At 56.6% G+C, this 56,657-nt stretch carries 57 protein-coding genes (2 of these 57 cut by a window edge); 41 read left to right on the forward strand and 16 right to left on the reverse strand.

Features of this window, described 5'->3' with window-relative positions; translation table 11 throughout:
- The 5 genes in view from fliR to V8L73_RS00590 are tightly spaced (at most 8 nt apart) and all read right to left on the reverse strand, a layout consistent with a single transcriptional unit that may run on beyond the window.
- Window positions 1-365: the start of a flagellar biosynthetic protein FliR gene (gene fliR / locus V8L73_RS00570; RefSeq protein WP_027273725.1), read on the reverse strand. 418 nt of this gene lie to the left of the window's left edge; 365 of the gene's 783 nt are visible here — the first part of the coding sequence; it begins with the start codon at window positions 363-365; its stop codon lies off the left edge, out of view.
- Between the two features lies 1 nt (window position 366).
- Window positions 367-639 carry a flagellar biosynthetic protein FliQ gene (locus tag V8L73_RS00575; protein ID WP_027273724.1) on the reverse strand — a complete coding sequence of 91 codons (273 nt, stop codon included), beginning with the start codon at window positions 637-639 and terminating at the stop codon, window positions 367-369.
- A gap of 8 nt (window positions 640-647) precedes the next feature.
- On the reverse strand, window positions 648-1,406 hold the full coding sequence (gene fliP, locus V8L73_RS00580; protein ID WP_261831830.1) for a flagellar type III secretion system pore protein FliP: 759 nt from the start codon (window positions 1,404-1,406) through the stop codon (window positions 648-650).
- Complete coding sequence (locus V8L73_RS00585) at window positions 1,403-1,774, reverse strand: FliM/FliN family flagellar motor switch protein (protein ID WP_027273722.1); 372 nt, start codon at window positions 1,772-1,774, stop codon at window positions 1,403-1,405. Before V8L73_RS00585 ends, fliP begins: the two co-directional genes overlap by 4 nt.
- Entirely contained in the window at window positions 1,767-2,621 is an 855-nt protein-coding gene (locus V8L73_RS00590; protein WP_261831829.1) for a FliM/FliN family flagellar motor switch protein, read from the reverse strand. Before V8L73_RS00590 ends, V8L73_RS00585 begins: the two co-directional genes overlap by 8 nt.
- A gap of 628 nt (window positions 2,622-3,249) precedes the next feature.
- Here V8L73_RS00590 and V8L73_RS00595 point away from each other — a divergent pair.
- The 8 genes from V8L73_RS00595 to V8L73_RS00630 are packed head-to-tail and all read left to right on the forward strand — an operon-like array spanning window position 3,250 to window position 10,496.
- Window positions 3,250-4,260, forward strand: a complete 1,011-nt coding sequence (locus tag V8L73_RS00595) for a sigma-54 interaction domain-containing protein (protein WP_027273720.1) — start codon at window positions 3,250-3,252, stop codon at window positions 4,258-4,260.
- A gap of 54 nt (window positions 4,261-4,314) precedes the next feature.
- Window positions 4,315-4,668: a flagellar hook-basal body complex protein FliE gene (locus V8L73_RS00600; protein ID WP_347253882.1), complete on the forward strand. Its 354-nt coding sequence runs from the start codon at window positions 4,315-4,317 to the stop codon at window positions 4,666-4,668.
- 5 nt (window positions 4,669-4,673) lie between these two features.
- Window positions 4,674-6,353, forward strand: coding sequence for a flagellar basal-body MS-ring/collar protein FliF (fliF, locus tag V8L73_RS00605; protein WP_051155592.1), 1,680 nt, complete (start codon window positions 4,674-4,676; stop codon window positions 6,351-6,353).
- A complete protein-coding gene (locus V8L73_RS00610) occupies window positions 6,331-7,344 on the forward strand; it encodes a flagellar motor switch protein FliG (RefSeq protein WP_027273717.1) in 1,014 nt (337 codons plus the stop codon). Before fliF ends, V8L73_RS00610 begins: the two co-directional genes overlap by 23 nt.
- Before the next feature lie 6 nt (window positions 7,345-7,350).
- A complete protein-coding gene (fliH, locus tag V8L73_RS00615; protein ID WP_261831828.1) occupies window positions 7,351-8,055 on the forward strand; it encodes a flagellar assembly protein FliH in 705 nt (234 codons plus the stop codon).
- The gene (gene fliI / locus V8L73_RS00620) at window positions 8,048-9,388 is read left to right on the forward strand and encodes a flagellar protein export ATPase FliI (protein ID WP_261831827.1); all 1,341 of its coding nucleotides are present in this window, start codon (window positions 8,048-8,050) and stop codon (window positions 9,386-9,388) included. Before fliH ends, fliI begins: the two co-directional genes overlap by 8 nt.
- The gene (locus V8L73_RS00625) at window positions 9,385-9,828 is read left to right on the forward strand and encodes a flagellar FliJ family protein (protein ID WP_027273714.1); all 444 of its coding nucleotides are present in this window, start codon (window positions 9,385-9,387) and stop codon (window positions 9,826-9,828) included. Before fliI ends, V8L73_RS00625 begins: the two co-directional genes overlap by 4 nt.
- On the forward strand, window positions 9,825-10,496 hold the full coding sequence (locus V8L73_RS00630; RefSeq protein ID WP_347253883.1) for a glycosyltransferase family 25 protein: 672 nt from the start codon (window positions 9,825-9,827) through the stop codon (window positions 10,494-10,496). The genes V8L73_RS00625 and V8L73_RS00630 overlap by 4 nt, the downstream gene beginning before the upstream one ends.
- Window positions 10,497-10,574: 78 nt before the next feature.
- On the opposite strand, the gene V8L73_RS00635 is transcribed toward V8L73_RS00630, so the two are convergent.
- From V8L73_RS00635 to flgA, 5 genes are all read right to left on the reverse strand, one after another.
- The gene (locus V8L73_RS00635) at window positions 10,575-13,049 is read right to left on the reverse strand and encodes a glycosyltransferase (RefSeq protein WP_347253884.1); all 2,475 of its coding nucleotides are present in this window, start codon (window positions 13,047-13,049) and stop codon (window positions 10,575-10,577) included.
- 17 nt (window positions 13,050-13,066) lie between these two features.
- Window positions 13,067-14,014, reverse strand: coding sequence for a hypothetical protein (locus V8L73_RS00640; protein ID WP_027273711.1), 948 nt, complete (start codon window positions 14,012-14,014; stop codon window positions 13,067-13,069).
- A gap of 279 nt (window positions 14,015-14,293) precedes the next feature.
- On the reverse strand, window positions 14,294-14,722 hold the full coding sequence (flgN, locus tag V8L73_RS00645) for a flagellar protein FlgN (RefSeq protein ID WP_027273710.1): 429 nt from the start codon (window positions 14,720-14,722) through the stop codon (window positions 14,294-14,296).
- A 6-nt stretch (window positions 14,723-14,728) separates the two neighbouring features.
- Complete coding sequence (gene flgM, locus V8L73_RS00650) at window positions 14,729-15,019, reverse strand: flagellar biosynthesis anti-sigma factor FlgM (RefSeq protein ID WP_027273709.1); 291 nt, start codon at window positions 15,017-15,019, stop codon at window positions 14,729-14,731.
- A gap of 103 nt (window positions 15,020-15,122) precedes the next feature.
- Complete coding sequence (gene flgA / locus V8L73_RS00655) at window positions 15,123-15,911, reverse strand: flagellar basal body P-ring formation chaperone FlgA (RefSeq protein WP_347253885.1); 789 nt, start codon at window positions 15,909-15,911, stop codon at window positions 15,123-15,125.
- A gap of 91 nt (window positions 15,912-16,002) precedes the next feature.
- On the opposite strand from flgA, the gene flgB reads away from it, so the two are divergent.
- The 12 genes from flgB (at window position 16,003) to V8L73_RS00715 (ending at window position 26,044) form a co-directional block, all read left to right on the forward strand.
- Window positions 16,003-16,350: a flagellar basal body rod protein FlgB gene (gene flgB, locus V8L73_RS00660; RefSeq protein ID WP_027273707.1), complete on the forward strand. Its 348-nt coding sequence runs from the start codon at window positions 16,003-16,005 to the stop codon at window positions 16,348-16,350.
- 3 nt (window positions 16,351-16,353) lie between these two features.
- Complete coding sequence (gene flgC / locus V8L73_RS00665; protein ID WP_347253886.1) at window positions 16,354-16,785, forward strand: flagellar basal body rod protein FlgC; 432 nt, start codon at window positions 16,354-16,356, stop codon at window positions 16,783-16,785.
- Window positions 16,782-17,573: a flagellar hook capping FlgD N-terminal domain-containing protein gene (locus V8L73_RS00670; protein ID WP_261831823.1), complete on the forward strand. Its 792-nt coding sequence runs from the start codon at window positions 16,782-16,784 to the stop codon at window positions 17,571-17,573. Before flgC ends, V8L73_RS00670 begins: the two co-directional genes overlap by 4 nt.
- A gap of 39 nt (window positions 17,574-17,612) precedes the next feature.
- Window positions 17,613-18,812, forward strand: coding sequence for a flagellar hook protein FlgE (flgE, locus tag V8L73_RS00675; protein ID WP_347253887.1), 1,200 nt, complete (start codon window positions 17,613-17,615; stop codon window positions 18,810-18,812).
- 13 nt (window positions 18,813-18,825) lie between these two features.
- The gene (locus V8L73_RS00680; RefSeq protein WP_027273703.1) at window positions 18,826-19,563 is read left to right on the forward strand and encodes a flagellar basal body rod protein FlgF; all 738 of its coding nucleotides are present in this window, start codon (window positions 18,826-18,828) and stop codon (window positions 19,561-19,563) included.
- A gap of 25 nt (window positions 19,564-19,588) precedes the next feature.
- Window positions 19,589-20,374: a flagellar basal-body rod protein FlgG gene (flgG, locus tag V8L73_RS00685; protein ID WP_027273702.1), complete on the forward strand. Its 786-nt coding sequence runs from the start codon at window positions 19,589-19,591 to the stop codon at window positions 20,372-20,374.
- 59 nt (window positions 20,375-20,433) lie between these two features.
- A complete protein-coding gene (flgH, locus tag V8L73_RS00690) occupies window positions 20,434-21,099 on the forward strand; it encodes a flagellar basal body L-ring protein FlgH (protein ID WP_027273701.1) in 666 nt (221 codons plus the stop codon).
- 13 nt (window positions 21,100-21,112) lie between these two features.
- Window positions 21,113-22,237, forward strand: a complete 1,125-nt coding sequence (locus V8L73_RS00695; protein WP_051155590.1) for a flagellar basal body P-ring protein FlgI — start codon at window positions 21,113-21,115, stop codon at window positions 22,235-22,237.
- A complete protein-coding gene (locus tag V8L73_RS00700; RefSeq protein ID WP_027273699.1) occupies window positions 22,238-22,555 on the forward strand; it encodes a rod-binding protein in 318 nt (105 codons plus the stop codon).
- A gap of 89 nt (window positions 22,556-22,644) precedes the next feature.
- The gene (flgK, locus tag V8L73_RS00705) at window positions 22,645-24,018 is read left to right on the forward strand and encodes a flagellar hook-associated protein FlgK (RefSeq protein ID WP_347253888.1); all 1,374 of its coding nucleotides are present in this window, start codon (window positions 22,645-22,647) and stop codon (window positions 24,016-24,018) included.
- A 20-nt stretch (window positions 24,019-24,038) separates the two neighbouring features.
- Window positions 24,039-24,968 carry a flagellar hook-associated protein FlgL gene (flgL, locus tag V8L73_RS00710; protein WP_027273697.1) on the forward strand — a complete coding sequence of 310 codons (930 nt, stop codon included), beginning with the start codon at window positions 24,039-24,041 and terminating at the stop codon, window positions 24,966-24,968.
- A gap of 50 nt (window positions 24,969-25,018) precedes the next feature.
- Window positions 25,019-26,044 (forward strand): flagellar hook-associated protein, encoded by a 1,026-nt coding sequence (locus V8L73_RS00715; protein ID WP_347253889.1) that lies wholly within the window; start codon window positions 25,019-25,021, stop codon window positions 26,042-26,044.
- A gap of 658 nt (window positions 26,045-26,702) precedes the next feature.
- On the opposite strand, the gene V8L73_RS00720 is transcribed toward V8L73_RS00715, so the two are convergent.
- Both V8L73_RS00720 and V8L73_RS00725 read right to left on the reverse strand, forming a co-directional pair.
- On the reverse strand, window positions 26,703-27,170 hold the full coding sequence (locus V8L73_RS00720) for a hypothetical protein (RefSeq protein ID WP_261831818.1): 468 nt from the start codon (window positions 27,168-27,170) through the stop codon (window positions 26,703-26,705).
- Window positions 27,148-28,146 carry a transcriptional regulator gene (locus V8L73_RS00725; protein ID WP_347253890.1) on the reverse strand — a complete coding sequence of 333 codons (999 nt, stop codon included), beginning with the start codon at window positions 28,144-28,146 and terminating at the stop codon, window positions 27,148-27,150. Before V8L73_RS00725 ends, V8L73_RS00720 begins: the two co-directional genes overlap by 23 nt.
- Window positions 28,147-28,927: 781 nt before the next feature.
- Here V8L73_RS00725 and lafA point away from each other — a divergent pair.
- From lafA to V8L73_RS00775, 10 genes are all read left to right on the forward strand, one after another.
- Entirely contained in the window at window positions 28,928-29,830 is a 903-nt protein-coding gene (lafA, locus tag V8L73_RS00730) for a lateral flagellin LafA (RefSeq protein ID WP_027273693.1), read from the forward strand.
- A gap of 241 nt (window positions 29,831-30,071) precedes the next feature.
- Entirely contained in the window at window positions 30,072-31,379 is a 1,308-nt protein-coding gene (fliD, locus tag V8L73_RS00735) for a flagellar filament capping protein FliD (RefSeq protein WP_027273692.1), read from the forward strand.
- Between the two features lie 30 nt (window positions 31,380-31,409).
- Window positions 31,410-31,802, forward strand: a complete 393-nt coding sequence (gene fliS, locus V8L73_RS00740) for a flagellar export chaperone FliS (protein ID WP_027273691.1) — start codon at window positions 31,410-31,412, stop codon at window positions 31,800-31,802.
- A 3-nt stretch (window positions 31,803-31,805) separates the two neighbouring features.
- Window positions 31,806-32,123 carry a flagellar protein FliT gene (locus V8L73_RS00745; RefSeq protein WP_347253891.1) on the forward strand — a complete coding sequence of 106 codons (318 nt, stop codon included), beginning with the start codon at window positions 31,806-31,808 and terminating at the stop codon, window positions 32,121-32,123.
- Window positions 32,120-33,322, forward strand: a complete 1,203-nt coding sequence (locus V8L73_RS00750) for a flagellar hook-length control protein FliK (RefSeq protein ID WP_347253892.1) — start codon at window positions 32,120-32,122, stop codon at window positions 33,320-33,322. Before V8L73_RS00745 ends, V8L73_RS00750 begins: the two co-directional genes overlap by 4 nt.
- An 8-nt stretch (window positions 33,323-33,330) precedes the next feature.
- On the forward strand, window positions 33,331-33,804 hold the full coding sequence (locus tag V8L73_RS00755; protein ID WP_027273688.1) for a flagellar basal body-associated FliL family protein: 474 nt from the start codon (window positions 33,331-33,333) through the stop codon (window positions 33,802-33,804).
- Between the two features lie 28 nt (window positions 33,805-33,832).
- On the forward strand, window positions 33,833-34,537 hold the full coding sequence (locus tag V8L73_RS00760) for a FliA/WhiG family RNA polymerase sigma factor (protein ID WP_027273687.1): 705 nt from the start codon (window positions 33,833-33,835) through the stop codon (window positions 34,535-34,537).
- Window positions 34,538-34,598: 61 nt separating this feature from the next.
- The gene (gene motA / locus V8L73_RS00765; RefSeq protein WP_027273686.1) at window positions 34,599-35,462 is read left to right on the forward strand and encodes a flagellar motor stator protein MotA; all 864 of its coding nucleotides are present in this window, start codon (window positions 34,599-34,601) and stop codon (window positions 35,460-35,462) included.
- 2 nt (window positions 35,463-35,464) lie between these two features.
- A complete protein-coding gene (lafU, locus tag V8L73_RS00770; protein WP_347253893.1) occupies window positions 35,465-36,436 on the forward strand; it encodes a putative lateral flagellar export/assembly protein LafU in 972 nt (323 codons plus the stop codon).
- Between the two features lie 208 nt (window positions 36,437-36,644).
- Entirely contained in the window at window positions 36,645-40,388 is a 3,744-nt protein-coding gene (locus tag V8L73_RS00775; RefSeq protein ID WP_347253894.1) for an autotransporter outer membrane beta-barrel domain-containing protein, read from the forward strand.
- Between the two features lie 12 nt (window positions 40,389-40,400).
- Here V8L73_RS00775 and V8L73_RS00780 read toward each other — a convergent pair whose 3' ends face one another.
- Window positions 40,401-41,171 carry an IclR family transcriptional regulator gene (locus V8L73_RS00780; RefSeq protein ID WP_347253895.1) on the reverse strand — a complete coding sequence of 257 codons (771 nt, stop codon included), beginning with the start codon at window positions 41,169-41,171 and terminating at the stop codon, window positions 40,401-40,403.
- A 290-nt stretch (window positions 41,172-41,461) separates the two neighbouring features.
- Here V8L73_RS00780 and V8L73_RS00785 point away from each other — a divergent pair, with 290 nt between their 5' ends.
- The 7 genes from V8L73_RS00785 (at window position 41,462) to V8L73_RS00815 (ending at window position 48,816) form a co-directional block, all read left to right on the forward strand.
- Entirely contained in the window at window positions 41,462-42,487 is a 1,026-nt protein-coding gene (locus V8L73_RS00785) for a 2-dehydro-3-deoxygalactonokinase (protein WP_347253896.1), read from the forward strand.
- An 18-nt stretch (window positions 42,488-42,505) separates the two neighbouring features.
- Window positions 42,506-43,129: a 2-dehydro-3-deoxy-6-phosphogalactonate aldolase gene (locus V8L73_RS00790; protein ID WP_347253897.1), complete on the forward strand. Its 624-nt coding sequence runs from the start codon at window positions 42,506-42,508 to the stop codon at window positions 43,127-43,129.
- Window positions 43,130-43,166: 37 nt separating this feature from the next.
- The gene (locus V8L73_RS00795) at window positions 43,167-44,630 is read left to right on the forward strand and encodes an N-acyl-D-amino-acid deacylase family protein (protein WP_027273681.1); all 1,464 of its coding nucleotides are present in this window, start codon (window positions 43,167-43,169) and stop codon (window positions 44,628-44,630) included.
- A complete protein-coding gene (locus tag V8L73_RS00800) occupies window positions 44,623-45,012 on the forward strand; it encodes a RidA family protein (protein ID WP_027273680.1) in 390 nt (129 codons plus the stop codon). The genes V8L73_RS00795 and V8L73_RS00800 overlap by 8 nt, the downstream gene beginning before the upstream one ends.
- 201 nt (window positions 45,013-45,213) lie before the next feature.
- A complete protein-coding gene (locus V8L73_RS00805; RefSeq protein ID WP_027273679.1) occupies window positions 45,214-46,656 on the forward strand; it encodes a sodium:solute symporter family protein in 1,443 nt (480 codons plus the stop codon).
- 84 nt (window positions 46,657-46,740) lie between these two features.
- On the forward strand, window positions 46,741-47,994 hold the full coding sequence (locus tag V8L73_RS00810) for an amino acid deaminase (protein WP_347253898.1): 1,254 nt from the start codon (window positions 46,741-46,743) through the stop codon (window positions 47,992-47,994).
- A 117-nt stretch (window positions 47,995-48,111) separates the two neighbouring features.
- Window positions 48,112-48,816, forward strand: coding sequence for a FadR/GntR family transcriptional regulator (locus V8L73_RS00815; protein ID WP_347253899.1), 705 nt, complete (start codon window positions 48,112-48,114; stop codon window positions 48,814-48,816).
- Window positions 48,817-48,909: 93 nt separating this feature from the next.
- Here the strand turns inward: V8L73_RS00815 and V8L73_RS00820 are convergent, their stop codons facing one another.
- The 3 genes from V8L73_RS00820 to V8L73_RS00830 all read right to left on the reverse strand — a co-directional run bounded on the left by V8L73_RS00820 (window position 48,910) and on the right by V8L73_RS00830 (window position 52,203).
- Window positions 48,910-50,253, reverse strand: coding sequence for an MFS transporter (locus V8L73_RS00820; RefSeq protein ID WP_051155587.1), 1,344 nt, complete (start codon window positions 50,251-50,253; stop codon window positions 48,910-48,912).
- 76 nt (window positions 50,254-50,329) lie between these two features.
- The gene (locus V8L73_RS00825; RefSeq protein ID WP_422655604.1) at window positions 50,330-51,334 is read right to left on the reverse strand and encodes a transketolase family protein; all 1,005 of its coding nucleotides are present in this window, start codon (window positions 51,332-51,334) and stop codon (window positions 50,330-50,332) included.
- A gap of 32 nt (window positions 51,335-51,366) precedes the next feature.
- Window positions 51,367-52,203, reverse strand: a complete 837-nt coding sequence (locus V8L73_RS00830; RefSeq protein ID WP_027273674.1) for a transketolase — start codon at window positions 52,201-52,203, stop codon at window positions 51,367-51,369.
- A 452-nt stretch (window positions 52,204-52,655) separates the two neighbouring features.
- On the opposite strand from V8L73_RS00830, the gene V8L73_RS00835 reads away from it, so the two are divergent.
- The 4 genes from V8L73_RS00835 to V8L73_RS00850 all read left to right on the forward strand — a co-directional run.
- Complete coding sequence (locus tag V8L73_RS00835) at window positions 52,656-53,336, forward strand: TIGR02117 family protein (RefSeq protein ID WP_347254840.1); 681 nt, start codon at window positions 52,656-52,658, stop codon at window positions 53,334-53,336.
- A 55-nt stretch (window positions 53,337-53,391) separates the two neighbouring features.
- On the forward strand, window positions 53,392-54,396 hold the full coding sequence (msrP, locus tag V8L73_RS00840) for a protein-methionine-sulfoxide reductase catalytic subunit MsrP (RefSeq protein ID WP_347253901.1): 1,005 nt from the start codon (window positions 53,392-53,394) through the stop codon (window positions 54,394-54,396).
- A gap of 2 nt (window positions 54,397-54,398) precedes the next feature.
- On the forward strand, window positions 54,399-55,001 hold the full coding sequence (gene msrQ / locus V8L73_RS00845; RefSeq protein ID WP_347253902.1) for a protein-methionine-sulfoxide reductase heme-binding subunit MsrQ: 603 nt from the start codon (window positions 54,399-54,401) through the stop codon (window positions 54,999-55,001).
- 508 nt (window positions 55,002-55,509) lie between these two features.
- Window positions 55,510-56,657, forward strand: the 5' portion of a protein-coding gene (locus V8L73_RS00850) for an autotransporter outer membrane beta-barrel domain-containing protein (RefSeq protein WP_347253903.1). Its footprint extends 2,641 nt past the window's final position; 1,148 of the gene's 3,789 nt are visible here — the first part of the coding sequence; the start codon lies at window positions 55,510-55,512; its stop codon lies beyond the right edge, outside the window.

A 56,657-nucleotide genomic window follows, 5' to 3' on the forward strand; every position in this document is an offset into this window, starting at 1 on the left:
GACGCTCCGCTGGACGGATCGTTCATTACCGCCATGCTCATGCCCATGTTGAACGAGAGGATCTGCCCCGCCAGCTGCAGGGCAAGAAAGATAAACTGAAACATCAGGCCGAACATCATGCCCCAAAGGATTTGCTCTACCGTCAGCACCAGCGTGTGCAGGCTGAGCAGCCCGGTGGGAACCGGGTGCGGCACCAGCGGCGTAATGATGACGGCCAGCGCCAGCGCCAGCAGAACCCGTACGCGCGAAGTCAGGGCCGTGTTGTCCAGCACCGGGCTAAAGCGAATAAAGGTCATTATGCGCACAAAGGGGTACCAAAGCCCCAGCACCAGGTTGCTGAGCGTTGTGATATCCGTCTGGATCATGTCAATTCACCAGCGTTGCCGCTTGAGTAAACAGGTGCATGCAGAGATCGTGCAGCTGAATGAGCATCCACTTACCGCATACGGCCAGTACTACCAGCGTGACGATAAGGCGAGGCAGGAAGCTGAGCGTCTGCTCGTTGATTTGCGTGATTGCCTGAAAAACGCTGACGCAAAGCCCGACCAGCAGGCTTGGCACCACCATAACGGAAACCAGGATAATCACTATTTTAATACCGCTGCCGACGATGTCGGCGGCGACGTCAATGGTTAACATAGCGGCTCCTACCCTAGTCCCAGACCGCGAATGCTGGCCGTCAGCGTGCCGACGGTCAAACCCCAGCCGTCAATCAGCACGAACAGCATCAGCTTGAAGGGCAGCGAGACGATAAGCGGCGACAGCATCATCATCCCCATCGCCATCAGGACGCTGGAGACAATCAGATCGATGACCAGAAACGGAATGTAGATCATAAAGCCTATCTGGAAGGCGGTTTTCAGCTCGCTAAGCACATAGGCCGGAACGACGATGGAAAGATCCTGATCCGCCGCTTCGCCTTTCGCGTTGGCGATGGTCATCACCTGCGCCATCGCCTTCTTGTTGGTTTGCGCCAGCATAAAGCGTTTGAGCGGCGAGGCGGCCTTGTCGAGCGCCTGCGACATGGTTATCTGATCGTTTTCAAACGGCACGACCGCGTTGTCGTAGATGTTTATCCAGATAGGGCGCATTACCAGCATCGTCAGCGACAGCGCGATGCCTATCAGTATTCGGTTTGGCGGCGTCTGCTGTAGGCCGAGCGCCTGACGCAAAAGCGACAGAACGATAATGAAGCGCGTGAAGCTCGTCATCATCAGCACCATCGTCGGCAGCAGGCCGACCAGCGTCATCAGGATGAGCACCTGAATGTTGACGCTGTATTCCTGCGTGTCGCCGTGGGTTGCGACGTTCAAAAGTGAAATATCGCCGCCCTTGGCTAAGACAAACGGCGACGCGACCATCAGAACGAGGCCTATTGCCGAACCGATAAGGGTCGATTTTTTCATGGGTTCAAGTCGTCAATGCTGTTCGTATTGAATTCCAGTACCCTCAGGCCGTATTTTTCATTAACGACCACCACCTCCGCCTTTCCAAGCAGGATGTTATTGACCTTGATGTCCAGCGGTTCGCCGGCCAGCTTGTCTAGCTCAATCACCGTATCGTCGTCGACGTTGAGCAGGTCAGCCAGCACGATCTCCACCGAGGCGACCTCCAGCGTGAGCGTGACGGGGATACGCTTTAGAAGTGGCATAGAGTCCGTAAGCCTGACTGCATCCGGCGTCGACGCCGAAGGCGTGCGGCGTGGGGATGCGCTGGCGGCGTCCTCAACGTTGAGTTCCAACCCTTGCTCAAGTGAATCTTCTTGGTTACTCATAGGATTTCTCAGTGGTGGTTTCCGTAATTTCTGACAGGTAAAGTTTTTCCCGATCTTCAACAATCAGAGCGTGAAATATTTCTGATTTCCCGATATAGACGGGAAAGGTCTCCGGCAGGCTGATGGGCAAAATGTCGCCCGCTTTCAGCGTCGCTAAATCCGCCACGCTTAGGGGGAACTGGGCGACGTTTACTCGAAGAGTCAGCGGCAGCGTATTGGCGAGTGCGTCAACCGCCGCGCGTCTGTTTTCCAGGCGCTGCCGGGCGTCTTCCGGCGTACGAGCCGTCTCTTTTTTACGCAGGAAGTTGAGAATGTGGTCGGTGTGAGCGTCATCCAACAGAATGTAAAAGCGTCCGTTTTCATCGTCAGTCAGGTTGAGGGCTATCTGATAGGCCCAGCGCGTGCATACCGTACTGGTGTCTATCTTGATAGACAGCGGTATGCCAAGCGTATCCTTATGAAAGATAAGGCTGCAGATGTCCATCGCCAGGCGGCTTTTTAGCCGCATTTCGGTTTTTGTCGGGCGGTCGGGCGACGCGTCGTCTCTGGCCTCTTCCAGCCCATAGAAGTTGCTCAAAAGCGTCAGCAGTAAAGGGCGGTCGATGTCAAAGGCCAAGTGGCCGACCTGCGAGGCCATCAACTCGGCGGTTTTGTTGGTAACATCCATTTCGCAGTCGATCTTTTTTAACGTAATGCTGGTGCGATGTTTTTTCAAAAAGTAGTTATTCAGTCGGGAGTCAATAACGTCAAACTTACTCATAAACATGGTTGGAAGACGGTGATAAGGTCGGCCAAGTCTGTTTCCTTCGAGCTTAAATATGCCCGGGGTTTGGCTGTATTTCAGCATGGCGTTCACTCTCTGAATAATGACATAAGTTGTATGGTTAATTGTGCTTTTTACTCACCGCTAAAAAATATTTATTTTTGCATTTAAGTTTTGTTCATTAAATGCAGCTATTAATAGTGGAGAGAAGGAAATCGTGTTTACAGATAAAGTCTTCGACTGAAACGAAGGCGGTATTTAACAGCAAGTCTATTGTTATGGCAATGGGTAAAAGGCTTTAATATATTATAAATAAATAATTTTCATATTCTTGATATTAGCTCATCTTCCGGCGCTGATACGATTTTCTGCGTCTATCTTATTGAATATTATTAATTAATTTTTTAATTATTCATTTATGTCAACACTCTTTTGATTACGATGGTACTATCCTGCTCGTTCTGAGTTTTCTTTCATTATAGAAATGAACGGAAAAAGAATAACGCCCTTTGCTTCATGCTCATATACATTCTTTTTTATCTGATTTTGAATGTGTCCTTATTCATCTCAATTTTGAGTTAAGCGTTGTAGCAAACGTGAGTGTGAATGCGTTGGGTGGCAAATAAGTGAAAGAGCGACCGCGTGAGTTTATGGCGGCTGTTTTACTTTATCGTGTATTTCTTATTAACCAAACAACTGAATAGGATTAAAGATGTCGGGATTTATCGCCGAAGCGTCCGCCAGCATCAAAGTATTGTCACTGGCCAAACGCGTAGCTTCTTTTAATATACCTGTATTAGTTCAGGGCGAAACGGGAACGGGTAAAGAGTGCATCGCCAAGCTCATTCATTCTCTGGCGTTTCCTGAACCTCAGGATGCTCCTTACATCGGCGTCAACTGCGCCGCTATTCCGGAAAACATGCTGGAAGCGACGCTGTTTGGCTATGAGAAAGGCGCGTTTACCGGCGCGGTGTCTGCGGTCCCCGGTAAGCTTGAGATGGCTAACGGCGGCACGCTGCTGCTTGATGAAATTGGCGATATGCCGCTGGCCCTGCAGGCGAAGATTTTGCGCGTGCTGCAAGAGCATCAGGTTGAGCGCCTCGGCAGCAATCGTTCGATCCGCCTGAACTTCCGCCTTATTGCCTGCACCAATAAAAACCTGGAGGCCGAAGTGGCCGCCGGGCGCTTTCGGGAAGACCTTTACTATCGCCTTTCCGTTGTGCCGATTTCTATTCCGCCGCTGCGCGAAAGGGTCGGCGACATTTTGCCTTTGGCCGAACGGTTTATACAAAAATACGCCACGGCCTTCGGCCGTCAGGCTACGCTCTCTGAATCAGCCAAAACGGCGCTTTTGAAGTACGGCTGGCCGGGCAACGTTCGCCAGTTGGAAAACACCATTCAGCGCGGCATGATTTTAAGCCGGGACGGCGTCATCGTTCCGGATTCGCTGGGCCTGCCTGCATCAACCTCCTCTTCTTATGTAGAACAGCCGTACAAAGAGAACATTTCCCATATCGCTATTTGCCCGCAGTCGCAGCCGCAGGAGAGCGACAGCCTGGGGGAACACGGCCGTTTTGCTCAGTACCAGTACATTGCAGACCTCATGCGCAAATACCACGGCAATAGAGGAAAAATCGCCGACCTCTTGGGCATTACGCCGCGGGCGCTGCGCTATCGGTTGGCCTCCATGCGTAAAAACGGCATTGAAGTGCAGTTTTCCTAAGCCTGATTTGCTTTTTCGTCACGTTCCGCTTTTGAATCAAACAGGATCAATACCATGATAATCACGACCGGCAGCGCCATTGAGTCTCAGCTGACGCAGGAAATGGGTCGAATGAAAACGCTGGCGGAATCGCCGGTGAGCCCCGCTTCCTCTTTGGATACGCCGTTAGCCTCAAAAGCGAGCGGTGACGTTTCGTTCAGCCAGGTGATGAATTCCGCCCTCGGGCGCGTCGACGAGGCGCAGCGGACGGCGTTGGAGAGCCAAACCGCCGTTGAAATGGGACAGAGCGACGATCTGGCCGGCGCCATGATCGCCAGCCAACAGGCATCGCTAACCTTCTCCGCGCTGGTACAGGTGCGTAATAAAGTCGCAAGCGGTTTTAACGATCTGATGAGCATGTCTGTGTAATCATTATGAAACTCACCTCATTGAAAGACCTGGCGGGACCTCTGCTGGGGAAACTGCCGAAGGCCGACGGCCTGATAAAGTGGGGCCTGCTGGGCCTCGCGGCGTTTGCAGCGACAGCGGCGATCGTCGCCCTGCTGTGGAACGGCGAAGGGGACTATACGGCGCTGTACGGCGCGCAGGAAAACCTGCCGACCTCCCAGATCGTTACCGTACTGGACGGGGAAAAGCTTGAATACCGCATTGACCCCAACAGCGGACAAATTCTCGTGCCGCGAGCCGCGCTGTCGAAAACGCGCATGACGCTTGCGGCAAAGGGCGTTCAGGCCATTTTGCCCAGCGGCTACGAGCTGATGGATAAAGACGAAGTGCTTGGCAGCAGCCAGTTCGTTCAGAACGTGCGCTATAAGCGAAGCCTTGAAGGCGAGCTGGCGCAGAGCATCATGACGCTCAACGCGGTGGAAAGCGCCCGCGTTCAGCTGGCGCTGAATGAAGAAAGCTCCTTTGTCATTAACAACCAGCCGGAGAACAGCGCCTCCGTCGTGGTGCGGCTGCGCTATGGCGTCACTCTGACCGACGACAACGTCAACGCCATCATCCACCTGGTGTCGGGCAGCATTCCCGGCCTCAAGCCTTCGCGCGTAAGCGTGGTGGATCAGGCGGGCAATCTGCTTTCTGACGGCGTCAGCGAAGAGGCGCAGTCCGCCGGCGCCACGCGTAAAAGAGACCGCCTGCTGAAAGACATTCAGGACAAAACGCGTGCCAGCCTCTCCAACGTACTGGTTTCGCTGGTCGGCCAAAACAACTTCCGCGTCAGCGTCATGCCGCAGCTGGATCTCAGCCAAATAGACGAAACGCAGGAGCGCCTGGGCGATACGCCGAAGGTCAGCCACGAGAAAAGCTCTCAGGAGCATAATACCGACAAGCTGGCGATGGGTATTCCCGGCTCCTTAAGCAACCGTCCGCCGGAAACCGGCGCTGCCGCCCCGGCAGCCGGACAAAACGGCGGCGATGCCGCTAATGCGCCGTCACAGGCCCTTTCCCAACATACGGAAAGCCAGCGCGACTACGCCTACGACCGCACGGTACAGCACATCCAACATCAGGGCTTTGAAATTAAGCGCCTGAACGTCGCGGTCGTGCTTAATCAGGATTCGCCAACGGTGAAAGGCTGGACGCCGGAACAGCGCGAGCAGGTGACGGCGCTGCTTAACAGCGCCGCGGGCATTAACGCCGAACGCGGCGATAAGCTTTCTCTGTCAACGCTCTCCTTCCTGCCCGCCGCTCAGCCGGTTGAGGAGAAAGAGCCCTGGTGGCAGAACGCGGGCATTCTGGCCTGGGCGCGGCTGGGCGGCGGGATCCTGTTGGTGCTGGTGCTGCTGTTCGTCGTGATTCGTCCGTTGATTAAACGGCTGTCCGCGCCGAAAGAGCGAGCGCCCCTCAGCGAAGAACCGGCCTCCGCCTTGCCGCAAGAGAGCGATGAACGTAACGCCGATCCTTCCGGAGAAGATGAGCGCAAAAACGTCGATCTGCCTTCGTTCTCCGGCGATGACGGCCTGCCGCCGCAAAGTTCCGGCCTGGAGACCAAGGTGGAATTCTTGAAGAAGCTGGCGATAAACGATACCGATCGCGTCGCCGAAGTCATCAGACAGTGGATTACCAGCAATGAGCGAATTGACAACAAGTAAGAGCGGCACCAGCTATCTGGATCAGGCGGCGATTCTGCTGCTGTGCCTCGGAGAAGAGGCTGCCGCGACGGTGATGCAAAAGCTAAGCCGTGAAGAGGTGGTTCGCCTGAGCGAGCACATGGCGCGGCTGTCGGGCGTGAAGACCAGCCAGGCGAGGCGCGTCATCAACCACTTTCTCGATGAGTTCCGCGAGCAGAGCGGCATCAACGGCGCGTCCCGTTCGATGCTTCAGGGCATTTTGAACAAGGCGCTGGGCGGTGAAATCGCCAGCAGCGTGATTAACGGTATTTACGGCGACGAAATTCGCACCCGCATGGCGCGCCTGCAGTGGATTGAGCCTCGCCAGCTGGCGGCGCTGATTTCTGAAGAGCACCTGCAGCTTCAGGCGGTTTTTCTGGCCTTCCTTACGCCGGAAATCGCCGCCGAAGTGCTGTTTTTTATGAACGAGCCGATTCAAAACGAGATCCTCTATCGCGTCGCCAAGCTGAGCGACGTCAACCGCGACGTGGTGGACGAGCTGGATCGCTTAATCGATCGCGGCCTGTCCCTGCTGGCGGAGCACGGCTCCAAAGTGAAGGGCATCAAACAGGCGGCTGACATCGTCAACCGCATTCAGGGCAACCAGCAGCAGATCCTCGAACATCTGCGCGAGCTGGACGAAGAGGTGCTCGAGCAGCTGCAGGACGAAATGTACGACTTCTTCATTCTGGTGCGCCAGACCGAAGACGTTCGCCGTCGCCTGCTGGAAGAAGTGCCGATGGACGAATGGGCCGTGGCGCTCAAAGGCACCGAGGCGCCGCTGCGGCGTGCGATTTTCGGCGTCATGCCGAAACGGCAGGTCCAGCAGTTGGAAGGCATTACCTCTCGCCTTGGGCCGGTCCCGGTCAGCCGTATCGAACAGGCTCGCCGCGACATTATGCAGGTTGCCCGCGAGCTGGAAGAGGCGGGCGACATCTCGCTGCAGCTGTTTACCGAAAGAACGGCGGAGTAATAAACCATGGCGTTGGAAACACTGCGCGGGCGCTATCGCCTGCACCGCTTTCCTCCTCGCAGTCGTCTGCACGTGGAGCTGGAGCCTGGCCTGTCGTCGGCAGACTTTCAGCGCCGCCTGATGGACGGCTTTCAGGAGGGGATGCAAAAAGGCTTTGAACAGGGCATGCAAGAGGGCCAGGAGCAGGGCTTTAGCGAAGGTCGCCAAAAAGGCTACGACGAAGGCATGCGCGAAGGCTACGCCGAGGGCAGCCTCGCCGGGCAGCGCGAAGGGCTTAACGCCTTCACCGTCGCCGCCAAGCCGCTGGATGCCGCCGTCTCGAGCCTGAACGACTATCTGGCGCACATCGAGCGCAAGCAGCGCGAAGAGCTGCTGACGCTGGTAGAGAAGGTTACGCGTCAGGTGATCCGCTGCGAACTCGCGCTTCAGCCTACCCAGCTGCTGGCGCTGGTGGAAGAGGCGCTCGGCGCCCTGCCGTCGGCGCCCGCTTCGCTGCAGGTGCTGTTAAGCCGCGAAGAGTTTGAGCGCATCCAGAACGTCGCGCCGGACAAGGTCAGCGAATGGGGGCTAACCCCCAGCGCGGACCTTGGCGCCGGGGAGTGCCGCATCGTGACCGATACCGCAGAGCTGGACGTCGGCTGCGAACAGCGGCTTGAACAATGCATGTCGGCGCTGAAGGACACCCTGACGCCGGAGGCGGGCGATGAGTGACGCCTCGCTTTTCGGCAGCGCGCTGAAGTCGATTGAATCCATCCCGCTGGCGCGAGTCGCCGGCAGGCTGGTGAGAGTCAACGGCATTCTGCTTGAAAGCGTCGGCTGCCCGCTAGCAACAGGGCAGCTTTGTCGCGTCGAGGGCGCCGACCGCTCGATGATAGAAGCGCAGGCGGTAGGGTTTAACCGCGATATCACCTACCTGATGCCGTTTAAGCAGCCGGTGGGGCTGATGGCCGGCGCACGGGTGTTCCCCGAAGATAAAGCGCAGGACATCACCATAGGCGAAGGCTGGCTTGGCCGGGTGGTTAACGGCCTCGGCGAACCGATTGACGGCAAGGGACGGCTTACGGGCAGCTGCGTGCTGTCCCCTATCGCACCCTCGGTGAATCCATTGACCCGTCGCTCCGTTAACGAGCCGCTCGACGTCGGCGTTAGGGCCATCAACGGCCTACTGACCATCGGCAAGGGGCAGCGCGTGGGGCTGATGGCCGGCAGCGGCGTGGGTAAAAGCGTGCTGCTGGGCATGATAACGCGCCACACCCGCGCGCAGGTCGTGGTGGTTGGGCTTATCGGCGAACGCGGCCGTGAAGTGAAAGAGTTTATTGACCATTCTCTGGGGGCAGAGGGGATGGCCAAGTCTATCGTGGTCGCCGCGCCCGCCGACGAATCGCCGCTGATGCGCCTGAAGGCGACGGAGCTGTGCCATGCGATTGCCGCTTGGTTTCGCGACAGCGGTAAAGACGTGCTGCTGCTGGTGGACTCCTTGACCCGTTACGCAATGGCGCAGCGGGAGATCGCCCTTTCTTTAGGGGAGCCGCCCGCCACCAAAGGTTATCCCCCGTCGGCCTTCGGCCTTATTCCTAAACTGGTTGAAAGTGCCGGCAACAGCGAAAGCCAAGGTTCCATGACGGCCATTTATACCGTACTGGCCGAAGGCGACGACCAGCAGGACCCGATCGTCGACTGCGCCCGCGCCGTGCTGGATGGTCACATCGTATTGACCCGCAAGCTGGCGGAATCCGGGCACTACCCGGCGATCGATATCGCTCAGTCGATAAGCCGATGCATGTCGCAGGTCACAAGCCCCGAGCACCTGCGTTCAGCGCGGCAGCTAAAGCAGAACTATGCCTCCTATATGGAGATTAAGCCGCTTATTCCCCTCGGCGGCTACGTGGCTGGAGCCGATCCGTCCGTCGATCGGGCGGTGAAGGTCTATCCGTCAATTGAACGTTTTTTACGTCAGGACGTCGCAGAAAGCGCGCCGCTTGAGCAGGTGCAAACGCGGCTGGCGACGCTGTTTCCGTCCGGTAAAGCGGAGAGTAGTCAATGAATCAGACAGTCATGACGCTGATGCACCTCAAGCGGCTGCGCGGTAAAGCGGTTACCGAAATGACCGTTGAGCTGGCCAAGCAGAAGCAGGTTGGCATCCGTTACGATAACAACATCAAGGCGCTGGGCTATTTGCTGCAAAAGAACGACGTCGGCGGCGCCGGCTCGTCTAATGCGGAGGCGTTGAAAAACCTGTCCGGCTATAAGGGCAGCCTTCAGCGGGTTATCGAATGGCAAAAGCAGGAGAAGGCGCTGGCTAAGGTGAAAGAAGAGCGCATTCAAAGCGACCTGACTGACGCCGCCTGTAGGGAGAAGGGCATTGCCGTTGCGCTTGAGGAACGGCAAGAGGCGCTGGCCCACGACGCGGACATCAAGCAGCAGAAGACGATCGATGAAATTGCCGGCCAGTGCTGGCAGCGGAGGATGCGGGGGCTGTTTTGAGTTCGATTGATTGGCAGTTTGTCGACAAAGTGGTCTATATCAACCTGGCGAAAAGGCGCGATCGCAATGAACAGCTGCAAAAGCAGCTGGTGGCTCTGGGTATAAGCAAAGAGAAGGTTCTGCGCTTTAACGCGATTGAAGAATCTCCCGGCTATATCGGCTGCGTTAAGTCTCACATCGCCGTTCTGCTGTTGGCGATGAAGGAAAAGTGGAACAACGTCCTTATCCTTGAGGACGACGTGACGTTTATCCATGAAGAGAGCGCTCGCGTGCTCATCAATCGCCTGTTTCAGACGCTGAAAAACGTAAAGTGGACCGTCGCCTTCCTGGCCGCACACCACTATCGCGTCACCCCGTTTAAGCACGTCAACTATCTGGTGCGCGTCAATAAAGCATGGTGCGCCTGCGCTTACCTGGTCCAGCGTGACTACTATCCCATCCTGTTGGAAAACTATTTGCAAAGCCTTTATCACCTTGAGCGCGGCGGCTTGCCGAGCCGCTACGCGCTGGACGTAAACTGGTGGTCCCTGATGGAGAAAGACTGCTGGCTGGGGCTTTTCCCCAACGTTGCCTATCAGGCCGCAGACTACAGCGATATTGAAAAGGGCGTGGTGGACTACCGCGAGCTGTTTTTTAAGCCGCTGTCGGAAGTGGTGGGGCAGGAATAAGCGGACGGCTCATCATCGTTTTCCTAATGCCGCATCCCGAATTTATCGGTAAATTCGGGATGCGGTTGGCCGTTCCGATTAGTTAAACAGCTTGCTTTTTATACTCTCGAGCAGGACGTGCTCTTCCTTGTTCTCCTCAAGCGCCCTAATAATCTCCTGCGCCGCGCGCTCCCCCGCTCGTCCGTCCATATAGGCGTCGCAGTACCTGCGTCGTAAATCTTCCATATCGGCGCCGCTCGGCTCGGCCAGGCGTTGTCGCAGTTCCGCAACGTCGCGGGCGGCGGGCAGATGGGCACGCAGTTCACGCGAAGCGTCGTCGGCCGTTTGAATGGTCGACTGCTCCTGCGCCTGCAGCACGATGGCGCGTTTACCCGCGTGGAGAGCATCGAAAAGGCGGGCGTCGTCGTCGGAGAGCACCACGTCGGCCTTTTTGAGCAGCGGCAGAAGCAGCGCGTCGTCGTTAACCGCGCGTTTATACAGGCGTTTAAACGAAGCCAGCGGAGAGCGGGCGCGCAGGTCGTCGTCGTTGTGCAAGAGCGTCACCAGATTGAACTCCTGGCTCAGCGGCTCCAACTGCTCCGCCCATTGGAGCATCGACGCTCGCGCGTCCAGCGACGGCGCGTAGAGCAGGGTTGGCTTGCGTTCGTCGAGGCGAAGGGAGGACAGCGTGCTCAGGTCGACGCGATCCTGATGCCAGTCGTCAAAGCGCGGATCGCCGACGATGACGGCGCTGTCGTTAATGGAGAGCGCGCGCCTGTCGTAGCTGCTGTAACAGAGCTGGCGCTGATAGAACAGGTTCCACCAGGCGAAGTTCCAGACCGCGTTTGTCTGCGTCGGCATGGCTCGAACGTTGACTTCCGCCAGCCCCTTTATTTTAGGCGTGTAGAACGGGCTGACCAGGCAGGCATAGCGCTGCCGGCGATTTTTGACTTCGCTAAGCGGGCTGCCGCTCAGTTCGCGGTTTTCCAACGATGCCAGCAGTCGCTTAATGCCGTCAAGGCGCTCCGGCGGCTGGGCGTCGTCAAGGAGCAGATCGCAAGCGTAGCCCGCAGCCTGAAGCACTGGCAACACGGTGCGATAGAGCTGATAGTGAAAAGGGTTGCCAATATAAAAGCCGATCTTTTCACCCAGCAGGTTGGCTATCGGCTGCTGGTTGGCCTGTAGCTTCTCCGTCCGGTGGTTTTTATTAACTCGGTTAAAGTAGAAGCGAACGTTGTCGCTCTCTTTTTTCTCAATATCGCTGTAGCCGGCCCGCTGATAGCTGAGGCTTGGGCTGCACGCCAGCCATTTTCCCTGTTCAAGCAGCGGTCGCCACTGTTCTTCAAGCGTGGCCGAAGGGTCAAGGGTCATTTGCTGGGCGAGCGTCGCATAGTAGGGCGCGTTGACCAGATAGGCACAAACGCGCTGGCAGTCGGCGGCGTGTACTATTCCGGGCAGGCTGTTGAGCGGTCGGCCTCGGTTTATTTGTCCGCCCAGAATGACGGCCTGCCAGCCCAGAGCGGAAAGCGAATTGGAAAGCCCGTTCAGGGCGTTGACGTACTTTTCCTGCTTGAGCAGCACGGCGTCGTCTTCCAGCAGCAGATAGTTTTTCCAGCCTTCCCGCTGCGCCATTTTCAGCGCTTCCAGATGCGAGCGTCGGCGACCGGCGTGGCCGTCGTCGTCTTCGCAGGCGCTGAGGCGAACGATTTTATCGGTCGGCGCTTGAAGCTGTGCGAGCTCTTCGCTTATTTGCCGCCAGCGATCCGTTCGGCGGTCCAGGTTGATGACCACCACCTTATCGATAAATCCCCACTCGATCGGGCGGCTGTGGGTGGCGTTGTGCAGGCTCTGGTACCAGTTTTTGAGCATGGCGTCGCTGACGACGTCGTCCAGCGCCGCGTCGAGCGATTCGCTGTTGCCGAGCACGAAGTCTTTGTCGAAGGTGTTGTGACTGTGGGATACGCACATGATTGTGCGCTCCCCCGGCAGCTGCAGCGGCGAAACGGTAAATCCGTTGGTAAACGCCAGCTCTTCGCCCAGATTGCAGTCATCGTCATAGCGATGCTTTTTCAGGTAGTTGCGGTGATAGCAGAACGTACCGTTCAGAATGTGCTGGTTGCCGAAGCTGTGGGTCTTGAACAGGCGGTTAATGTGGCTATACCAAATGGGGATCTGATCCGAACCGGAGATGGTTGCCCCGTGCTTTTGCATCATCTCGATGGTGTAGCTGATTTTATCCGCCGGGTAGTAGTCGTCATCATCCATACAGAGGATATATTCCCCCTGCGCCAGCTCGTTGAGCATGTTGCGCTTTTTGCCGAGCGCCAGGCGCTCCGGGTGGTGAATATAGCGAATGTTGAAGCTTTCGGGGCGGCCTTGCGTCAGGGTATTAATAATGTCCTGATGGCTTTTCGGCGAGTCGTCCAAAATAACCAGCTCCCTACATTCTGCCGGATAGTCCTGATAGCGGTACATATACAGCAGGTAGGGCAAAAATTCGGCACGGTTAAACGTCGGCGTGACGACGCTGACAAACGGCAGCGACCGACGGTTTTCTGTGGATATGGCTTTCATGCGAATAGTCTTTGCGTTTAGTTTGTGAGTAGGGAAATGGCGCTGAGGATTTCATCCTGCCTGTGCGGCGCCAGAAGCGCCTCTTTTTCCTCGTCGGCCAGCGGGCCGCAGCGCCAGGCTTCAAACATCGCCACCAGGCTGACGAGAACGTCGTCGCTCAAGTCGTCGCCGTCCATCATCCACAGGCAAAGCAGGCTGCGAAGCAGGAAGTAGTCGCTGACTAACGTCAGGTAGCGTGCGGGCATTGGCTGCGTATCGTGATGGGGAAACGTCTCGTGATACAGGCGATAGTAAAGGTAGTTGATAAAGACCCAGGGCATGTCGGCAAACCGGGGAACGCCGCGCTCCCGCCAGACGTCCATCATTTGCTGATGCAGGCGTGAAAGGCCGTTGTCGTCCTGCATCTGGAACAGGCCGATTTGTAGCTGTACGGCCTGCTTGCGCGGGCTTTCCGGCAGGAGGCTCCAGTCAAAAGAGAATGTTCCCAACGCGCCGGTGAGCTGGCGCTGCAGCGTCGGAATAGAGGGAAGTTCGTTAAACTGGCACTGTAGCGCCCCTTCGCGCACAAGCTCTTCAAGCTTTTTCGGCAGCGTGGCAATGACCTCCGGCGTCGTCACCTCTTCTTTGTCCAGCTTGGCGGCGTAGGAAAGGAGAATGCCGAGGGCATAAAGTCGCGCTTCCGGCGTAAGGCCGGGGAGGCCCACGGCGTCGAGCGAGGCCTGATTGAGTGATTGAGCCCAGTCGGGCAGGGCAGGGAAGTCCGCCGACGCTTCCCGCATGGAGACGTTTAGTTCCAGTGCGCTGCTTGAGGCAAGCAGCGCACGGCAGCGCTCGCTGTCGTTTAACGGCAGGCTCAGGCGGACTTCGTGTTGCCAGCACAGGGACAGCGGTTTGCTCGCGGTCTGGGAATTATTGTTAAGGTATTGCCGAACGAATTCTGGCTCGTAGCACTCAATCTGACTCATCGCGTTTTGCTCTTTTTGTATATGCCCGCAGTTTTACAACTCGCATGTTCAGGGCATAGGGATAGACGTTGCCCGTAAGGGGCGTGCTAAGGTCATAGCAATTGATGTGCCAATTATTTTACTTTTATTATTCAACTGGTTATTTATTTTGAGGGAAGTAGGGGAAATGGAACTTCCTTACAAACGGCTTTCAGGCTTGGGGAAGCGCAGGCGCAGCGCGCCCTCGGCCAGGACGTTCATCGCGGCCGATTGAGGCGCTTGGTTTTTTGTACGAGCGTTCTAAGGGTGGTAGAGGAAGTCCGGTTCGGTACCTAAAAAAGACTGCGCAAAGGCGTTTTGCATGGTTAGCAGTTCGCCATTTTTTTCATTCCACGCTTTGCAACCGGAAACGCGTTTTTCCAGCTGTTTCCAAGCGCCCTGCGCTCTGCGCTTTTGTTCCGCGGGCAGCCAGGAGAAAACCTGTTCCATTCCGTTCTTGTCCAGCGTTACGCCAAGCTGCGTAAGCAGCGTACGGCGCAGCCGCGTACCCTCTTTCAGCTGTTCATAGCTGTCGGTGATTTGGTCGTTGACGCTTGCCAGCTCGTCGCAGTCGCGCTTGATAATGCACAGGCGCTGGCGTTCCAGCAGGTGGCGCAGCGTCAGATAACGTTCGTCGTCAAGTACGATGCCATGCAGCAGCGCTTTTACCGATTGAAGCTTATCGTTCACGTTGGTCTACTCGTTGTGAGAAAAAAAGTTGAGCATAGATTTGGCCAGATCGTCGCTGTCGACCGTCAGCTCGCCGTTGGCAAGCGCGGTGCGCATGGCATCCACCTTTGCCGCGTCGATATCGCTGTCGTCGCTGCTCAGGGTTTCCTGAGCGGACTGCAGGCCCAGCTGGACGATGTCGTCAGCCGAGGGCGTCGCGGGCACGGGCGTTTGTGCCGATGCGGTCGTGGCCTTTGTGTCTTTTTGCGTCTGTAGACGAGCCGCCTGGTTGGCAATTGGCATTGGCGTAATTTTCATACGGACCTCACGCATTGTTGTTTCGCTTTATATATGAGTGTACTCAACTAAAGCGGCGCGGCAGTTACAAAACTTAAATGTTTTTTTCAAACATGTTCGCCGGTCAGGAGCCCGCGGCTACCGCCTTAACGACGCCCTTATCGGTAACGACTGCGCTGACCGTTCTCTGGCTGCTTTCATTGCGTACTTTAATGACGTCGCCTTTGCGTCCGTTTTTCAACGCGATACCCTCCGTTTGGGCGGTCACGTTGTCGATGCTTGAAATAAGGCTGACCTCATCGTCCCTCTTAACCAGTATAGGCGACTGTAGCGCGCCTTTGGCGATAGGGCGTAGCGGCAGCAGAGTGCGCCCTGCGGTCATGCCGACCACCTCGTCGTCGTTGACGACGAGGTCGCCGTGCTGGTGGCTGAGGTTGTACTTTTTAGACACCAGCTCGTCTTCCGTTATCACCGTTCCGCGCGTGATTTCTTCACGCGGCATAAGGACCGACACGTACACGTCGGGCTTTACGTCGACGCGGATATGCCAGCCTGCGCCATCGGCACAGCTTACGTCATAGTTGAGGCGGTTAAGCGAACCGGACGCATGAGCCGGCGCATCGACCTTAAGGGCTGCGTTACAAAAGGGCACGTTGGCAACGGATGCCGGAATGAAAACGTTCATTTTGTAGTAGTAGTCCTGCCAGCGATTCTGCTTGGCCAGACTGTCGATTTCGTCCCCGGCCTTTTTGATTACGGCGGCGTTAACCTGCTGCCGGGCGCTCTGCGCGGCAGCCTGCGGAAGCGCGGGTGCACAAAGGGCGGAAAACGTCATGCCGAAAAGGGCAGTAAACAGCGCGCTTTCCGCCGTCAGGCGGAAACGATTTTTCCTCTTGGGAAAGGCGACTTTCATAAACACGTTACCTGTCAATCAGTTAAAAACTGGCACGCAATTTGCGTACTCGACCTGCGCGTTCATGTTTAGCCTAAGAGATGTCAACGTTATGGGAATGAGTTTTCAACAAGCGTGGGGTGTTCACCCACAGGCGGTAAAGCTTCGTCTTGAGAGGACCGAGGTGCTTACCGCGAATTTGGCGAACGTCGATACGCCAAACTTCAAGGCTAAAGATATTGATTTTGCCGCCGAGATGCAACGATTAAATCAAACGGGAGAAATGTCAACCCCGACGGTGAAGTATCGCGTACCGATGCAAGCCTCGGAAGACGGCAATACCGTAGAGATTAACACCGAGCAGGCCGCATTCTCGCAAAACAGTTTGGATTATCAAACCAGTTTGACCTTTTTAAATATGCAAATCAGCGGATTACGGTCCGCTATTGAAGGGAAATAAGTCATGTCTTTTAACGACATTTATCAGATATCTGGCTCGGCGATGACGGCGCAAACCGTCAGGCTTAATACCATCGCGAGCAATCTGGCTAACGCACAGTCCCCTGCGGCGAGCGCAAAGGACGTCTATAAGGCGCGCAGCCCGGTGTTCGCCGCCGTCTATAACAACGGGCTTATCGCTCAGGGGCGTCATGACATCGATGGCGCCAGCGTTCGCGTAATGGACGTACTGCAAAGCGGCGGGTCGGTGAAACGCTTCGAGCCGCACCATCCGCTGGCGGACCGCGACGGCTATGTGTATTACCCCGACGTTAACGTTGTCGACCAAATGGCCGACATGATGTCCGCATCAAGGGACTTCGAAACCAACGTCGACGTGCTTAACAACGTAAAAAGCATGCAACAAAGCCTGCTGAAGCTGGGGGATGGAGCATGAGCAGCGTAGCCTTATTAGCGGCATCGGCTGAAAAAACGCAGTCCGACAGCGCGTCGACGGTGGCCGGCAATACGCTGGGCGCAGAGTCGACCAACGGCAATTTAACCAGCGACAGCGCCTCTTCAAACTCAAACAGCAGTTCATCGAGCGCGACAACGACCACGACGACCGACGACAGCGCTTCAATGGCGGATACCTTTCTGACGCTGTTTGTCGCAGAAATTCAAAATCAGGATCCGACCGATCCAACGGACCCGACGGAATATATCGATCAGCTTTCTTCTATGGCTCAGGTGGCGATGGCGGAAGAGATGTCGGTTGAAATGAACACTAACTCGGTGCTGATGAGCAACCTGCAGGTGATGGCGCTCGGCAACATGGTGGGCGATGAAATCATGGTGCAGACCACGTCGGTTGACGTAAGCGACCAGACGATCCACGGGCGAGTCACTCTGTCCGATGCCTGTACCAACGTAACGCTGCACTTTACCGACGACGCCGGGGACGACTACACGGTCGATTTGGGAGAACAGTCTCCGGGGCAGGTCGACTTTGATATCGATCCTGCCGACTACGGCATCCCGCCGGGCTCCTATCAGGTTTCCGTCGTGACCAACACCGGCGAAGAGGAAGTGCCGGTAGAAGTAGCCGGCATGGTGACCGACGTTCGCATTCCGCTCGACGGCGGCACGCCGGTACTGAACGTCACGGGCGTAGGCGAAGTGCCGTTCACCATGATTAGTCAGTTCGGCACACCGGACGATGATTCCACGGATACGACGGCCTAATACCGTTTTTGATTATTTTTAATAAGAGATTAGTGAACCATGAGCTATGAAATAGCAGCAACCGGCCTTAACGCCGTAAACGAACAGCTGGACGGCATCAGTAACAATATCGCCAACGCCGGAACGGTAGGGTATAAGTCGACCACGACCCAGTTTTCTTCCATGTATGCGGGCTCGCAGGCGATGGGGGTCAGCGTGGCTGGCACCGCGCAGAGCATCTCCCGCGGCGGTTCAATGGTTTCTACCGGCAACGCGCTGGATCTCGCCATCAACGACGACGGCTTTTTTGTCATGCGCGACGCGGCGGGCAACGTCAGCTATACCCGTGCCGGTTCGTTTACGACGGATAAAAACGGCTATATCGTCAATCCGTCAGGCGACTACTTACAGGGCTATCCGGCTAACGCCGACGGCACCTTGCAAACCGGTACGGTTGCCGATCTTCAGATTAAAACCGGCAACATCCCCGCAGAAGCCACCGACAGCATGACGTTTTCCGCCAACCTGGACGCCAGTTCTGATGCGATCGATACTGCCGCCGTGCCGTTTAGCCCAACCGACGCGAATTCCTATACTTCTACCTATACCACGTCAGTGTACGACTCGCTGGGCAATGAGCACTCGGTCAGCCAGTACTTTGTCAAAACCGACAGCAACACTTGGGAAGTTCACTACAGCTTCGACGGCCAGGAGCAGACGGGCACGACCACGACCCTGACGTTCGATCCCAACACCGGACAGCTGACCTCACCGACCGGGCCGATTTCTCTGACGTTCCCTTGCGATGACGCGGCGCCTATTACCATGACGCTCGACTATTCCAGCTGTACCCAGTACGGCTCAGAATTTTCCGTCGCTACCAACACGGCCAACGGCTATGCCTCCGCTCAGCAAAACGGCGTGCAGATCGACGACAACGGCGACGTGTATGCGACCTACAGCAACGGCGAACGCATGCTGCAAGGGCAGGTCGTGCTGGCGACGTTCCCGAATGAAGACGGGTTGGAAGCGGTCAGCGGCACCTCATGGGTTGAAACCGGAGAGTCCGGTACGCCGATTATTGGCGCGCCAGGAACCGGTTCATTAGGCTCGCTCTCTTCCGGCGTGTTGGAAAGCTCCAACGTCGACATCACCAGCGAGCTGGTGGAGCTGATGACGGCGCAGCGCAACTATCAGGCTAACACCAAGGTGATATCGGCCAGTACCGAACTCGACCAAGCGCTGTTCCAGGCAATGTAAGGGGCGGCGACCAATGGATCGTTTGATTTTTACGGCGCTTAGCGGCGCCCGCCATGCGCTGATGGAGCAGCAGGTCAGCGCCAATAACCTGGCGAACGTGAACACCGCGGGCTTTCGTCGCGATCTGGAGCTCTCGCAGAGCAATCAGGTGCGCGGAAACGGCTTTGCTACGCGCTTTATGTCGCAGGAAGAAAAAAGCGCCGTTAACGACGCTCCCGGCGTCGCTGAACGTACGGAGCGTCCGCTGGACGTTGCCATTCAGGGTGAGGGCTATATCGCCGTTCAAGGCGAAGGCGGTCGTGAGGTGTATACCCGCAACGGCAACATTCAGCAAAACGATCAGGGAATGCTGACCGTTAACGGTTACCCGGTGGTTGGCGACAACGGCCCGATTATCCTGCCGCCGAACGCGATTGCCTCCTTTGGCAGCGACGGCACGATTTCCGTCACGCCGGACGACGGCGACGTCACCGCCACGATGGACGTTGACCGGCTAAAGCTTGTCAACATTCCGGTCAACAACCTGACTAAGAACGCCCAGGGCATGCTGGTGACCGCCGACGGTCGCCCGGCCCAGCGCGACGAGAACATCAAAGTCAGCGGCGGTTATTTGGAAGGCAGCAACGTATCGGCCATCACTGAAATGACGGCCTCCATTTCACTCAATCGCCAGTTTGAAGCGCAGATCAAAATGATGAAGACTGCTGAAGACTTAAGCGACGCAGGCAACCGGTTACTGCGCGGTTCCTGATGGAACGTCCGGTAGGAGATAAACAATGAATTCAGCGTTATGGATAAGCAAAACCGGCCTTTCAGCCGAAGATGCTGAAATGAGCACTATCGCCAACAATATTGCCAACGTTAACACCAACGGCTTTAAGCGCGATAACGCGATGTTTCAGGATCTGTTCTATCAGACTCAGGAAGCGCCGGGCGGCATGTTGGATCAAAACAACGTGTTGCCGAGCGGCATCCAGTACGGTAGCGGCGTGCGCATCGTCGGCACCCAGAAGATTTTTACCGAAGGCAATATCGAAACCACCGATAACTCAATGAACGTCGCCATCATGGGGCAGGGGTTTATACAGGTGCAGAAGGCCAACGGCGATATCGCCTACACCCGCGACGGCAACCTGCAGGTTAACGCCGACGGCGTACTGACCAACTCTCAGGGGCTGCCGATCCAGCCGGAAATCAATATTCCGCAGGGCGCGACGAGCATCACCTTTGGTGAAGACGGCACCGTCACTGCCGTACTGGCGGGCGACAGCGATCCGACCGAGCTCGGCCAGCTGACGCTGGTGAACTTCACCAACCCGGCGGGGCTTCAGGCGGAAGGCGACAACCTGTATCTGGAAACCGCCGCCAGCGGCCAGCCGATTGAAGGCGTGGCGGGCGAGGACGGGCTTGGAACGCTCAAGGGCGGCGCTCTGGAAGGCTCTAACGTGGACATCGTCAACGAAATGGTAGCGATGATCACCGTGCAGCGTGCCTATGAGATGAACGCCAAAATGGTGTCTGCGGCTGACGAAATGCTGCAGTACGTCAACCAAAATCTGTAATCGGTTTTCTCTGTTTTAACGGGCGACGGCGTCGCCCTCTTAAGTAAAGTGGTACGTCCGTGAAAAAGTATCTTTGGTTAACGCTCCTGATTCCCCTGCTGTCGGGCTGTGAATCACCGGCGATGTTGGTGCAAAAAGACGACAAGGACTTCGCTCCGCCTAAAATGGCGCCGGAACCTACGCCCGCAGGGCGTGCGGGCGGGCTGTTTGAAACCGGTTACAACTGGTCGTTAACCGCCGATCGGCGAGCCTATCGCGTGGGCGACATCCTGACCGTAATTTTGGAAGAGTCGACCCAGTCCAGCAAGCAGGCCAAGACCGGCTTTGGTAAGAGCAGCGGCCTGTCCATCGGTGCGCCGACGGTGTTTGGCAAAGTTAAAGGCAATCTGGAGGCGGAAGGCGACGCCTCGCGCGACTTCGACGGCAGCGCCTCTTCGCAACAGCAAAACAGCCTGCGCGGCTCTATCACCGTTTCGGTTCATCAGGTGATGCCTAACGGAATGATGGAAATTCGCGGTGAAAAATGGCTGACCCTCAATCAGGGTGACGAATACATTCGCCTGAGCGGCCTGGTGCGCGCAGACGACGTTCAAAACGACAACACCGTATCGTCTCAGCGTATCGGCAATGCGCGTATCTCCTATGCCGGACGCGGGGCGCTAAGCGATGCGAACTCCGCAGGCTGGCTGACGCGCCTGTTTAACCATCCTCTGTTCCCTATTTAATCCGGAGAACGACATGCACATTCACGGGCGTTTACGCCACGGCCTGACGGCTGCGCTTTTTATCGCGCTTGCGCTGGTTCAGCCGGAGGTCGCGATGGCTCAGAGCCTGGAGTCTCTGGTCAACGTTCAGGGCATCCGCGACAACCAGCTGGTGGGCTATAGCCTGGTAGTTGGCCTTAACGGCACCGGGGATAAAAACCAGGTGAAGTTTACCAACCAGACGATCACCAACATGCTGCGCCAGTTTGGCGTGCAGCTGCCGAGCAAAATCGATCCTAAAGTGAAAAACGTCGCCGCCGTCGCGGTGAGCGCGAACCTTCCGCCCATGTACGCGCGGGGGCAAACCATCGACGTGACGGTTTCATCTATTGGCGACGCCAAAAGCCTGCGCGGCGGTACGCTGCTGCTGACCCAGCTGCACGGCGCCGATGGCGAAGTGTATGCGCTGGCGCAGGGGAGCGTGGTCGTCGGGGGCGTGAGCGCCGCCGGGCACGACGGTTCCAGCGTTACCGTCAATACGCCGACGGCGGGGCTTATCCCCAACGGCGCGACGGTAGAGCGTGAGATCCCCAGCGATTTCAACATGAACGGCGTGATTACGCTGAACCTGAAACGCCCTAGCTTTAAGGACGCCAATAACATTGCCATTGCCGTCAATCGCGCCTTCGGCGGCGGGATCGCCACGGCGAAAAGCTCTACCAGCGTTGCCGTTACCGCACCCGCCGATCCGGGCGAGCGCGTAGCCTTTATGTCTCGGCTCGACGACGTACAGATTCAGGCCGAGCGGGTTCGCGCCAGGGTGGTGTTCAACTCGCGTACCGGTACGGTAGTTATGGGCGATGGCGTGGTTCTGCACGCCGCGGCGGTATCGCACGGCAACCTGACGGTTTCCATTACCGAAAGCCGCAACGTCAGCCAGCCCAACGCGCTTGCCGGCGGCAGAACGGTGACGACGCCGCAAAGCGATATCAACGTCGACAGCGCCCGCCCGCGGGTAATTTCACTGCCTGAATCCAGCAGCCTGAAAACGCTGGTCAGCGTGCTTAACGGCCTTGGCGCGTCTCCTGACGACATCATGTCGATTCTTCAGGCGCTGCACGAAGCGGGCGCGCTGGATGCTGATTTGGAGGTTATCTAAATGCAGAGAGTCAATATGGCCCTGCCGGGCGGCTCGGACGGCGCCGATCCGCTGATGGGGCCGAAAATAAAGGCTAACGACCTTAAGCAGGCGGCGCAGCAGTTTGAGGCCATCTTTTTACGCAGCATGCTTAAAGAGATGCGCAAGACCAACGAGCTGTTCGAGTCTAAAGACGATCCGCTTGGCGGCGATTCCGTAAAGACGATGCAGTCTTTTTATGACGACACGCTGTGTAACGTGCTGGCTAAGAGCCAGGGTATCGGCATCGCCGCGGCGATCGTCAAGCAGCTGTCGCCGTCCGTCACGAAAGGCGAATAGCGCAGCTTAAGAATTTTCAGCCAGGCGCCGTTTTATACCCTAAATACTGAACGACGTTTTACCGGGAGCCCCCCGGAAAGGAAAAACCGATGGACATGATTAATATTGGCTACAGCGGCGCGAGCGCGGCGCAGGCCCAGCTTAACGTAACGGCGGAAAACACCGCGAATGCGATGACGCCAGGCTATACGCGTCAGGTCGTGATAACCAGCGCCGTCGGCGCCAGCTCCGGCGTGCCCAACAGCGCCGGCAACGGCGTTCAGGTCGACAGTATCTGCCGCGTTTCCAACCAGTATCTGGTCAATCAGGTATGGACTTCCGCCAGCGATAACGGCTACTACAGCACCCAGCAGCAGTATTTGACCCAGCTTGAAACCGTGCTCAGCGACGACAACAGCAGCCTGAGCACCGGCTTTGACAACTTTTTCGCCGCGCTGAACGCCGCCACGACAACGCCGGACGACTCGGCGCTGCGCTCTCAGGTTATCAGCGAAGCGAGCGCGCTGGCGCTGCGGGTTGATAACACGCTCGACTACGTTCAGTCCCAGAGCAGCGAGCTGGTAAGCCAGGAACAGGCAACGATTTCTCAGATCAATACCCTGACTTCCGGTATCGCTACCTGCAATCAGGAAATTACCGAAGCGGAAGCGAACGGCGACAATGCCTCAGCGCTGTACGACCAGCGCGATGAGATGGTCGAAGAGCTCAGCGGCATGATGGACGTACAGGTGACCGTCGACGATGCCGGCAACTACAACGTCGCGTTGAATAACGGCCAGCCGCTGGTCAGCGGCCAGAGCAGCTCGACTATCGCTCTGAAAAGCAACGACGACGGCTCGCAGAGCATGACGCTGACCTTTGCCGGTACGGAATACAACATGACCATGGACACCGGCGGTTCGCTGGGGGCGCTGTTCGACTATCAGAGCGACGTGCTGACGCCGCTGTCGGACACCGTCAACAGCATCGCCGAGCAGTTTACCAACGCGATAAACGATCAGCTGGCCCAAGGCTATGACCTTAACGGTAATCCGGGCGCGCCGCTGTTTATCTACGATCCTACCGACCCGGACGGCCCGATGCTGGTGAACCCGGACATTTCTCCCGACGAGCTGGCGTTCTCCTCTTCACCGGACGAATCCGGTAACGGCGACAACCTGCAGGCGCTGATTGATATTTCAACCGAGCCGTTGGACATCGCCAACATGGGCAGCGTGACGGTGGGTAACGCCTGTACCAGCATTATCAGCGACATCGGTATCTACAGCCGTCAGAACCAGACCGAAGCGCAGTCCGCCAGTACGGTATATAGCGAAGCGCAAAATCAGCGCAGCAGCGTCAGCGGCGTCAACATGGACGAAGAAGCGGTCAACCTGATTACCTATACCCAAGTGTACCAAGCCAACCTGAAAGTGATTTCCACCGGCGCCGAGATTTTCGACTCGGTCCTGGAAATGTGTTGAGCCAGCGGGAGTAAATTACGATGAGAGTCAGTACACAGCAGTCTTATACGTCAATGACGAACAGCTTTGACAAGCTTTCAGCACAGTTGGAGCAGGTCGTTACCCAAATGGCGACCGGCAAGCGGGTGAATTTGCCCTCGGACGACCCCATTGCGGCGACGCGCATTACCCAGCTTAACCGCCAGCAGTCTTCGATTGAGCAGTATCAGTCGAATATTGAGACCGTCTCTTCCAGCATGAGCCAGCAGGAATCCATTATGGACGGGGTCAACAACGATCTGCTGGCCATTCGGGACGACCTCTTGCAGGCGGCGAACGGCACCAATACGGCGGATGACCTCTCCGGATACGGGCAGGAGATACAGTCGCTGACGCAGACTATCGTTGCGGCGCTGAACTATCAGGACGAAGATGGCCACTATATTTTCGGCGGTACGGTAAACGACCAGCCGCCCATTGTGTATCAGGACACGGACGGCGACGGCGAGCCGGATGAATACGTGTATCAGGGCAACGACGAGCACCGCACCGCGACCGTCTCCAACGGCGTAGAAATTGACACTAACGTGTCGGTCGGCGAGATGTTCGGCGACAGCCTGAACGTGCTTAATTCGCTTAACGACCTGGCGACCGAACTTCAGGATCCGAGCGTCGATCCTACCGATCCGCAGGTGCAGGCGGACATTCAAAGCGCCGTTGATAGCGTCGACGAAGCTTCCGACTCCCTGAACTCGGCAATGGCGAGCCTGGGTGAAAGGCAAAATACTATGACGATGCTCAGCGACGCGCAGACCGGCGTATCAACCGCTAATGACGAGCTGATTGGGCAACTGGGCGATCTGGACTACGGTCCTGCCACGATTACTTTTACTGGATTACAGTTGGCGATGGAAGCCACGATGAAAACGTACGCTAAGGTGAGCGAACTGAATCTGTTTAACGCTATTTAACCCACGCGCCGGGAGCTATAGCGCGGCCCGGCGCTTTGAGCGAAATTGTCATGCAGATAGGTTTTAATTCATCCTCGCTTACCGGCTCCGGCGCGCTTACGCCGTCTTCTGTCCTGTCGCAGACGGCGAACGTAGAGAAAACCGCCGTCGTCGAGGCGCAGCAAGCGACTGCCGACTATCCGGCTTCGCCGCTGATTTCTACGCGCCCCCAGCGCTACAGCGTTCAGCTTAACGACCAGCTTACGGCGCTTCAGCAGGCCGACCGCTATTTAGGCCAGCTGGAACAAAAGCTGGTGGACTATCGTCATTCGGCGCGCCGAGGCGGCGATATTTCCGTTGCCAAGAATTCGGCGCAGGAGATCGAAAAGCTGTTACAGAACCGGACGACGCTGTGCGGCGGTACGGTTGACCGCCAACTGAAGCCCGTCCTGCAAGGGCAGGCGCAGGTGGTTTTTCAGGCGCCTCGGCTTGCTCAGGCGCTTTCAAAGCCGGAATCCCGTGAGACGCTGCTGTTTAGCGTGCAGGACGGCGGTAAAACGCGCCTGTCGGCGGTATCCGTTGACGGCGAAATGGCGCCTCGCCAGTACCAAACTGTGGTGAACAACGCGCTTCGGCGGGTCGGGGTGCAAAAAGTCTCTGTTTCAGGCAAGCTGAGCGGCGACGCCTTTGCCACCGCAGAGACCGACTGGCCGCAGCTCAAGGCATCGTTTAGCGTCAAGGGCGAAGGCGTTCGCTTTGATGGCGAGCCCACGATGATAGAGACCGCGGCCGAACCGGCGCTGTCAGAAACGCTGCAAACGGCGATGTCGACGAGCGGCGCATCGGCCAATCAGGCCATTCAGAGCGCGCTTGAACAGATTAGCGAACAGCGCCTAGGGTTGGCGACGCAGCAGGAAAAGGCTCGCCGTCTGGTCGACGGCATGGCGCGCTTCCCCCAGACGCAGAGCGCGATTGACGCCTCTTCCGCGCTGGCGGGGCAGCTTGACGAAGCGAGCCATAACTATCAGGTGCTGCAACAGGCGGTCAACGGTCAGGCGAGGCTTTCGCATCTGACGGTGCGGAGTTTGTTGTCGTAAGTCGTATTATCGAACCCTTCCCGCGCCGCTAAAGGCAGCGGCGCGGGAAGGGGCCATTAAAGATTTCCTACCTACCTCAATATCGAGAAGGCCATATCTTCTCTGGCGCGCCTTTATTAAAGAGGGAACTGGCGTTCCCTCTTAGGTGCGTTTCAATCTGAGAACTATTTCAGCAGATCAATCAGCCGCAATAGAGCTAGTAAAAGCTCCAGTACGGCGATGAGCACAATCAGCTTATGCATCAGCGTGTCCATCCGCTCTCCTTTTAAAAGGAGCGCAACGCCCGCGCTTTACCCATACACTGCCTGTCGGCGCGGGGTATACAGGTGCTGAGTGTAATTATCACGCTCCAGACCGGGGCGCTGCCTGCGGCACCACCCGTCTGGCAGCCAGGACTTAAAATCGGTCTGGCCTGAAGCATGCCAATCCCAGCGTTGGGGATTATAAGGGCCTGTAGCGTATTTGCAATGGTGCATTAAACAGGCTAAACTGCTTGCGCTGAGTATAATTATCACGCATTGTCGCTTAGGCTGGTATTTACAGCCTGAGGGCAAAAAATAAAGAACCCTACCTCACCAGTAGGGTTTTTTGTTTTCTGCGATCTGCCTTCCGATAATTTCTTTGTGTATCTCCATTCTTTTAGCTTACGTCTCTCGGCCTACCGGCATTCCTTATCCCCCATCACCGAAAGCGGATAATCCAGCGTGATAATTCCGTTGACGTCATTTAACAACAGCAGCTGCCGCTGTTGATCAATCGGCTGTAGGTGGGTGCGCAGGCTGTGCTCTTTGACGAAGTTGATAAAGCGCGACAGGCGTGCGTCCGCCCCTTTTGATTGAGTGTTGAACTTTGCCAGACCGAAGGCGACCGTATCCGATTTTTTTACCACGCAGTGGGTTACTGCAGCGGTGAGCAACGGCGTTGCGTCGTCGGGCCTGTTAACCACGATGACGGTTTCCTGCGGTTGGGGAATGAACGTCAGGTCGTAGACGTTTCTTTCTGATGTCGTCATATCATAATGAATAAACTGCGTACGCTCGATGGCGGCATAGCCAAAAAGCGGCGACAGGCTCAACGCCGCAAACAGGATGAACCGTGCGGTATTATTTACATGCAGGCATTTCATTTAATGTTCTTTCCACTTCTTGATGGAGTAACTCGCCAACCTGTTCATTGTTGTCCTGCCAGTTGTCGACGTTGATGGCGAGCTGGTAAGTGTGTTGGCAACCGTTGGTGAGCAGTGCGTCAAAAGAAAGGCGCAGCAGCGTTGTATGGTAGTACAGCGTCATCGTTGCATTCTTTTGTTTGAGCGTTGCGTCTATCTGCTTTAGCGTATTGGGAAGGTGCTCCGCCAGCGTCGTGCTTTTTGTCTCGTTGGCGTCTGTCTGATAGACGTGATAAACGCTAATGCTGCTCGTTCCCGGAGAGGGCTCATGAATAATGTGGGACTCGTTCTCTATTGCTGAAGACGCCTGTCCTTCTCCCCCTTTCATATAGAACGTAGCCCCCACGGCAACTATGCACAGTATCGCAAGCAGCAGCATGAACGGTTTGGCATAAGCAAAGCGGCGGGGCGAGGCGGTTGGCGCGGCATCGGCTACGGTTACGGCCGGTACTGCGGCAAGGTTGGCGCCGTCGGTCAATTGTTCCCGTGGGGGAAGAGAGGCCTCTTCCTGTTGGTCAGCTTCCTCTACCGGTTTAAGTTCCGGCTCTGGCTCTATTTCCGGCACTGGCGCGGGTTCCGGTAATGTAGACGCCTCTTGTTCATCGACGGGGTCGTCCGGCAGTTCAACGACCCAGTCGCTGTTGAAGATATAGCCCTTTTTGGGCACCGTTTTTATGATCTCTTGCTGCTTGCCGTCATCCCCTAACGCCAGGCGCAGGGCGTGAATGGCCGTGGGAAGGCTGTTATTGCCGACGACGCGGTTTTTCCACACTTCATTAATCAGGAAGCTGCGCGACAGCACCCGATCCGCGTTGGCGATCAGAGTTTCCAGCAAGATGTAATGGAACTCTCCAAGACGACAAATTTCTCCGGTCTGGCTATGGATGAGGGCGCTCAGGGACGGTTCCAGTTTTCTATTATTAACGCTTATGCTCATTATGTGACGCTTATCGGACCATGATTAAAAGTTGCAACGCCTCTGGCGACAATAGTTCCTGGCGTCATATGGGGAATAGGCTCCCGTATTTGTCTCATTTTGCGGCGCAGGCACACTAGCGGTTGGCCTGAACAATCTGTTTTATTAATAACGGGTGAATGATAATTTTAAATTGCATGCAACGTTTTTAACATTATCTTTATATTTTTAGTCATTTTTCTGTTGAAAGGGGGCGTTCATACTGAGCTTAGCCTATCCGCTGGTTAATTCAATGTCAGATAAAAATAGTGCGGGAGATAGTAGTTAAAAAATATATATAAAACAATGCAATGAGGCTCGTTATCTGTAAGTGAATGTAATTTATAGTTGTTCGATGTTTTAGCTTTAGCCTACAGGAAAGAGATTTTCAAAATAAATAAAAGCATAGGTAAGTGTACGTGGCTTTTATTTTTCCTGCCTTATTTATATACAGACCATTCAAGATTGCGTCGAAACGGTAAGCGGTAGATCAATTGTCAGGAACGCATCTGGCCCGTCGATATCCTCGTTATCAGATAAACATCAATGTAAGACAGGTAAAACGAAAATTGTTTTTATGCGAACAATCTTCTTATTTTATAACCCCTTCCCCTTAATTTAGGGACCAAAATCCCCTCGCGCAGCGGCCTGTTTTAATCCCAATCTAAAAAATTTTTTCTACCCGACTTAATTTCCCCGCCGGAGGGGCCGCTTTACTGGAGTAACGTGATTGAGCACGATTATCTAACCAAGGAGTAGTACCATGTTATCTATGAACACCAACGCCGCATCAATGGCATCAGTAAACGCAATCAACAAAAGTAACGCTTCACTGGCTACCTCTATGGAACGCCTGGCTACCGGTAACCGCATCAACTCTTCTGCTGATGACGCCGCTGGTAAACAAATCGCTAACCGTCTGACCGCACAGTCCAGCGGTATGGCCGTTGCTCAACGTAACATCTCTGACGCAACTGCAATGCTGCAAACTGCTGACGGCATGTTCGACGAAATGAACGACATCCTGGGCCGTATGAAAGACCTGTCTACACAAGCAGCGAACGGAACGTACAGCGATGACGACCGTGCAGCGATGCAGTCCGAGTTCGACGAACTGGGTCAGCAAATGTCAGACATGCTGCAAAACACCACCTACGGCGGTACTAACCTGTTCAACAAGTCTGCCAGCGGCCTGTTCACTAACACCAGCGGCGTAACCTTCCAGGTCGGTTCTGAATCAACTGACCAAATGACGGTTAACATTTCTAGCCAAATCGAAGATCTGGCTACTTCTCTGAGCTCACTGAGCGCAGCGTTCTCTTCTGACTACGGTACAGACGGCGCCGGCGGCACAGTATCCGGCGGTTCTGAACTGATGACGTCTGCTTCTGCAACTGACACCATCAGCGCAATCCAAGGCGTGATGAGCGATATCGGTAAGATCCAGTCTACTCTGGGTGCTTCTATCAACCGTCTGAACGACACCGCAGCTAACCTGCAAAACATGCAAGACAACACTGAAGTGGCTATCGGTAACATCATGGATACCGACTACGCGACGGAAGCGTCTAACATGACCAAGCAACAAGTGCTGATGCAAACCGGCATCACCATGCTGAAACAGTCCAACAGCATGTCCAGCATGGTCTCCAGCCTGCTGCAATAATTGTCGATTGTTGCCCGTATGGCTACTTAAGACGACGAGTTCAACACCGCCTGTGGGCGGTGTTGCTTTTTATACCCATTGGCTCGTACACGTCAGCGACCTTTCCCGAAACGCGTTTTCCGCTTTGGCGGAAAATGGACTTCCTCATTTCTGTAGCCCATTGATTTATATAGCGCGTATTTTTGGCACGGAGGTTGCTAACAAGAGAGCAAGCAGTAAGTCACTTCCCGGAGAGTAGACAATGATTAACCCAAGAACAGTGGCTCAAGAGCTGGCCTACGCAAGCGTCGCTACGCGTGCAAATCAGCTCCAGCAGCAGCAAAACGATCTGGATACTGAAAGCAGCGCGCTGTCGACGTTGGAAGATGCGCTGGACGACTTTCAAAGCGCCATTGACGCGTTAGACAGCGATACGGCGGGGCCGGTAGTGTATTCCGCCACGTCTACCGATGACTCTGCGACGATTTCCGCTAACTCCCAGGCACAGCCGGGGAAATATACCTTTTATGTCGACACGCTGGCGACCGCCCAGCAGACCACGTTTTCATTCAGCGACGGCTCGATCCCTTCCTCCGGTACGTTCACTATCACCATGGGCGACAGCGAGATGGATATCGATCTTTCTCAGTCCGATGAAGACGGCGATGGCACTGTCACCGTTAGCGAGCTGGCGGATGCGATTAACCACAGTGAAGACAATCCGGGCGTGAGCGCGACTATTGTTAATACCGGCGGGGCGACCACGCTGATGCTGACGTCCGAAGAGACCGGAGAAGCAAACGCGTTCACGGTCAGCGTCAGCGGAGTGGATACCTCCTCTGAGTTTTACCAACAAATCAATACCCCTAAAGATCTGTCTACCGCACAGGATGCCCTGATCTACCTGGGAAGTTCCCCCGATGACGGCATTCCCATCACCAGCAGCGACAACACCTTTGACGACCTGATCCCCGGCGTTTCCATTACGTTCACCGAAGCGTCAACCACGCCGATGACCTTCACCGTCGCAGAGGACACCAGCGCGTCGCAAGAGAAGGTGCAAACCTTCGTCGATGCCTACAACACGCTGGTGGATACGCTGGATTCTTTGACCGGCTACGACAGCAACGGTAACGCAGGCGTGTTTGCCGGTGATGCGGGGCTCTCCTCTTTGGAGCGCCGGCTCAACGACATTACCCACGCCACCTACGGCGACGTCTCCATTCTTGATTACGGCATTGCGCTGGACAGCGATGGCCATCTGGAGATTGATTCCGATCAGTTTAGCGAGGCGATGAAAGAAAACCCTGAGGGCCTGACGTCCATTTTCGTCGGTGACGACAGCATGGTGGCTCAGATGGACTCGCTGCTCGATACCTATCTGGACAGCAGCGACGGCATCATCGCACAGCGGCAAAGCACCCTTTCTGATAAGCAGGAAAAAATTGACGATCAGGTCGATCAGCTGACGAATACCTATAACACGACCTATGACCGCTATCTGAATGAGTATACGCAGACGCTGATCGAAATAACCAGCATGGAAGAGAGCATGGCGGCCTTTTCGTAAAGGTACTGAGCCATAGGAGAAATGACAGTTATGTACGGTTCACAAAACGGCTATGACCTATATAAAGAGATAGACCTGACGTCACGCACCGCGTCGGCGTCACCGTTGGATCTGGTGCTGGTGCTTTATACCGGACTGATGGACGAACTGGAGCGGGCAAAGAGCCATATTGAAAACAAACGCTTCGATCGCAAGGCGCAGAGCATCAACAAGTGTATCGATATTCTGAATGCCTTAACCAGCTCGCTGGAGTTTGATACCGGCGGTGAGCTGGTGTTGAACCTGGCGCGGCTGTACGACCACTGCGTTTACCGGCTCTACGAGGCCAGCGGCCAGATGTCTGCCGATAAGATCGATGAGGTCATCACTATTCTTGGCAATCTGCGTGAGGGCTGGGAAGGGTTGTCTAAAAGGCTGGGATAAAGAATGGATAGCGAAGCGCTTAGACGCGAAATATACACCCTATTGGACGCCATGAATGAAGCGTTGGATAAACAGCGCTGGCGGCGTCTGCCCGCGCTGCATCAGCGCATCATGATGCTGTTCGATCAATACGTTCAACTGGTTCCGCCCGACGCGGAACTGGTTGAGCTAAAAAGCCGGCTGCGTGAAGGCTTTCAGGGGCTCATCGAGCGTCGGCGACTGCGCGCAGAGGTGTTGCAGCAAAGAATGGAAAAGCTGCGTAACGGTAAGGAAGGCATGCTGGCCTATTCGATGGTTAACCTATTTTCGGAGCAGTCATGAAAAACGTTTCTCTGGCAACAGCGCCACTAACGCCAAACGAGGGCAGCGACGTCCTGGCGGCGTTGGACAACGCGCTGGGCGAGGATGGACAGGGGAAGCGCGAGTTTTCCCTGCCGCAGCCCCTTGCCGAAGCGGCGTCGCGCCTGCGGGCCGCAAAAGAGGCCGACCGCGAACGTCGTTCAGCACAGGAGGAGCCGCAGGGCGCCGAGCTTCAGGCGCTGATGGCGATGCTATTGGCTCAGCCGGAACGTATTCCGACGACGTCCGATGCCTCCACGCCGGATGGGAACCGCCTGCTGCAGGCGCTTTCTCAGGTTCAATCACAGCTTCCGTCCCAGCCTCAATCGCCGCTACAGCTGCGTGCCCAAGCGCAGGCCCAGGCGCCGAGTGACGCAGCGTTAGGCGTACAGGACGCGGTGAAGAATGCTTCGCATGACCTCTCACAGGCTGGCGGCGATACGGCGCTCGCGCCGAAGCTTCAGGCCTTGATGGCCACGCTGGAAGCGCAAAACGCGCCGACTCTCGCAACGCCGGAGCAACAGGCGCGTCTTTCAACGTTCGCCGCACAAAATCTTCAGGCCGTTGCGCCGTCTGAAGACGGCGCTCACCTTCGCATTGACGCCGCTCGGGCGGAAGACGCAAAGGCGGCGCGGCGCGGCGTCGTAGCCGCCAAGGTGGAAGAAAAGTCTTCGTCGCCTGAGCGGCCTGAACTGCCCCTGCCCGACGTTCGCCAAAACCGAATAGAGGTTCGCGCGCAGCCGCTAGAGACAAAGGCCGTCGCGGCGCCGGCAGGGCAGTCCGACGATTGGGAAGAGAAGCTGGGGTCGCTGCTGAAAGACCGCATTCAGTTTCAGATTAGCCAGCAGCAGCAGGTATCAACCATTCGTCTCGATCCCCCGTCGTTGGGAAAACTGGAGATCGCCATTCAGTTTGACGCGGGGCGTTTGACGGTACACATCGATGCAAACCAAGGCGACGTTTATCGCTCGCTGCAGCAGTTTAGCGAAGGGCTGCGTCAGCACCTGATGGAGCAGAATTTTGTGCAGGTTAACGTTCAGGTTTCATCGGACGGACAGTCGCGTCAGCAGCAGGAACGCGGGGAGCGACAGCGCCAGGAGGAGGACGTTTTGTCCGCCGCTACGCTGTCGCAGGATGACAAGGACAACGCGCGGAATGAGTCCGTGCTGATAAAAGTGTAATCAAAACTATGAAGAAAATCTTATTGATCGGGCTGTTCAGCGCTCTGCTGGCAGCCGTTGTCGGCGGCGGTGCGGCGTTTGGCGTTATGCACTATATGCAAAAATCAATGCCGGTAAGCGGCGCTAAGGCCGAACCGGAAAAAGCCAAGTCTAAGGGTGAAGAGCGCACCAATATGTTTGTGTCGCTGCCGGAAGCCATTATCACTTTGCAAGACAGCGCAAATGACGATCGCTACATCGTACTGGAGCTGGTCATGGTGACCGACGCCAAGCCGGGAGCCGACCGCATCAAGGCCGACGAGCCGCTCTATCAGAGCATCGTGGTTAATACGCTGATGGATATGAGCTACGAGCAGGTGCGCAGCCTGAAAATCTCCGAGATCCGAACCCTCTTGATGAGCGCGCTAGACAAAGAGCTTAAGGCCAGAGAAATCACGGTGCCTTACTCCGACGTGCTGGTTAAAAAAGTGGTCTTTCAGTAAGCCGGCTAAACGAATAGAGGGTACGAGGATGCAGGCAGCCTATTGTTCTGAGGAGTTAACCGTCTTAACTCCGGAAGAAGAAAACCGTTACTTACAGGCATACCTTCCTTTAGTGCGGAAAATTGTACGCCAGCTGGCGCCGCAGTGTTCCAGCGTGATCGACCGTCAGGATATGGAACAGATAGCCCTTATCGGGCTACTGAACGCAATCCGCCGCTACGGCGCGCCAGACGAAGCGTTCGGCAGCTATGCCGCGCAGCGCGTGCGCGGCGCGATTTTGGACGAGCTTAGAAGCCTGGACTGGCGCCCGCGCCAGCTAAGGCAAAAGTGCCATCAGCTTAGCGACCTGCTGCGCGAACTGCGTAAGCAGTTGGGCAGAGAGCCAGAGTGGGAAGAGATCGCAGCGCAGGGCGTAAGCGTAGAGGACTACCAGGAGTATCTTCAGCTGGAAAGCGCCGCCTCTCTGGCAAGCCTTGACGAAATTCTTGACGGCGAAGGCGGCAGCGGCTCGCTGTCGCTGGAGGGCCGTCGGCTTGACGATCAGTTCATCACTCAGCGGATGCTGAAAGAAGCGCTGGATACGCTGTCGGAAAAAGAGCGGCTGGTGCTGATGATGTACTACCAGCAGGACATGAATTTAAAAGAAATCGCGCTGGTGCTCGACGTTACCGAAGCCCGCGTTTGCCAAATGAACAAGAAAATCTCGGAAAAGATTCGCGAGTTTTTCGATTAGCGATTTCCCCCTTGTTTTTACCAAACTATCAACCTTTCCCGTTGAATGATTAGAGGATTTTATGCAAAAGATTTTAGGCTTAGTCGTGGTGCTTGGCTGCGTGTTTGGCGGCTATTTTGCCGCCGGTGGGCACATGATCGCCATATGGCAGCCGGCCGAAATCGTGATCATTCTCGGCGCCGGGTTTGGCGCCATGATTATCGGTAACCCGCTGCACGTATTAAAAGAGATTGCGCACCAGATTAAGGGCGTGCTCAGCAAAAAGAACATGGGCGCCGACTTTCAACGCCAGCTTCTTATGTGCCTGTATGAACTGCTGGAGATGGTGCAAAACGAAGGCCTGCGGGTGCTCGATCAGCACATTGAGCAGCCGGAGGAGAGCACCGTTTTCCAAAAATACCCGCTGGTGCTTAAGCAAAAGCGCCTGGTGACCTTTATTGCCGACAACTTTCGCCTGATGGCGATGGGGAAAATCGACGCCCACGAGCTGGAAGGGATCCTCGATCAGGAGCTAGATACGGTGGAAGAAGAGCTGATGGCGCCTTCCCGCTCCTTCCAGCGTACGGCGGAAGCTATGCCGGGCTTCGGCATTTGCGCGGCGGTGCTCGGGATTATTATCACCATGCAGTCTATCGACGGCTCCATTGCGGTCATCGGCCTGAAAGTGGCTTCGGCGCTGGTCGGAACCTTCCTCGGCGTATTTATCTGTTACTGCCTGATGGACCCGCTGGCCAACGCGATGGAACAGCAGGCGCGCGCCGAACACTCTCTGCTGGAGTGCGTGCGTACCGTGCTGGTCGCGCAGGCGGGCGGCAAGCCGACGCTTTTGGCCGTAGACGCCGGACGTAAGCTGCTGCACCTTGCATCGAAGCCCACTTTCGCCAATCTGGATGCCTGGGTTGACGCAATGTTAGAGCGAGAATAAGCATGAAAAAGCCGTCAAACAAACGCGATCGCGGGGGCCACACGACGATTATTCGTCGTCAGATTAAAAAGGGACATGCGGCGCACCACGGCGGCGCGTGGAAGGTGGCCTTTGCCGACTTTACGCTGGCGATGATGGCGCTGTTTATGACGCTGTGGATAGTCAACAGCGTGAGCCAAAAGGAGCGCGAAAAGGTGGTCGCCGCCATGCGCACCCAGTCTATTTTTGCCGGCGGCGGCATCGTGCCCTTGAGCAAGCTGAACGTGAAGGCGGTTGCCGCTTCGACAACAAAACCTGAAAAGCCCAATAAGCCTAACAGAGCGCGTCCTTCAAGCGCGACGGCGAAGGTTGGCGACAGCCGCAGCGGGCAAACCGGCAGCGGCCATGCGGTCACCGCGCAGCAGGTCTCGGAACGCGAGCTGGGTGATTTAGCGGCTGATATAAATCTGATTGCCCAGAGAGCCCACATGGAGGCCAATCTGGAAATGGAAATTGTGCCTCAGGGGCTGCGGATCCTTATTAAAGACGACAAAAACAGCAATATGTTTGAACGGGGCAGCGCGAGGATCATGCCGTTTTTTGATTCGCTGCTGACCGAGCTTGCGCCGGTGCTGGACTCATTGGACAACAAAATCATCATCACCGGCCATACCGACTCGATGCGCTATAAAAATCGGGATGCCTACAACAACTGGAACCTGTCGGGGGACAGGGCATTGTCCGCCCGCCGCGTGCTGGAGAAGGCGGGAATGCCGGAAGACAAGGTTATGCAGGTCAGCGCGATGGCGGACCGCATGCTGCTGGACAGTCAGGATCCCGGCGGCGCCGAGAACCGCCGCATTGAGATCATGGTGTTGACCAAGTCCGCCTCCGATACGCTGTATCAGTTCTTTGGCGAACAGGGGAAAAAGGTGGTGCAGCCGCTGGCCGAAAAGGTTGAAGAGCAGCAGGCGCGAGTGATAAAGAAAAGGTAACCGATTTTACCCGCAAGCAGTAAGTAAAACGCCGCCATTGCGGCGTTTTCTATATTCCCTTCTTTATAACCGGCAGCGAGATTTTGCTGCCGCAATTCCTGCGAACATCGCGCTATCAACGCCACTATTTCCCCGCGGCGGCGGCTTTGCCGCTTTCATCTATTATGTAACTAGTACCTATAAATCAATTTGCGGGTTTGATTGTTTTATGAACAGGATAAGGCGCGGAAAAGACGGTTTGCCAACGGTGCCTCTGGCATTGCTTATGGCCTTCGGGCTTGGTATTTCGTCGCTTCAGGCGGCTACGCAGTATTGGGATGGTGCGGGGGCGGAAAACGACGGCATCGTGGCCGGCGGTTCGGGCGTTTGGAGCAGCGGTTCGACTAACTGGACGACCGCCGATGGCCTGACGAATGCGGTGTGGGGGCTGGATGAGGCGGTATTTTCTTCCGGTGCGGGCGTCGTCGTTATTAGCGACAAACTGCTGACCCAGCGTCTGCGATTTATTTTCGACGGCTACGTGCTTAATGCTCAAAGCGGTGATTCCGGCTTAACGTTTCTGGGCGATTTCACGATTGACAGCGCCGACGGCGTAACGGCCACGATAAATGCGTCGCTCGAGCAGCAATCCTTTGGCGTTGAAAACAACCTGTTCAAAACCGGCGGGGGGACGCTTGTCCTGAACGGCGACGCCAGCTTTGGCGGCAGGCTGGCTATCGACGGTACGATGATCGTAGCGGGGAATATTGGCCACTACGGCGGAACAACGGTCAACGACGGCGCGGTGCTGCAAATCGGTAACGGCGGCAGCAGCGGCATGGTGGACTTCGACATCGTCAATAACGGTGCGCTGGTTTTCAACCGCAGCGATAACTTTTCCTTTACCGGTCGAATTGAGGGCGTTGGCGATACCGTCAAACGCGGCAGCGGCACGCTGTATTTGTTGAACAACAGCGTTGCGCAGGGGACGACGACGATTGAACAGGGAACGCTGAGCGTGGGCGACGGCGTCAATGATGGAACAATACTCGGCGATATTATTAATAACGGGCGGCTTATTTATAACCGTTCGAACTACAACTACAGCGGCCACATCACGGGCAGCGGCGATTTAACGAAGATGGGCGCATCGGAGCTGGTATTAAGCGGCGTGAACGACTACGCGGGCATCACCACCGTTGCAGGCGGCATACTGCGAATTGAAGGCGTTACCTCGACGCCCTTGGTTCAGGTGCTTTCCGGCGCGGCGCTGACCGGTGACAGCGTGCTAAACGGCAGCGTCAACATTGGCGAGGGAGCGACCTTTATCCTGGGCGACAGCGGCGGGGCGCTGACCGTTAACGGCGACTTTTCGCTGCTGCCCGATGCCAAACTGCGGGTGCTGCTGGGTACTCCGGATCCGTCCGGCGCGTTGCTGAACGTCAATGGCGCCCTGACGCTTGGCGGCGTTTTGAACGTGGACGCGCTGTCGGGGTTTACGCCTGGGGTGTATCGCCTTATCAATTACAGCGGCGCGCTGAGCGATAGCGGCCTGCTGGTTGGCGATGTTCCCGTTGGCTATCAGATTGCGCTGCAAACCGGCATTGTAAATCAGGTTAATGTGTTGGTGTCGCCAGGGGAATTGGCCTTCTGGGACGGCGGTCAAAGCAGCCCCAACGGCGCGATCGACGGCGGTGACGGCGTTTGGGACGCGGTTCAGACTAACTGGGCCGTCGACGGCGGAGGCGGAAACTACGCCTGGGCAGGAAAAACCGCCATTTTTTCCGCCAGCGCGGGAACGGTAACGCTGGCGAACGACGTTCACGTACAGGGCATGCAGTTCATCACCGACGGCTATCGCATTGTGGGAAACGGCCACGCGCTGATAGCCGATGCGCCAACGCTGTCCGTTCAGGTTGATGACGGCGCGAGGGCTGACGTTGATGCGGCTATCGGCGGCAGCGGCGGGGTGCGTAAAACCGGCAGCGGCATACTCGGCCTCAGCGGCAATAACGACTATCAGGGCGGCACGCGGGTTGACGGCGGCGTACTGCTGGCGAGCAGCGACGCAAGCTTGGGGCTTCAGAGCGCGGGCGTAGCGTTGGACAACGGCGGCACGCTGCAGTTTCAACAAAGCGGCGTTCAGAGCGCGCGCCACGTCCAGATTGGCATGGGCGGCGGTGGGTTAAAGGCGACCGACGCCACGTTCAGCGGTAACGTCGACAGCGTTGGCGGTGAACTGCGGCTGGCCGGGGGATTGACGTTCACCGGCGCGATTAACGCACTGCAGGTTGCCATTGAGCCCGGAGCGCGTGTGACGCTGAAAGAGGGCGGTCGGCTCAACGGTAACGTCGCCAACGATGGCCTGCTGCGCTTTCAACACGCCGGCGACCTGCCGTTTCTTTATACCATTCAGGGCGCGGGTATGCTGGAGCAAGACGGTGACGGCGCGCTGACGTTCAATCACGATCAGCCCTATCTAGGCGAAACTCGCGTTAGCCGAGGCTCGCTTTTGCTGACGGATAACGCACGGCTTAGCGCAACGTCAAGGGTCGACGTGGCGCCCGGCGCGCTTCTGGGCGGCTACGGCGCCGTCGCGGGGGATGTCAACAATGCGGGAACCCTGGCAGTAGCGGACGCCGTGACCTCTTTTTCGCAAATGCCCGCTGGAGTATTTACCATCGGCGGAAACCTCAGTAACCAGGGCGCGCTGCTGATGGCGAGCCCCGTACCCGCCAGCGTGCTTCACGTTCGGGGAAACTATGCGGGCGGCGGCACGCTGACCCTCAGCACCGCACTGGGCGGCGATGACTCCGCGACGGACAAGCTGGTGATTGACGGCGACAGCAGCGGCAATACCGGCGTGGTTGTTCACAATGCGGGCGGAAGCGGCGCACAAACGCAAAAAGGCATCGAGGTCATCAGCGTCGGCGGAGAGTCGCGGGGGACGTTCAGCCTGCAAAACCGTGTAGTGGCTGGGCCTTATGAATATCAGCTGCGACAGAACGCTACCGACGGCGGTTGGTATCTACAGTCTGCTTCGTCGCCTATCGCTTCCGCGCCGCTGCTGCGCCCGGAGCCCGGCGCCTATTTGGCTAACCTCAGCGTGGCGGAGCAGCTGTTTATGCGCACCTGGCGCGACCGTCAGGAGGGCAGCCTGCATCAGAACGGCTTTTGGCTGCGAACGCGCGGCAGCGATACGCAATATTCCCCCAATGAATTTACCCTCAGCAGCCAGACGTTCATGCTGGAGTCAGGGCTGGACGCCTGGCGCTGGCAGCAGGGAAAACATCAGGTCGTTAGCGGCGTAATGGCCGGGTATGGGCGCGGCCACAGTAAGTCATCGGTGCAGGGCAACGCCCACAGCGCTTACGGTACGGTGAGCGGCTATAACGCGGGAGCCTATGCGACCTATCGGTACGATGAGAGATTTTATGTGGACAGCTGGTGGCAATACGCCTGGTTTGACAACGATGTTAGCGGCGCGCAGCTGGCGCAGGAAAATTACGACAGCCGCATTTTTAGCGCCTCGCTGGAGGCGGGCTATCGCCTAAGCTTGCCCTCGGCGAAGGGAAATGATGCCTATATAGAGCCGCAGCTGCAGGTCATTTACAGCGACTATTCGCAGGATGCGCTCCGGGAAAGCGGCGGAAAGGCGACCGTTGACGCCAAAGGCGGCGGGTGGCAAAGCCGTACGGGCGTTCGCCTTGCTAAAACGTTTTCTAACGGCGGCCTGGACGCACTCGGCCCGTTTATTGAAATGAACTGGCGGCATCGCCAAAGCGGCGATTCGCTGTCGTTTGATCGGGTTAGCCTTGAGCAGGGGACGCCTCGCGATCGCTATGGCGCGACGCTGGGCGCTCAGGCGCAGCTCGGCCCGCGGTGGAAGCTTCTGGGGCAGGTGGAGACGCTGTTTGGTAAAGACGATTACGCCAGCGTTGCTGGCGTACTGTCCGTTGGGTACCGCTGGTAAAAAGCCGACGCGTCAGCTCGGAATATGCCCTAGGCGGCGAGAAATCAGCGTGCAGACCTGCGCCAGCTCGTCGTTGACCTCGTCTATTTTGCGCAGCATGCGGTGAGTCGGCCCCGCGACGCTGATGGCGCCGACCACGCTGCCGGTATAGTTAAACACCGGCCGGGCGACGCAGGTTAGGCCCTCTTCGTTCTCTTCGTTATCCAGCGAGTATCCCTTAAGGCGAATATCGGCCAGCGTTTCGTACAGCGCCACTCTGTCGACGATGGTGCGTTCGGTAAAGCGGGTTAGCGGCTCGTTGAGCACGCGGTCGATCTCTTCCTGCGGCTGGAAGGCGAGCAGCGCCTTGCCGATGCCGGTGCAGAACGCGGGCAGGCGAGCGCCCAGTTTGGCGTTGGTCTGAATGGAGAGCGTCCCTTCGCTTTTATAGAGATAAACGACAAAGCCCGCGTTGTAGACGCCCAAAAAGCAGGTTTCAGCCGTTTTGCTGGAGAGCTTTTTCAGATAGGGAATGGCGACCTCAACCAGGTTAACGTTCATCAATCCCTTCATGCCCAGCTCAAGGCTTTTCAAATCCAGAATGTAGCGCTCGGTGATGACGTCCAGCGTGACGTACTGCCGCTCCTTGAGCGTTTCCAGTATGCGAAAGGCGGTGGTTTTAGGGATGTCCGTCTGCTTGACCAGCTCCGCCAGCGAGACTCCGTCAGAGTGGTTGCTGATTTCCTCAAGAATGGTTAACACCTTGTCGATGTTAGAGGAATTCATACTTTCGTTTTTCGACATCGCCGTTTCCCCGAATTAAACACGTTCCCATTGTACCTACAATTTTTTCGCTGGCAAAACGCGTAGTTACCAGCCTGAAGCGCATTCTATCACCGATAGCGACGGACGCTAAACGGCCTTCTTGTTTAGCGTTTTCCGCCACCTGCCTTCAACGTGTTGCGACTGCGTTGTGATGCGTCTCACGATTCTATCAAAAACGGAACGACATTCCATCAAAATAGATCTAATCTTCAAAAACGGAATGACATTCCATTTTATTGGGTTCTGAGTTTCTACTCTGGGGAAACAGCATGCTTATTGTAACCATTGACTCCGGTACGACTAATACGAGAGTCAAAGTGTGGAAAAACGGCGAAGTCATCGCCTCCGCCAGTGAATCCGTCGGCGTCAGGGATACGGCCAAAACCGGCAGCCCGGAGGCGTTGATCAAGGGGATCCGCAATACGCTGGAAGCCACGTTGGCCACCGTTGACGAACAGGACAAGCGGTCAATCACGATGGTTGCATCGGGGATGATCACCTCCGACGTCGGGCTTTGCCATATCCCACACCTGACGGCGCCAGTTTCGCTGGGCGCGCTGGCGCAAGGCGCAGTGGCGCGCGTTATTCCCGAAATCAGCGACAGCCCCATCTGGTTTATTCCCGGCGTTAAAAACGCCGTTGAGGCCGTCAGTTTGGACAACTGCGACGGCATGGACGTCATGCGCGGCGAAGAGGTGGAAACCTTCGGCCTGCTGGCTGCGCACGGCGTGCGTGGCCCCGCGCTGCTGGTGTTGCCCGGCTCCCACTCCAAGTTTATCCGCATTGACGAGGAGCAGCGCATCGCGGGCTGCGCCACCACCGTGGCCGGTGAGCTGCTGGACGTGCTGACCCACCAGACGATCCTGGCCAATTCTCTGGAGCACCGGTTTGCCGACGACATCGACGACGAGTATCTGCTAAAGGGCGCGGACGCCTGTAGAGACGTCGGCATCGCCCGCAGCTGCTTTTCCGTCCGCATTCTCGATCTCTTTACTTCGGCATCGGTCAACCAGCGGGCCAACTTCCTGTTGGGCGCGGTGCTCTATTCCGACCTGCTGGCGATTAAGAACAGCCGAGCGCTCGCCCTTACGCCGTCGACGACGGTCGTCGTCAGCGGCAAGGCCATTATGAAAGAGGCGCTAGCCAGGCTGATTGAGCGCGATCCGTTCTTTCGCGGCGAGCTCGTTTTGGTTGATGAAGACGCCCGCCGCCCGCTGTCGGGGCTGGGCGCGATTGAAGTGATGAAAGCGATAGCCGGGGCGGACGGTGTGGCCGCGCTTCGCGCCGCGCCGTAACGTTTTGGAGACAACGATATGAATAACACGATGAAAACGCCTCTGGTCGCCATTCTCAGAGGCATCACGCCGAGTGAAGTGGAGGCGCACGTTTCTCTGCTTATCGAGGAAGGGTTCGACGCCATCGAGATCCCACTGAACTCCCCCGAGTGGGAAACCAGCATCCGGCTGGCGGTTGAACGCTTCGGCTCCAGGGCGCTTATCGGGGCTGGCACGGTGCTTAACGTCGCCAGCGTAGACCGGCTGTCGGAGCTGGGCTGTCGGCTTATTGTCACCCCTAACACCAATCCGGACGTCATCCGCAGGGCGGTTGACTACGGTATGGTGGTGCTGCCCGGATGCGCGACGGCGACCGAGGCGTTCAGCGCTATTGAAGCGGGCGCGAAGAGCATCAAGCTGTTCCCGTCCAGCGTTTTCGGCCCGGACTACGTTCGCGCGCTGAAGTCCGTCTTGCCCAAGGATGTACAGGTCTTCGCCGTTGGCGGCGTGACGCCAGGCAGCCTGTCTGACTACCTGAGCGCCGGCTGCGTCGGCGCCGGGCTGGGGGGAGATCTCTATAAGGCCGGGCAACAGCCTGAAAAAACGCGGCTTCAGGCCAAGGCGTTTATCGATGCCTATCGGCAGGCCACGGCGACACGCTAACGCGCTCATTTTGCTTAAGTATTCATGAGGAATTGTTATGCAGCATGATTACCTGTTTAAAAACGCGACCGTCATCGACGGCTCCGGCGGCGCCGGATACGTTGCCGACGTGGCGGTCAAAGGAGATCGCATCGTTCGCATCGCGCCTTCCATCGGCGATGCGGCTGAAACGGTTATCGACTGTACCGGCCTGGTGCTGTCCCCCGGCTTTATCGACGTTCATACCCACGACGACCTGATCGTGATTAAGCACCCCGACTACGTGGAGAAAACCTCCCAAGGCGTTACCAGCCTTATCGTCGGCAACTGCGGCATCAGCGCGGCCTGCGCGGTGATGAAAGACGAGGTGCCGGACCCTATCAACCTGCTGGGCGAGCTCGATGAGTTTCATTATCCGGACGTGGCGAGCTACCGGGAAAAAATTACGCAGGTTACGCCGTCGGTGAACGTTGGTACGCTGATTGGCCACACCACGCTTCGCAACAACTGCGTAGAAACGCTGCTTGAGCCGGCGAAAGAAAAAGACATCGCCGAGATGCGCAAGACGCTGAAGCTGGCGTTGGAGCAGGGCGCGCTGGGATTGAGCACCGGGCTGTCCTATGGCAACGCCATCAACTCGTCGACCGAAGAGGTTTGCGCGCTGTCCGAACTGCTGGCCGACGCCGGCGGTCTCTACACCACCCATATGCGCACCGAGTACGACGGCATTATCGACGCCATGCACGAAGCGTTTTCTATTGGCCGTCATGCCAAGGTGCCGGTGCAGATTTCCCACCACAAGTGCGCGGGCGCCAAGAACTGGGGCCGCACGGTGGAAACGCTGGCGCTGATTGAGAAGTATCAGGCGATGCAGGACATCAACTGCGACTGCTACCCGTACCGCGCCGGTTCGTCCAACCTCGACCTGAGCCAGGTGACCGAAGACTACGACATCCTGATCACCTGGTCGACGCCGCACCCTGAGATGGCGGGCAAAACCTTACAGGAGATAGGCCAGGCGTGGGGCGTCGACGTTCACGCCGCAGCGGCGAAGCTCCTTCCCGCTGGCGCTATCTACTTCCAGATGCACGAAGACGACGTCAGGCGCGTGCTTAAGCATCCCAGCTCGATGATTGGCTCCGACGGCCTGCCCTGCGACCCCAATCCGCATCCCAGACTGTGGGGCACCTTCCCGCGCGTGCTCGGCTACTACAGCCGCGACGAGAAGCTGTTCCCGCTGTCCACGGCGGTACACAAGATGACCGGCATGTCGGCGGCACGCTTCTCGCTTGAAGCGCGGGGACTGATAAAAGAGAACTACTTCGCCGACATCGTGATTTTCGATGCCGACAGGGTCAACGAGTCGGGCACTTTCCAAAATCCAAAACAAAAGGCCGAAGGCATCGAGTATGTCTTCGTCAACGGCACCCTGACCTATCGCGATAAGCAGATGACGGGCCATCGCGCCGGCAGATTTTTAACCAAAGATAACAATGTAAAAAACGGGGGACAACATGATTAAAAGATACGGCGTAGAGGGCGGCAAGGGCACGGGCGGACAGGCGCTGCCTTTCGCTAAAGCGGTTGAGGCCGGCGGCTGGCTGTACGTTTCCGGGCAGACGCCGATGGTCGACGGTGAAATCATCGACGGCGGCATCATCGCTCAGTCGACTCAGGCGATCCAAAACTGCCTGGACATCATGACCGAGGCGGGATTCGGCAAAGAGGACATCGTTCATATGAAGGTATTTTTAAGCGATGCCCGCTACTTCCAGTCGTTCAATAAAGTGTTTAAGGGCTTCTTTGCCGAGCATCCGCCGGCCAGGGTCTGCTGCGTGGCGGATCTGGTGGTCGACTGCATGGTGGAAGTGGATATGACCTGCTATCGGGCGGATAGAAGGTAACGTTCCCTTCCCTCTGTTCCTGAGACAGAGGCCTCGCTGACGCCGGTTGCACCTATTGGGCTGGGCGTTAAAGCAAAAACGGTTATGGCATTCCTGTTTGTGAGCGCCATCGGGTTCCTTTGCTTTTTTAGAGGCCAAATCAATCAACTCAACAACGATTAGCCAGGGCGGAGATCGTTAATAACTGTCTGGAAATACGTGATGAACAGTCATATTTTTCTTATCGGATTCATTATTTATGTTCTCGCTATGATATGGCTTGGCTGGTATGTGTCGCGTCATCAGAAAGATGGCGAAGACTTCTTACTGGGCGGCCGTTCACTGCCGATGTTTTTAACGCTGGGGTCGACGGTAGCGACCATGGTGGGAACCGGGTCAAGCATGGGGGCAGTAGGTCTCGGCTACAGTAACGGCTGGGCGGGCGTACTGTACGGCGCGGGCGGCGCAATTGGCATATTGCTGGTTGCGTGGTGGTTTACCCCGGTGCGCAAGCTGCGCTTTATGACGATGAGCGAAGAGCTCTCCTACTATACCGGCGGCAGTCATCTGATTAAAAATATCGTCGGTATTTTGATTTTCGTGGCCTCTATAGGCTGGTTGGGCGCTCATATTCTTGGCGGCAGCATGTATTTAGCCTGGGCTACGGGCCTCGATCTGACGTGGGCCAAGCTGATTATCGCCTTTGCGTTTGCGGTGTATGTGATTATCGGCGGCTATTCTGCCGTGGTCTGGACGGATACCATTCAGGCGCTAATTCTGTTCTTTGGCTTTATCTTAATGGCCGTGCTGGCGGTACATCACGTCGGCGGCTGGGACGCTATCCAGCAGGCCGTGGATCCGGCGGCAATGAGCCCGTTTGCCGTTGATAAGCTTGGCGTACTGCCGGCATTTTCGATGGCGATGGTGATTTGTGTGGGCGTGCTGGCAACGCCGTCCTATCGTCAGCGTATTTATTCCGGCAAAGACGTGTCGTCCGTACGTCGTTCCTTTGTCTATACCGGCGTGCTCTACCTCTTCTTTTCCATCTTACCGGCCATTATCGGCATGGCGGCCTTTACCATGAATCCTTCGCTGGAAAACAGCAACTATGCGTTTTTGTTTGCCACCAGCTTTCTGCCGAGCATTCTTGGTTTGGTTGTGCTGATTGCCGGGCTTTCCGCCACGATGTCTTCCGCCAGCTCTGACGCTATCGCCAGCGTGTCTATCATCATGCGCGATCTCTATACGCTGGTGACCGGGAGAATGCCGGAAGGGCGCAAAGCCATTTCGCTGTCCCGCTGGTTCCTGGTGTTTGTCATTGGTCTGGCGACGGTTTTCGCGCTAACCTCCAACGACATCATCAGCTACATCACCAAAATGATCGCCACGCTGATGTCCGGCCTGTTCGTGTGTTCCATGTTGGGGCGTTTCTGGCTGCGTTTTAACTGGCAAGGGGCGCTGGTTGCGCTGGTGGGCGGTGCGGGCGCTTCGGTCGCCATGTTAATGAACGATAGCTGGTTGGCCTGGTGGGGCAACCCGTGCGTGCCGTCGGTGCTGGTGAGCTTGATCTGTGCGGTGGTCGTTACGCTGGCCACGCCGAAGAATAAGCTGACGCGTGAAGAGGCGCTGAAGCTTATCACCGACGAGCGGGAGAATACCCGGTAATTCGGCGAAACGCATTTCGCTTTAAAGCCGAGGGGCTATCCCCCTCGGTGCACGCGCATTAGGGTAGAACGAGAGGAGAATAAAATGACAGCAGCTAATAAACTGCCCGTGAATGCGGAGCACAAGGCGGCGGCGCTGCCGGCAACGGCCGATAAGATAAGCGTTATCGATGAGGATGTCTGCCTGCCGGCGGTAGTGGTGAAGGCGAGAGCGCTGGACAACAACATCCGCTGGATGCAGCGCTATGCGGCCAGCAGCGACGTTTCCCTCGCGCCCCACGGCAAAACGACCATGACTCCCGCCATCTTCCGCCGTCAGGTTGAGGCCGGAGCCTGGGGCATTGGCGTCGGCACGGCGTTTCAGGCCAAGGTGGCGATCGAGGCGGGCGTGCCGAACGTCATTATGGCCAACCAGCTGGTGGGCAAGGCTAATATCAGGCTGGTTTCTCAGCTGATGAAGCATTCCTCAACGCCGATTTACTGCTGCATAGACAGCGAAGCCAACGCTCGTCAGCTGTCAGACTATTTCGCCTCTCAGGGGCAGAAAATGCGGGTGCTGCTGGAGCTGGGCGTTCCTGGCGGCCGCTGCGGCTGCCGTACCGAAGAGGAAGCCTACGCGCTGGCAGCGCTGATTCGGCAACTGCCCGGCCTGACGCTGTGCGGCATCGAGTTTTACGAGGGCGTTATCCACAGCGATGACGAACGCGCCGATCTGGCAATTATCGACGCTTTCCTTAAGCGAGTGCTGTCCGTCACGCAGCGGCTAGCCGCCGACGGCGCGTTCGCCGACGTTGACGAAGCGCTGCTCACCGGCGCAGGTACGGTGTGGTACGACGTGGTTTGTCGGCAGATGAAGCAGGCCGACTTGCCGACCGGCTTTCGCTACGCGATCCGCCCCGGCTGCTATATCACCCACGATCGCGGCGTGTATGCGCAGGCGCAGGAAGCGCTGCGAGCGCGCGATCCGCTCTCATGCGACTTGGGCGGCGATCTGGCTTCCGCATTGGAGCTTATCGCCTGCGTTCAGTCGCTACCGGAACCGGGGCTGGCGATTGTCGGCTTCGGCAAGCGCGACGTGGCCTTTGACACCGGCCTGCCGCAGCCGATAGCGCTTTATCGCAATGGGCAGAAAATGCCGTTTGAGACAAGTTCCGCTCATACCGAAAACCTGATGGACCAGCACGCCATGCTGCGCTACGGCGAAGGGCTGTCGCTTCAGGTGGGCGATCTGCTGGTGTTCGGCACCTCTCACCCCTGTATTACCTTCGATAAGTGGAAAACCATTTATTTGGTGGATGAGGGCTATAACGTGCTGGAGGAGATGGAAACGGCGTTCTAGCCCAGCATTCTGGTTTGGCATGGCGCATCGGCTGACGGTCAGTTGGTGCGCCATTTTTATTTTTCTTTCCCGATGGTGGTATACTCGCGGCCAGCATTCACTTTATCCCTGTTTACTATGTCAAATACCCTGGAAGACAGCGTTAAGCTGATTAAAGAAATACTGGCTACCGCCAGCGTGGACAAGTCGGGCGTGTTTAAACTGCCGGCGGAACGAACGCTGGCCGAGAAGATGAACCTGCAGCGCTCAACGATAAGAAACGCGCTCTCCGCGCTGGAGTTTTTCGGTTTTATTGAGCGCAATCAGGGCAGCGGCACCTATATCAAAATTCCCAACCTCTCTTTCGCCAACGTCTATTTTGAAATCGCCATTCAGCTGGGCTATATCTCGCTGGAGACCATTGAGAAAGCGCGGGAGCTGTTCGAGATTATTATCGTGGAGGAGGCGGCTAAAAACGCCACCGACGATGAGGTGTCGGAGCTCGCCCGCCTGTGCAGCGTGATGACCGAGGCGAACGGCTTTGACGAAAAAATCGAGGCCGACTACAGCTTCCACCTTCAGCTTGCCGGCATGACGCGCAACCCGGTTATCGTGCTGTTTTTCCAGAGCATCGCCTCGTTTATGCGCGACATTCTGCGCAAGCGGCGCTCTATCATTAACGAAGTCAGCGACGACAAGACCCGCATCAACAGCAACCATAGCGATATCGTCGACGCCATCGCCAAGCGGGCCCCAGAGCTTGCCAAGCGAGCGATGAAGGCCCACTTTGAGCAGTGGGAGCGAGAGAATTTACTGATTAACGTGATTTTGAATCAGAAGTAAGATTTTAGCCGACGGCGTACTGCGCTGAATGTAATCTTAAGAATGGAAGAAACGGGAGCGCCTGACGTCAGGCGCTCCCGTTTTGCTTGCTAACTACTCCGGCATCGATGCGCCCGCCGGCAGCGGCTCCCTGATGGTGAGCACCACCGTCAGGCAGACGGCGGCGGCGATGGCCAGTGCGATAAACACCGCGTTCCAGCTGTAGCTGTCGAGCAGCACGCCGACGATAAGCGGCATACAGACCGCGCCAATCTGGCCGCCCATGTTGATGATGGCGTAGGCGACCGGGTAGCACTCCTTCGATGCGCGCCCCATGGCGTAGACCGAATAGGCCGAATAGCCCAAAGACAGCAGAAAGCCGATGCAAAACAGCAGCGCGCCCAGCGCCAGCTGGTTGTGCGGCGCGACCAGCATAAAGCCCATCATGATGATGGTGCAAAAGGCGCTAACCAGCATCAGCGGCTTTCTTCTCTTGCCGAAGACGTTGTCCGACAGCCAGCCGCCGAGCAGGTTGCCCAGCACGTTGCCGGCAAACGGCGCGGAGGCGAGCAGGGCGGAGTTGACGATGTTGAAGTTGTGCTCTTGCAGCAGGTACTTAGGCAGCCACGACATCAGCACGCCGTCGACGATGCCCACCATGCACATGTAGCCCATGGCCGCGCCGTAGATGTCCCAGCTGGAGAAAATCTCTTTGGAGGTTTGCAGCTGGGTAAGCCTGCGGGTTCTTATCAGGCGGTCTATCAGGCCGAACTTGAACGGACGGGCTTTGAGCCGCGAAGCCGTTTTTTGCTCGCCGCTCTGCGGCGCGACTTCGTTGATGTAGTCCGCTTCCTGCTGGTTGACGAAGGGGCTTTCCGACGGCCTGTTTCTGACCAGCAGATACCAAATCACGCCGAGCACGATACCGGGGATCGAGAAGAACAGGAAGATGTGCCGCCAGTCGTAGTTGAGCAATATCCAGGCGCAGATCGGCGGCACCAGCAGCGGGCCGAACTTGGAGCCGGCGAGGAAAATCCCGGTGGCGGTGCCTTTCTCTTTGCTGGGGAACCAGTTGTTGATAGTGACGGTGGAGCTGATGACCACCGGCGCTTCGCTGACGCCGATCAGGGTTCTGAGCATTTTCAGGTGCAGCACCGAGTCGACCCGGCCCATCATGAAGGTAAAGACCGAGGTCAGGATCATGCCCAGAGCGTAGGAGAAGCGGATGCCCGTTTTGCGAATCAGGTATCCGGCAGGAATTTGGCAAAAGCCGTAACCGGCAAAGAACAGGCTGATAATAATGCCGACCTCGGTGTTGGTGAGGTCGAACTCTTTTTGCATAAAGGGAATGGCAAAGCCGATGTTCGCCCGGTCAGCCTGGGCGACCATAAAAATGACGAAGATCAGCGCCATGACGCACCAGCGATACTGACTCATCCTGTTATTTTGTTTTTTCATATGTGTGTGTTCCATCAATATCCAGCTTGAACAGGTTCCGGCCCGAACGCAAGAGCGTTTGAGCCGGAATGGCGCGCTATTTGCCGAGCCAGCGCTTGACGCTTTCCGCGACCGCCTTGGCTGAAATGCCGTATCGATCGTGCAGGGTCGGCAGCGCGCCTGCCGCCAGGAATTCGTCCGGCAGGCCGATCTGCCTGAAGGAGCGGTGAACGCCGTTGCGCATCAGCGCAGATGCCACCGCTTCCCCCAGCCCGCCGACGACGGTGTGGTTTTCCGCCGTGACCACCAGGCAGTTTCTGGCCTGCGCTTCTTTAACGATGGTCTCTTCGTCCAGCGGCTTAATGGTCGGCGAGTGCAGCACGGCGACGCTGATGCCCTCTTTTTCCAGCATGTCGCGCGCCTGTACGGCGCGCATGGTCATCAGCCCGCTTGAGACGATAAGCACGTCCTGCCCTTCGGTCAGCAGCTTGGCCTTGCCGACTTCAAAGCGATAGTCGGGGAAGCGGTCGAGGATAACCGGCACCTTGCCGCGCAGCAGGCGCATGTAGACGGGGCCCTGATGCTCATAAATCGCCGGCACCGCCTGCTCGATGTCGATGGCGTCGCACGGGTCGATAATGGTCAGGTTCGGCATGCCGCGGAAAATGGCGATGTCTTCCGTCGCCTGATGGCTTGGGCCGTAGCCGGTGGTGAGCCCCGGCAGGGCGCAGGCGATTTTGACGTTCAGGTTTTCTTCCGCGATGGCCATGCAGATAAAGTCGTAGGCGCGGCGCGAGGCAAACACGGCGTAGGTGGTGATAAACGGCGTAGCGCCTTCCCGCGCCATGCCGGCGGCGGCGCTCATCAGCAGCTGCTCGGCCATGCCCATTTGATAGAAGCGCTCGGGGAACTCGCGGGAGAAAATATGCAGATCGGTGTAGGCCGCCAGATCGGCGGACATGCCGACGATGTCGTCATGTTTTTTCGCCAGCTCCACCAGCGCGTGGCCAAACGGCGCGGAGTGCGTCTCCTGACCCTCTTCGGCGATGGAGGCGATCATGGCGGACGTAGTGAGTTTTTTGGTAGACATCTTAAACCTCATAAAAACGTGTTCAGTGAAATACGCGCAGCGCCTTAGATATGGCGCTGCAGCTGACGCAGCGCCAGCTGCCATTCGTCGTCCGCGACGCGGATAAAGTGGGTTTTGTCGCGCGTTTCAAGGAAGGGAACGCCTTTGCCCATAAGCGTATCCAGAACGATGACGCGCGGCTGGTCGCCCTGGTGATTTCTGGCGTTGTCGAACGCGTCGACCAATGCCTTGAGGTCGTGCCCGTTGACGCGCTGAACGAACCAGCCGAAGGCCTCGAATTTCTTATCGACCGGCTCGGTTTTCAGGATGTCCTGGCTGTTGCCGTCCGCCTGCTGGCGGTTGACGTCGACCAGCGCTATCAGATTGTTGAGCTTCCAGTGGCTGGAGGACATAGCCGCTTCCCAAGTGGAGCCTTCGTCCAGCTCGCCGTCGGAGAGCAGGTTGTAGACAAACGCCGGATTGCCCTTGCGCTTTAAGCCCAGCGCCATGCCGACGGCGATGCCAAGCCCGTGCCCCAACGAACCGCCGGTAATTTCCATCCCCGGCGTGTAGGCCGCCATGCCGGACATCGGCAGCTGGCTGCCGTCGGCGCCGTACTCTTCGATTTGGTCTTTGGACAGGACTCCGGCTTCAATCAGCGCCGCGTACAGCCCGATGGCGTAGTGGCCGATAGAGAGCAGGAACCGATCGCGGCCTTCCCACTCTGGCTCCTGTGGGCGGTAGGTCATGGCGTGGAAGTAGGCGACCGCCAGCGCGTCGGCGATGTCCAACGCCTGACCCACGTAGCCCTGCCCCTGAACTTCGCCCATACGCAGCGCGTGATGCCGAATGGCGTAGGCGCGATCGGCAAGCGTCTCCAGTTTTTGCGTTATTTCTGTCATGAATGTATTCCCGTTATCTGTGTTTTTTTCAAACAGCTCGTTAAATGGTTAACCAATATAATCACAGGGAGATCGAGATAAGAAGATGGTCGTCCAGATAAATTGCGGATCTGTGATGGAGATCGATTAAATGGTTGACCATTTAATATCTATTTGGCGTGTGGATATAGATGATTTTTGTAGATATTATTTTATTAAACATATTGCTATATGTTTTTAATGTAAGGGTGACGAGCTGTGAATAAATTAAGGTCATCCATTTCTGGTTATCATGCGCAGAGCTTTATACTCATCGCCTCCTCTTTTTTGATGTGATAAATATGGTTAACCATTTTGAGCCAGGCATTTTTGTAAAAGAGAGAAAACGTCATGTGATACCGATAGATACGGGCGTATTCTTCTGCAAGAAAATTGTCTTGGACCGATGCGGAGTACAGAGAGGGAACGTGAATATTAAAGGACTTATTATCAGCCTGGCCTTTCTTATCGTCGGCTGCTCATCCCAACCCCACGTCGTTTTACCCGAAAGCGGCTCACCAACCCCCGCCGTTCACCGTATCTACGTCACCAGCCACGGTTGGCACACCGGCATCGTCGTTCCCGCAAGGGAGATGAACAAAGTATTGCCGGCGCTGGCCGAGCGCTTCAGCGGCGGGCAGTGGTACGAGATGGGGTGGGGGGATAAAGGGTTTTATCAGGCGCAGGAGGTGACCTCCGGCCTGACGATGCAGGCGATGTTTTGGTCTTCCGGCGCCGTGATGCACGTCGTTTCTATTCCTATGTCGGTTGGGCGATACTTTCCCAACAGCGAACTGATTGCCGTTAAGCTGACCGACGCGGAGTTAAACAGCCTGTTGGCCTTTATCGCCCAAAGCTTCGAGCGCGATAAAGCGCAGCGCCTGATTATGATGAAAAGAGGCATTTACGGCGACAGCCAGTTCTACGACGCCAAGGGCCGCTATTCGATATCCAATACCTGCAACAAGTGGACGGCCAAGGGGCTGAAAAGCGCGGGGATGGACATCAGCCCAACGTTTAAGCTGACGGCGGGCAGCGTGATGGACTACCTGAAAGGCGAGCGCGGCAGGCGCGCTGCCCAAGAGGAGAACCTCGCCTGCTCACCCGCCCGTTAAATTCGCGGCTATCATTATAGAGCGACGCCGTAAGGGCCATTGGGAGGATGCAGAGATGAAAAAGATACCGCCGCTAACAGAGGCCGACGTGACGTCCGAATCGGTTTTCTTCATGCCACGCCGTCGGCTGGTGAAGCTGTTAGCTCTATCTGCGCCGGCGATGGCGCTTGCGCCGCTGGCCAAAGCGAACGCCTTCTCGTGGTTTAAGGGCGATGAACCGCCACCGAGCCCGCCCCGTCGGCCTCTCGACTTCACCAAGCCCGAGCAGTGGCGAAGCGACCTTTCGCTAACGCCGGAAGATAAGGTGATTGGCTACAACAACTTCTATGAGTTCGGGTTGGATAAGTCCGACCCGGCGGCGAACGCCGGAACGCTGAAAACCGATCCTTGGAAAGTGAACATTGGCGGAGAGGCGGGTAAACCCTTTACGCTGGGTTTGGACGATCTCTATCGAAAGTTCCCGCTGGAGGAGCGCATTTACCGGCTGCGCTGCGTCGAGGCGTGGTCGATGGTGGTCCCCTGGGTTGGCTTTCCGCTGTCCAGCCTCCTGAGCATGGCGCAGCCGACCGGGAACGCCAAGTACGTGGCCTTCCAGACGCTTTACGACCCTGAAAACATGCCGGGGCAGAAGAGCGCCTTCGTCGGCGGAGGGCTGAAATACCCTTACGTCGAGGGGCTGCGGCTCGACGAGGCGATGCACCCGCTGGCCTTTCTGGCCGTCGGCGTCTATGGCAAAGCGCTGCCGCCGCAAAACGGCGCGCCCGTTCGTCTGGTGGTGCCGTGGAAGTATGGCTTTAAGAGCATCAAGTCGATTGTCAGCATTACGCTGACCAAAGAGCGCCCGCCGACCACCTGGAACCTGGGCGCACCCAACGAGTACGGCTTTTACGCTAACGTCAATCCTCAGGTCGACCACCCGCGCTGGTCGCAGGCGACGGAGCGGGTCATTGGCGCGGGCGGCCTCCTGAACGTGCAGCGCCAGCCGACGATGATGTTTAACGGCTACGCTGAACAGGTCGCTTCGCTTTATCAGGGGCTGGATCTCAAGGAGAACTTCTAACCGTGCGGCTGACGGTAAAGCGAGTTATGTGGCTGAAGGCGCTGCTGCATCTGGCCGCCTTTTTACCGCTGGTATGGCTGTTTTTCGCCGTCAATTCCGGCGGGTTTAGCGCCGATCCGGCGAAGGACATCCAGCACTTTACCGGCCGAATGGCGCTCAAGCTGCTGCTGGCGACGCTGGCGGTTTCCCCTCTGGCCAAGTTCGCTAAAGAGCCGCTGCTGGTGCGCACCCGCCGCCTTTTGGGGCTATGGTGCTTCGCCTGGGCGGCGCTGCACTTGGCGAGCTACCTGCTGCTTGAACTGGGGGTGAACAACCTGTCGCTCTTGTGGAGCGAAATCGCAAAGCGGCCCTATCTTCTGTTGGGCGCTGCCGGTTGGATTATCCTGTTTCTTTTGGCTATAACCTCGACTCGCTTTGCCCAGAACCGGCTGGGCAAACGGTGGCAGACGCTGCACAACTTCGTCTATCTGGCGCTTATGCTTGCGGTGGCGCACTACGTCTGGTCGGTAAAAATCCTCTCGCCCCAGCCGGTGATGTATGCGCTGGGGGCGGCGCTGCTGTTGGTTTTGCGGTATAAGAAGTTTCGGCGGTGGTTGGGGATTTAGCGCGGGAAACGGTGTGACCGTTTGGGTTGAGATAAAATATGAATTTATTTATTAATTTTGCAACTTATTTGATATTTGAAAATATATTTAAATGGCATGTTAATTTTGGGGTTATTTAATTCTTAAAACCTCACACGATCATAAAATCTTGCTTTTATCTAAAATTAACTAAAAAGCTCTGCTTAGTGTTTATATTTCCACACTAAATAAGCTCAATGGATGGAATTTTAAACTTACGTTATCAATTTATTAACTAGAGTTGCCCTATGATTTTGGTATAAAAATCTAATTAACTATTTTTTAATAAATTTTTAGATCGTTTACATAATAAAATTAATCTGATAATTTGAAAGTATAGTTATCGCTAACTAAAAAAAATTACTTCAAATAAAAATTGTTTCAATATTAAATCATTTTGATTTATTTAATTGAATTTAAAAATTCATTTTAGTTAAAAACCCATTTTAATTTAATTGAAAACCTTAAAATTCAGCAGGGATGAATATAAATGCAACGCTTTAATATAAATAAAATTACCTTTCTTATCGCATCAGTTTTTGTATCCGCTGGGCCAGCAGTGGGCGCCACTATTCAGGTCGAGGGGCCCTACCCCTACGTGACCCAATCCAATATGGGAACCCATGGGATGAACGGGGGCAGCGAAGGCGCCGGGGCTGGGTATGTATTTCTGACGGCTCCAGGGTCTACCGCCGCAGACAACCTCGTAAGCGTTGGCAGCGGTGTGAAGATCGTCGGCGGCGTCGGTTACGTTGGGGGCCATGGCGGTGCTGGAATGACCGGCAGCAATCTGACCATCACCAACGCCGGTGGCTCGGTGACGGGGGGGATCGGCGGAATTCCAAGCGGCAACGATGGTGACGGCGGTGACGGTGGCGCGGGCATATCCGGCAGCAATCTGTCGATAGCCAATAATAGCGGCGCGATTACCGGTGGCGCCGGAGGGACCAGTGGCTATAACAGTGGCGACAGCGGTTCTGGCGGCGCAGGAATATTCGGCAGCGGCTTGGATATCACCAACGGCGGATCGATTACCGGCGGTAAGGGCGGCTACCTCTATGCTAACTCCGACGACGCTGGCGGTGCGGGCGGTGCGGGAATATCGGGCAACGGCCTGTCGATAACCAATAACAGTTCAGGCACGATTAGCGGCGGCCAGGGCGCCGAGGGCGGTAGGAGCGGCGCAGGCATTTCCGGCAGCGACATGACGATAATCAATAACGGTAAGATTGTCGGCGCCTATGGCAGCTTTGGCTACGCTGACAACAGCGGCGCTAACAGCATGGGCGGTGCGGGCATATCCGGCAGCGACCTGACGATAATCAATAACCGACGCATTCTCGGTGGAGAGGGTAACTCCGGCGGAGCCGGCGGTGATGGGATATTCGGTTCCGGCCTGAAAATTACCAACAGCGAGTCTATTACCGGCGGCAAGGGCGGCTTCGGTTACGGTGAGAGTACCGCAGGCGTTGGCGGCGCGGGCATATCCGGCAGCGATATGACGATTGATAATATTGCTGGTGGTTCAATTACCGGCGGAGAGGGCGGCTACGGCGGTCTGGACGGCGTCGGCGGCGCTACGATGCCTGCCGCCGGTGGAGTGGGAATACTCGGCGATAATTTGAAAATAACCAACGC

The sequence above is a fragment of the Leminorella grimontii genome (assembly GCF_039789245.1).
Lineage (GTDB): Bacteria > Pseudomonadota > Gammaproteobacteria > Enterobacterales > Enterobacteriaceae > Leminorella > Leminorella grimontii.

Bases quoted from the DNA above. Each gene is read 5' to 3' on its own strand.
- flgC (WP_347253886.1), top strand. From the start codon at position 16,354: ATGTCTTTTAACGACATTTATCAGATATCTGGCTCGGCGATGACGGCG.
- V8L73_RS00830 (WP_027273674.1), bottom strand. From the start codon at position 52,203: ATGACAGAAATAACGCAAAAACTGGAGACGCTTGCCGATCGCGCCTAC.
- V8L73_RS00670 (WP_261831823.1), top strand. From the start codon at position 16,782: ATGAGCAGCGTAGCCTTATTAGCGGCATCGGCTGAAAAAACGCAGTCC.
- V8L73_RS00640 (WP_027273711.1), bottom strand. From the start codon at position 14,014: ATGAGTCAGATTGAGTGCTACGAGCCAGAATTCGTTCGGCAATACCTT.
- V8L73_RS00755 (WP_027273688.1), top strand. From the start codon at position 33,331: ATGAAGAAAATCTTATTGATCGGGCTGTTCAGCGCTCTGCTGGCAGCC.
- V8L73_RS00760 (WP_027273687.1), top strand. From the start codon at position 33,833: ATGCAGGCAGCCTATTGTTCTGAGGAGTTAACCGTCTTAACTCCGGAA.
- flgG (WP_027273702.1), top strand. From the start codon at position 19,589: ATGAATTCAGCGTTATGGATAAGCAAAACCGGCCTTTCAGCCGAAGAT.
- fliD (WP_027273692.1), top strand. From the start codon at position 30,072: ATGATTAACCCAAGAACAGTGGCTCAAGAGCTGGCCTACGCAAGCGTC.
- V8L73_RS00595 (WP_027273720.1), top strand. From the start codon at position 3,250: ATGTCGGGATTTATCGCCGAAGCGTCCGCCAGCATCAAAGTATTGTCA.
- flgM (WP_027273709.1), bottom strand. From the start codon at position 15,019: ATGAAAATTACGCCAATGCCAATTGCCAACCAGGCGGCTCGTCTACAG.
- V8L73_RS00600 (WP_347253882.1), top strand. From the start codon at position 4,315: ATGATAATCACGACCGGCAGCGCCATTGAGTCTCAGCTGACGCAGGAA.
- V8L73_RS00610 (WP_027273717.1), top strand. From the start codon at position 6,331: ATGAGCGAATTGACAACAAGTAAGAGCGGCACCAGCTATCTGGATCAG.
- V8L73_RS00815 (WP_347253899.1), top strand. From the start codon at position 48,112: ATGTCAAATACCCTGGAAGACAGCGTTAAGCTGATTAAAGAAATACTG.
- V8L73_RS00780 (WP_347253895.1), bottom strand. From the start codon at position 41,171: ATGTCGAAAAACGAAAGTATGAATTCCTCTAACATCGACAAGGTGTTA.
- V8L73_RS00800 (WP_027273680.1), top strand. From the start codon at position 44,623: ATGATTAAAAGATACGGCGTAGAGGGCGGCAAGGGCACGGGCGGACAG.
- V8L73_RS00695 (WP_051155590.1), top strand. From the start codon at position 21,113: ATGCACATTCACGGGCGTTTACGCCACGGCCTGACGGCTGCGCTTTTT.
- fliS (WP_027273691.1), top strand. From the start codon at position 31,410: ATGTACGGTTCACAAAACGGCTATGACCTATATAAAGAGATAGACCTG.
- msrP (WP_347253901.1), top strand. From the start codon at position 53,392: ATGAAAAAGATACCGCCGCTAACAGAGGCCGACGTGACGTCCGAATCG.
- fliF (WP_051155592.1), top strand. From the start codon at position 4,674: ATGAAACTCACCTCATTGAAAGACCTGGCGGGACCTCTGCTGGGGAAA.
- V8L73_RS00680 (WP_027273703.1), top strand. From the start codon at position 18,826: ATGGATCGTTTGATTTTTACGGCGCTTAGCGGCGCCCGCCATGCGCTG.
- V8L73_RS00810 (WP_347253898.1), top strand. From the start codon at position 46,741: ATGACAGCAGCTAATAAACTGCCCGTGAATGCGGAGCACAAGGCGGCG.
- flgA (WP_347253885.1), bottom strand. From the start codon at position 15,911: ATGAAAGTCGCCTTTCCCAAGAGGAAAAATCGTTTCCGCCTGACGGCG.
- V8L73_RS00790 (WP_347253897.1), top strand. From the start codon at position 42,506: ATGAATAACACGATGAAAACGCCTCTGGTCGCCATTCTCAGAGGCATC.
- V8L73_RS00635 (WP_347253884.1), bottom strand. From the start codon at position 13,049: ATGAAAGCCATATCCACAGAAAACCGTCGGTCGCTGCCGTTTGTCAGC.
- V8L73_RS00805 (WP_027273679.1), top strand. From the start codon at position 45,214: ATGAACAGTCATATTTTTCTTATCGGATTCATTATTTATGTTCTCGCT.
- V8L73_RS00750 (WP_347253892.1), top strand. From the start codon at position 32,120: ATGAAAAACGTTTCTCTGGCAACAGCGCCACTAACGCCAAACGAGGGC.
- V8L73_RS00585 (WP_027273722.1), bottom strand. From the start codon at position 1,774: ATGAGTAACCAAGAAGATTCACTTGAGCAAGGGTTGGAACTCAACGTT.
- fliP (WP_261831830.1), bottom strand. From the start codon at position 1,406: ATGAAAAAATCGACCCTTATCGGTTCGGCAATAGGCCTCGTTCTGATG.
- flgL (WP_027273697.1), top strand. From the start codon at position 24,039: ATGAGAGTCAGTACACAGCAGTCTTATACGTCAATGACGAACAGCTTT.
- V8L73_RS00785 (WP_347253896.1), top strand. From the start codon at position 41,462: ATGCTTATTGTAACCATTGACTCCGGTACGACTAATACGAGAGTCAAA.
- V8L73_RS00715 (WP_347253889.1), top strand. From the start codon at position 25,019: ATGCAGATAGGTTTTAATTCATCCTCGCTTACCGGCTCCGGCGCGCTT.
- V8L73_RS00795 (WP_027273681.1), top strand. From the start codon at position 43,167: ATGCAGCATGATTACCTGTTTAAAAACGCGACCGTCATCGACGGCTCC.
- flgK (WP_347253888.1), top strand. From the start codon at position 22,645: ATGGACATGATTAATATTGGCTACAGCGGCGCGAGCGCGGCGCAGGCC.
- flgB (WP_027273707.1), top strand. From the start codon at position 16,003: ATGGGAATGAGTTTTCAACAAGCGTGGGGTGTTCACCCACAGGCGGTA.
- V8L73_RS00745 (WP_347253891.1), top strand. From the start codon at position 31,806: ATGGATAGCGAAGCGCTTAGACGCGAAATATACACCCTATTGGACGCC.
- fliI (WP_261831827.1), top strand. From the start codon at position 8,048: ATGAGTGACGCCTCGCTTTTCGGCAGCGCGCTGAAGTCGATTGAATCC.
- V8L73_RS00590 (WP_261831829.1), bottom strand. From the start codon at position 2,621: ATGCTGAAATACAGCCAAACCCCGGGCATATTTAAGCTCGAAGGAAAC.
- fliH (WP_261831828.1), top strand. From the start codon at position 7,351: ATGGCGTTGGAAACACTGCGCGGGCGCTATCGCCTGCACCGCTTTCCT.
- V8L73_RS00575 (WP_027273724.1), bottom strand. From the start codon at position 639: ATGTTAACCATTGACGTCGCCGCCGACATCGTCGGCAGCGGTATTAAA.
- motA (WP_027273686.1), top strand. From the start codon at position 34,599: ATGCAAAAGATTTTAGGCTTAGTCGTGGTGCTTGGCTGCGTGTTTGGC.
- lafU (WP_347253893.1), top strand. From the start codon at position 35,465: ATGAAAAAGCCGTCAAACAAACGCGATCGCGGGGGCCACACGACGATT.
- V8L73_RS00700 (WP_027273699.1), top strand. From the start codon at position 22,238: ATGCAGAGAGTCAATATGGCCCTGCCGGGCGGCTCGGACGGCGCCGAT.
- V8L73_RS00820 (WP_051155587.1), bottom strand. From the start codon at position 50,253: ATGAAAAAACAAAATAACAGGATGAGTCAGTATCGCTGGTGCGTCATG.
- V8L73_RS00625 (WP_027273714.1), top strand. From the start codon at position 9,385: ATGAATCAGACAGTCATGACGCTGATGCACCTCAAGCGGCTGCGCGGT.
- V8L73_RS00725 (WP_347253890.1), bottom strand. From the start codon at position 28,146: ATGAGCATAAGCGTTAATAATAGAAAACTGGAACCGTCCCTGAGCGCC.
- flgE (WP_347253887.1), top strand. From the start codon at position 17,613: ATGAGCTATGAAATAGCAGCAACCGGCCTTAACGCCGTAAACGAACAG.
- V8L73_RS00775 (WP_347253894.1), top strand. From the start codon at position 36,645: ATGAACAGGATAAGGCGCGGAAAAGACGGTTTGCCAACGGTGCCTCTG.
- lafA (WP_027273693.1), top strand. From the start codon at position 28,928: ATGTTATCTATGAACACCAACGCCGCATCAATGGCATCAGTAAACGCA.
- V8L73_RS00825 (WP_422655604.1), bottom strand. From the start codon at position 51,334: ATGAGGTTTAAGATGTCTACCAAAAAACTCACTACGTCCGCCATGATC.
- V8L73_RS00720 (WP_261831818.1), bottom strand. From the start codon at position 27,170: ATGAAATGCCTGCATGTAAATAATACCGCACGGTTCATCCTGTTTGCG.